At 71.4% G+C, this 52,629-nt stretch carries 60 protein-coding genes, 1 pseudogene and 1 riboswitch (1 of these 62 only partly in view); of the genes and pseudogenes, 28 read left to right on the forward strand and 33 right to left on the reverse strand.

Annotation, left to right across the window (positions count from 1 at the left end):
• The 4 genes and pseudogenes from ACK4YQ_RS14500 to ACK4YQ_RS14515 all read right to left on the reverse strand — a co-directional run.
• A pseudogene (locus tag ACK4YQ_RS14500) lies at positions 1–194 on the reverse strand (hypothetical protein); the annotation flags it as partial.
• A gap of 14 nt (positions 195–208) precedes the next feature.
• Entirely contained in the window at positions 209–2,350 is a 2,142-nt protein-coding gene (locus ACK4YQ_RS14505) for a TonB-dependent receptor (RefSeq protein ID WP_409612134.1), read from the reverse strand.
• 75 nt (positions 2,351–2,425) lie between these two features.
• The gene (locus ACK4YQ_RS14510) at positions 2,426–2,833 is read right to left on the reverse strand and encodes a DUF2946 family protein (RefSeq protein ID WP_409612135.1); all 408 of its coding nucleotides are present in this window, start codon (positions 2,831–2,833) and stop codon (positions 2,426–2,428) included.
• Between the two features lie 48 nt (positions 2,834–2,881).
• On the reverse strand, positions 2,882–3,721 hold the full coding sequence (locus ACK4YQ_RS14515) for a YgfZ/GcvT domain-containing protein (protein WP_409612136.1): 840 nt from the start codon (positions 3,719–3,721) through the stop codon (positions 2,882–2,884).
• A 62-nt stretch (positions 3,722–3,783) separates the two neighbouring features.
• On the opposite strand from ACK4YQ_RS14515, the gene ACK4YQ_RS14520 reads away from it, so the two are divergent.
• Positions 3,784–4,764: a glycosyltransferase family 9 protein gene (locus ACK4YQ_RS14520; protein WP_409612137.1), complete on the forward strand. Its 981-nt coding sequence runs from the start codon at positions 3,784–3,786 to the stop codon at positions 4,762–4,764.
• The gene (locus ACK4YQ_RS14525) at positions 4,757–6,091 is read left to right on the forward strand and encodes a dihydroorotase (protein WP_409612138.1); all 1,335 of its coding nucleotides are present in this window, start codon (positions 4,757–4,759) and stop codon (positions 6,089–6,091) included. Before ACK4YQ_RS14520 ends, ACK4YQ_RS14525 begins: the two co-directional genes overlap by 8 nt.
• A 353-nt stretch (positions 6,092–6,444) precedes the next feature.
• On the opposite strand, the gene ACK4YQ_RS14530 is transcribed toward ACK4YQ_RS14525, so the two are convergent.
• Genes ACK4YQ_RS14530 through ACK4YQ_RS14540 form a run of 3 tightly spaced genes read right to left on the reverse strand, consistent with a single transcriptional unit; the run spans position 6,445 to position 8,847 of the window.
• Positions 6,445–6,729, reverse strand: a complete 285-nt coding sequence (locus tag ACK4YQ_RS14530; protein ID WP_409612139.1) for a hypothetical protein — start codon at positions 6,727–6,729, stop codon at positions 6,445–6,447.
• A complete protein-coding gene (locus ACK4YQ_RS14535; protein ID WP_409612140.1) occupies positions 6,726–8,171 on the reverse strand; it encodes a radical SAM protein in 1,446 nt (481 codons plus the stop codon). The genes ACK4YQ_RS14530 and ACK4YQ_RS14535 overlap by 4 nt, the downstream gene beginning before the upstream one ends.
• Entirely contained in the window at positions 8,077–8,847 is a 771-nt protein-coding gene (locus ACK4YQ_RS14540; protein WP_409612141.1) for a prolipoprotein diacylglyceryl transferase family protein, read from the reverse strand. The genes ACK4YQ_RS14535 and ACK4YQ_RS14540 overlap by 95 nt, the downstream gene beginning before the upstream one ends.
• 83 nt (positions 8,848–8,930) lie before the next feature.
• Positions 8,931–9,014, forward strand: a riboswitch (ZMP/ZTP riboswitch).
• A gap of 18 nt (positions 9,015–9,032) precedes the next feature.
• Here ACK4YQ_RS14540 and ACK4YQ_RS14545 point away from each other — a divergent pair.
• Together ACK4YQ_RS14545 and ACK4YQ_RS14550 are read left to right on the forward strand one after the other, a co-directional pair.
• Positions 9,033–9,665, forward strand: coding sequence for a LysE family translocator (locus tag ACK4YQ_RS14545; RefSeq protein ID WP_409612142.1), 633 nt, complete (start codon positions 9,033–9,035; stop codon positions 9,663–9,665).
• A 195-nt stretch (positions 9,666–9,860) separates the two neighbouring features.
• The gene (locus ACK4YQ_RS14550) at positions 9,861–11,357 is read left to right on the forward strand and encodes a PAS domain-containing methyl-accepting chemotaxis protein (RefSeq protein WP_409612143.1); all 1,497 of its coding nucleotides are present in this window, start codon (positions 9,861–9,863) and stop codon (positions 11,355–11,357) included.
• A gap of 46 nt (positions 11,358–11,403) precedes the next feature.
• Here ACK4YQ_RS14550 and ACK4YQ_RS14555 read toward each other — a convergent pair whose 3' ends face one another.
• Entirely contained in the window at positions 11,404–12,027 is a 624-nt protein-coding gene (locus ACK4YQ_RS14555; protein WP_409612144.1) for a YceI family protein, read from the reverse strand.
• 202 nt (positions 12,028–12,229) lie between these two features.
• Between ACK4YQ_RS14555 and ACK4YQ_RS14560 the strand changes: the two genes are divergently transcribed.
• The gene (locus tag ACK4YQ_RS14560) at positions 12,230–14,005 is read left to right on the forward strand and encodes a feruloyl-CoA synthase (RefSeq protein ID WP_409612145.1); all 1,776 of its coding nucleotides are present in this window, start codon (positions 12,230–12,232) and stop codon (positions 14,003–14,005) included.
• 163 nt (positions 14,006–14,168) lie between these two features.
• Positions 14,169–15,713 carry an acetolactate synthase large subunit gene (locus ACK4YQ_RS14565; protein ID WP_409612146.1) on the forward strand — a complete coding sequence of 515 codons (1,545 nt, stop codon included), beginning with the start codon at positions 14,169–14,171 and terminating at the stop codon, positions 15,711–15,713.
• A 21-nt stretch (positions 15,714–15,734) separates the two neighbouring features.
• On the opposite strand, the gene ACK4YQ_RS14570 is transcribed toward ACK4YQ_RS14565, so the two are convergent.
• Complete coding sequence (locus ACK4YQ_RS14570) at positions 15,735–16,022, reverse strand: DUF1330 domain-containing protein (RefSeq protein ID WP_409612147.1); 288 nt, start codon at positions 16,020–16,022, stop codon at positions 15,735–15,737.
• A gap of 129 nt (positions 16,023–16,151) precedes the next feature.
• Here ACK4YQ_RS14570 and ACK4YQ_RS14575 point away from each other — a divergent pair, with 129 nt between their 5' ends.
• The gene (locus tag ACK4YQ_RS14575; protein ID WP_409612148.1) at positions 16,152–16,622 is read left to right on the forward strand and encodes a hypothetical protein; all 471 of its coding nucleotides are present in this window, start codon (positions 16,152–16,154) and stop codon (positions 16,620–16,622) included.
• A gap of 64 nt (positions 16,623–16,686) precedes the next feature.
• On the opposite strand, the gene ACK4YQ_RS14580 is transcribed toward ACK4YQ_RS14575, so the two are convergent.
• Positions 16,687–18,021 carry a hypothetical protein gene (locus tag ACK4YQ_RS14580; RefSeq protein ID WP_409612149.1) on the reverse strand — a complete coding sequence of 445 codons (1,335 nt, stop codon included), beginning with the start codon at positions 18,019–18,021 and terminating at the stop codon, positions 16,687–16,689.
• A gap of 166 nt (positions 18,022–18,187) precedes the next feature.
• On the opposite strand from ACK4YQ_RS14580, the gene ACK4YQ_RS14585 reads away from it, so the two are divergent.
• The 5 genes from ACK4YQ_RS14585 to ACK4YQ_RS14605 all read left to right on the forward strand — a co-directional run bounded on the left by ACK4YQ_RS14585 (position 18,188) and on the right by ACK4YQ_RS14605 (position 22,194).
• Entirely contained in the window at positions 18,188–19,255 is a 1,068-nt protein-coding gene (locus tag ACK4YQ_RS14585; protein ID WP_409612150.1) for an MBL fold metallo-hydrolase, read from the forward strand.
• A gap of 79 nt (positions 19,256–19,334) precedes the next feature.
• Positions 19,335–20,114 (forward strand): enoyl-CoA hydratase-related protein, encoded by a 780-nt coding sequence (locus ACK4YQ_RS14590; RefSeq protein WP_409612151.1) that lies wholly within the window; start codon positions 19,335–19,337, stop codon positions 20,112–20,114.
• A 1-nt stretch (position 20,115) separates the two neighbouring features.
• Positions 20,116–21,081, forward strand: a complete 966-nt coding sequence (locus ACK4YQ_RS14595) for an oxidoreductase (RefSeq protein WP_409612152.1) — start codon at positions 20,116–20,118, stop codon at positions 21,079–21,081.
• A 43-nt stretch (positions 21,082–21,124) separates the two neighbouring features.
• Positions 21,125–21,601, forward strand: coding sequence for an N-acetyltransferase family protein (locus ACK4YQ_RS14600; RefSeq protein WP_409612153.1), 477 nt, complete (start codon positions 21,125–21,127; stop codon positions 21,599–21,601).
• On the forward strand, positions 21,598–22,194 hold the full coding sequence (locus ACK4YQ_RS14605) for a GNAT family N-acetyltransferase (protein WP_409612154.1): 597 nt from the start codon (positions 21,598–21,600) through the stop codon (positions 22,192–22,194). The genes ACK4YQ_RS14600 and ACK4YQ_RS14605 overlap by 4 nt, the downstream gene beginning before the upstream one ends.
• 50 nt (positions 22,195–22,244) lie before the next feature.
• Here the strand turns inward: ACK4YQ_RS14605 and ACK4YQ_RS14610 are convergent, their stop codons facing one another.
• Together ACK4YQ_RS14610 and ACK4YQ_RS14615 are read right to left on the reverse strand one after the other, a co-directional pair.
• Complete coding sequence (locus tag ACK4YQ_RS14610; RefSeq protein WP_409612155.1) at positions 22,245–23,165, reverse strand: SDR family NAD(P)-dependent oxidoreductase; 921 nt, start codon at positions 23,163–23,165, stop codon at positions 22,245–22,247.
• A gap of 36 nt (positions 23,166–23,201) precedes the next feature.
• Positions 23,202–24,455 carry an MFS transporter gene (locus tag ACK4YQ_RS14615; RefSeq protein WP_409612156.1) on the reverse strand — a complete coding sequence of 418 codons (1,254 nt, stop codon included), beginning with the start codon at positions 24,453–24,455 and terminating at the stop codon, positions 23,202–23,204.
• Positions 24,456–24,685: 230 nt separating this feature from the next.
• On the opposite strand from ACK4YQ_RS14615, the gene ACK4YQ_RS14620 reads away from it, so the two are divergent.
• Genes ACK4YQ_RS14620 through ACK4YQ_RS14645 form a run of 6 tightly spaced genes read left to right on the forward strand, consistent with a single transcriptional unit; the run spans position 24,686 to position 28,675 of the window.
• Complete coding sequence (locus ACK4YQ_RS14620; protein WP_409612157.1) at positions 24,686–25,198, forward strand: GNAT family N-acetyltransferase; 513 nt, start codon at positions 24,686–24,688, stop codon at positions 25,196–25,198.
• A gap of 32 nt (positions 25,199–25,230) precedes the next feature.
• A complete protein-coding gene (locus ACK4YQ_RS14625; RefSeq protein WP_409612338.1) occupies positions 25,231–25,812 on the forward strand; it encodes a DUF1285 domain-containing protein in 582 nt (193 codons plus the stop codon).
• Complete coding sequence (locus ACK4YQ_RS14630) at positions 25,809–26,453, forward strand: CoA pyrophosphatase (RefSeq protein WP_409612158.1); 645 nt, start codon at positions 25,809–25,811, stop codon at positions 26,451–26,453. The genes ACK4YQ_RS14625 and ACK4YQ_RS14630 overlap by 4 nt, the downstream gene beginning before the upstream one ends.
• Positions 26,446–26,715 (forward strand): hypothetical protein, encoded by a 270-nt coding sequence (locus ACK4YQ_RS14635; protein WP_409612159.1) that lies wholly within the window; start codon positions 26,446–26,448, stop codon positions 26,713–26,715. Before ACK4YQ_RS14630 ends, ACK4YQ_RS14635 begins: the two co-directional genes overlap by 8 nt.
• Positions 26,712–27,977 carry a CCA tRNA nucleotidyltransferase gene (locus ACK4YQ_RS14640; RefSeq protein WP_409612160.1) on the forward strand — a complete coding sequence of 422 codons (1,266 nt, stop codon included), beginning with the start codon at positions 26,712–26,714 and terminating at the stop codon, positions 27,975–27,977. The genes ACK4YQ_RS14635 and ACK4YQ_RS14640 overlap by 4 nt, the downstream gene beginning before the upstream one ends.
• A complete protein-coding gene (locus tag ACK4YQ_RS14645) occupies positions 27,977–28,675 on the forward strand; it encodes a type 1 glutamine amidotransferase (protein WP_409612161.1) in 699 nt (232 codons plus the stop codon). Before ACK4YQ_RS14640 ends, ACK4YQ_RS14645 begins: the two co-directional genes overlap by 1 nt.
• A 33-nt stretch (positions 28,676–28,708) precedes the next feature.
• Here ACK4YQ_RS14645 and ACK4YQ_RS14650 read toward each other — a convergent pair whose 3' ends face one another.
• Positions 28,709–29,443 carry an SDR family oxidoreductase gene (locus tag ACK4YQ_RS14650; protein WP_409612162.1) on the reverse strand — a complete coding sequence of 245 codons (735 nt, stop codon included), beginning with the start codon at positions 29,441–29,443 and terminating at the stop codon, positions 28,709–28,711.
• Positions 29,444–29,505: 62 nt separating this feature from the next.
• Between ACK4YQ_RS14650 and ACK4YQ_RS14655 the strand changes: the two genes are divergently transcribed.
• Positions 29,506–30,423 (forward strand): AraC family transcriptional regulator, encoded by a 918-nt coding sequence (locus tag ACK4YQ_RS14655; RefSeq protein WP_409612163.1) that lies wholly within the window; start codon positions 29,506–29,508, stop codon positions 30,421–30,423.
• 108 nt (positions 30,424–30,531) lie between these two features.
• On the opposite strand, the gene hemF is transcribed toward ACK4YQ_RS14655, so the two are convergent.
• A complete protein-coding gene (gene hemF, locus ACK4YQ_RS14660; RefSeq protein ID WP_409612164.1) occupies positions 30,532–31,407 on the reverse strand; it encodes an oxygen-dependent coproporphyrinogen oxidase in 876 nt (291 codons plus the stop codon).
• The gene (locus ACK4YQ_RS14665; protein WP_409612340.1) at positions 31,404–31,874 is read right to left on the reverse strand and encodes a tRNA (cytidine(34)-2'-O)-methyltransferase; all 471 of its coding nucleotides are present in this window, start codon (positions 31,872–31,874) and stop codon (positions 31,404–31,406) included. The genes hemF and ACK4YQ_RS14665 overlap by 4 nt, the downstream gene beginning before the upstream one ends.
• Positions 31,875–32,103: 229 nt before the next feature.
• Between ACK4YQ_RS14665 and petA the strand changes: the two genes are divergently transcribed.
• The 3 genes from petA to ACK4YQ_RS14680 are packed head-to-tail and all read left to right on the forward strand — an operon-like array spanning position 32,104 to position 34,839.
• Positions 32,104–32,658 carry a ubiquinol-cytochrome c reductase iron-sulfur subunit gene (gene petA, locus ACK4YQ_RS14670; RefSeq protein ID WP_409612165.1) on the forward strand — a complete coding sequence of 185 codons (555 nt, stop codon included), beginning with the start codon at positions 32,104–32,106 and terminating at the stop codon, positions 32,656–32,658.
• Positions 32,659–32,663: 5 nt separating this feature from the next.
• Complete coding sequence (locus ACK4YQ_RS14675) at positions 32,664–33,983, forward strand: cytochrome b (RefSeq protein WP_409612166.1); 1,320 nt, start codon at positions 32,664–32,666, stop codon at positions 33,981–33,983.
• A gap of 7 nt (positions 33,984–33,990) precedes the next feature.
• On the forward strand, positions 33,991–34,839 hold the full coding sequence (locus ACK4YQ_RS14680) for a cytochrome c1 (protein ID WP_409612167.1): 849 nt from the start codon (positions 33,991–33,993) through the stop codon (positions 34,837–34,839).
• A 66-nt stretch (positions 34,840–34,905) separates the two neighbouring features.
• On the opposite strand, the gene ACK4YQ_RS14685 is transcribed toward ACK4YQ_RS14680, so the two are convergent.
• Positions 34,906–35,703 (reverse strand): hypothetical protein, encoded by a 798-nt coding sequence (locus ACK4YQ_RS14685; protein ID WP_409612168.1) that lies wholly within the window; start codon positions 35,701–35,703, stop codon positions 34,906–34,908.
• 105 nt (positions 35,704–35,808) lie between these two features.
• Here ACK4YQ_RS14685 and ACK4YQ_RS14690 point away from each other — a divergent pair, with 105 nt between their 5' ends.
• Both ACK4YQ_RS14690 and ACK4YQ_RS14695 read left to right on the forward strand, forming a co-directional pair.
• Positions 35,809–36,336 (forward strand): adenine phosphoribosyltransferase, encoded by a 528-nt coding sequence (locus ACK4YQ_RS14690; RefSeq protein WP_409612169.1) that lies wholly within the window; start codon positions 35,809–35,811, stop codon positions 36,334–36,336.
• Positions 36,337–36,377: 41 nt separating this feature from the next.
• Complete coding sequence (locus ACK4YQ_RS14695; RefSeq protein ID WP_409612170.1) at positions 36,378–36,851, forward strand: hypothetical protein; 474 nt, start codon at positions 36,378–36,380, stop codon at positions 36,849–36,851.
• Between the two features lie 7 nt (positions 36,852–36,858).
• On the opposite strand, the gene ACK4YQ_RS14700 is transcribed toward ACK4YQ_RS14695, so the two are convergent.
• From ACK4YQ_RS14700 to ACK4YQ_RS14735, 8 genes are all read right to left on the reverse strand, one after another.
• Complete coding sequence (locus ACK4YQ_RS14700) at positions 36,859–37,539, reverse strand: dienelactone hydrolase family protein (protein ID WP_409612171.1); 681 nt, start codon at positions 37,537–37,539, stop codon at positions 36,859–36,861.
• Between the two features lie 5 nt (positions 37,540–37,544).
• Positions 37,545–38,213, reverse strand: a complete 669-nt coding sequence (locus ACK4YQ_RS14705) for a dienelactone hydrolase family protein (RefSeq protein ID WP_409612172.1) — start codon at positions 38,211–38,213, stop codon at positions 37,545–37,547.
• A gap of 30 nt (positions 38,214–38,243) precedes the next feature.
• Positions 38,244–39,341, reverse strand: coding sequence for a redox-regulated ATPase YchF (gene ychF / locus ACK4YQ_RS14710; protein WP_409612173.1), 1,098 nt, complete (start codon positions 39,339–39,341; stop codon positions 38,244–38,246).
• A 71-nt stretch (positions 39,342–39,412) separates the two neighbouring features.
• Positions 39,413–40,150, reverse strand: a complete 738-nt coding sequence (locus tag ACK4YQ_RS14715; protein WP_409612174.1) for a hypothetical protein — start codon at positions 40,148–40,150, stop codon at positions 39,413–39,415.
• Positions 40,151–40,195: 45 nt separating this feature from the next.
• Positions 40,196–40,816 (reverse strand): aminoacyl-tRNA hydrolase, encoded by a 621-nt coding sequence (gene pth / locus ACK4YQ_RS14720; RefSeq protein WP_409612175.1) that lies wholly within the window; start codon positions 40,814–40,816, stop codon positions 40,196–40,198.
• A 36-nt stretch (positions 40,817–40,852) separates the two neighbouring features.
• Positions 40,853–41,458 carry a 50S ribosomal protein L25/general stress protein Ctc gene (locus ACK4YQ_RS14725; RefSeq protein ID WP_409612176.1) on the reverse strand — a complete coding sequence of 202 codons (606 nt, stop codon included), beginning with the start codon at positions 41,456–41,458 and terminating at the stop codon, positions 40,853–40,855.
• Positions 41,459–41,647: 189 nt separating this feature from the next.
• Entirely contained in the window at positions 41,648–41,977 is a 330-nt protein-coding gene (locus ACK4YQ_RS14730; protein WP_409612177.1) for an antibiotic biosynthesis monooxygenase family protein, read from the reverse strand.
• Positions 41,974–42,288, reverse strand: a complete 315-nt coding sequence (locus ACK4YQ_RS14735) for an NIPSNAP family protein (protein WP_409612178.1) — start codon at positions 42,286–42,288, stop codon at positions 41,974–41,976. Before ACK4YQ_RS14735 ends, ACK4YQ_RS14730 begins: the two co-directional genes overlap by 4 nt.
• A 79-nt stretch (positions 42,289–42,367) precedes the next feature.
• On the opposite strand from ACK4YQ_RS14735, the gene ACK4YQ_RS14740 reads away from it, so the two are divergent.
• Positions 42,368–43,057 carry an ArsR/SmtB family transcription factor gene (locus ACK4YQ_RS14740; protein ID WP_409612179.1) on the forward strand — a complete coding sequence of 230 codons (690 nt, stop codon included), beginning with the start codon at positions 42,368–42,370 and terminating at the stop codon, positions 43,055–43,057.
• Here the strand turns inward: ACK4YQ_RS14740 and ACK4YQ_RS14745 are convergent.
• From ACK4YQ_RS14745 to lgt, 5 genes are all read right to left on the reverse strand, one after another.
• Positions 43,054–44,046 carry a hypothetical protein gene (locus ACK4YQ_RS14745; RefSeq protein WP_409612180.1) on the reverse strand — a complete coding sequence of 331 codons (993 nt, stop codon included), beginning with the start codon at positions 44,044–44,046 and terminating at the stop codon, positions 43,054–43,056. The genes ACK4YQ_RS14740 and ACK4YQ_RS14745 overlap by 4 nt on opposite strands.
• Positions 44,047–44,217: 171 nt before the next feature.
• Entirely contained in the window at positions 44,218–45,153 is a 936-nt protein-coding gene (locus tag ACK4YQ_RS14750; protein ID WP_409612181.1) for a ribose-phosphate pyrophosphokinase, read from the reverse strand.
• Between the two features lie 80 nt (positions 45,154–45,233).
• Positions 45,234–46,004 (reverse strand): peptidoglycan editing factor PgeF, encoded by a 771-nt coding sequence (gene pgeF, locus ACK4YQ_RS14755; protein ID WP_409612182.1) that lies wholly within the window; start codon positions 46,002–46,004, stop codon positions 45,234–45,236.
• The gene (locus ACK4YQ_RS14760) at positions 46,001–47,068 is read right to left on the reverse strand and encodes a class I SAM-dependent methyltransferase (RefSeq protein WP_409612183.1); all 1,068 of its coding nucleotides are present in this window, start codon (positions 47,066–47,068) and stop codon (positions 46,001–46,003) included. Before ACK4YQ_RS14760 ends, pgeF begins: the two co-directional genes overlap by 4 nt.
• The gene (gene lgt, locus ACK4YQ_RS14765) at positions 47,055–47,927 is read right to left on the reverse strand and encodes a prolipoprotein diacylglyceryl transferase (protein ID WP_409612184.1); all 873 of its coding nucleotides are present in this window, start codon (positions 47,925–47,927) and stop codon (positions 47,055–47,057) included. Before lgt ends, ACK4YQ_RS14760 begins: the two co-directional genes overlap by 14 nt.
• Before the next feature lie 118 nt (positions 47,928–48,045).
• Between lgt and ACK4YQ_RS14770 the strand changes: the two genes are divergently transcribed.
• The 3 genes from ACK4YQ_RS14770 to proC all read left to right on the forward strand — a co-directional run bounded on the left by ACK4YQ_RS14770 (position 48,046) and on the right by proC (position 49,727).
• Positions 48,046–48,273, forward strand: a complete 228-nt coding sequence (locus ACK4YQ_RS14770; protein ID WP_409612186.1) for an accessory factor UbiK family protein — start codon at positions 48,046–48,048, stop codon at positions 48,271–48,273.
• A 150-nt stretch (positions 48,274–48,423) separates the two neighbouring features.
• Positions 48,424–48,927, forward strand: a complete 504-nt coding sequence (locus ACK4YQ_RS14775) for a YbjN domain-containing protein (protein WP_409612187.1) — start codon at positions 48,424–48,426, stop codon at positions 48,925–48,927.
• A gap of 5 nt (positions 48,928–48,932) precedes the next feature.
• Positions 48,933–49,727 carry a pyrroline-5-carboxylate reductase gene (gene proC, locus ACK4YQ_RS14780; protein ID WP_409612189.1) on the forward strand — a complete coding sequence of 265 codons (795 nt, stop codon included), beginning with the start codon at positions 48,933–48,935 and terminating at the stop codon, positions 49,725–49,727.
• Positions 49,728–49,759: 32 nt separating this feature from the next.
• Here the strand turns inward: proC and ACK4YQ_RS14785 are convergent, their stop codons facing one another.
• The 4 genes in view from ACK4YQ_RS14785 to ACK4YQ_RS14800 are tightly spaced (at most 17 nt apart) and all read right to left on the reverse strand, a layout consistent with a single transcriptional unit that may run on beyond the window.
• Positions 49,760–50,188, reverse strand: coding sequence for a DUF2147 domain-containing protein (locus ACK4YQ_RS14785; protein WP_409612191.1), 429 nt, complete (start codon positions 50,186–50,188; stop codon positions 49,760–49,762).
• A gap of 17 nt (positions 50,189–50,205) precedes the next feature.
• Positions 50,206–51,552 carry an ATP-binding protein gene (locus tag ACK4YQ_RS14790; RefSeq protein ID WP_409612193.1) on the reverse strand — a complete coding sequence of 449 codons (1,347 nt, stop codon included), beginning with the start codon at positions 51,550–51,552 and terminating at the stop codon, positions 50,206–50,208.
• Positions 51,552–52,256 carry a response regulator gene (locus ACK4YQ_RS14795; RefSeq protein ID WP_409612195.1) on the reverse strand — a complete coding sequence of 235 codons (705 nt, stop codon included), beginning with the start codon at positions 52,254–52,256 and terminating at the stop codon, positions 51,552–51,554. Before ACK4YQ_RS14795 ends, ACK4YQ_RS14790 begins: the two co-directional genes overlap by 1 nt.
• On the reverse strand, positions 52,253–52,629 hold the 3' portion of the coding sequence (locus ACK4YQ_RS14800; RefSeq protein ID WP_409612197.1) for a MarR family winged helix-turn-helix transcriptional regulator. It continues 106 nt past the right edge of the window; only the last 377 of its 483 coding nucleotides appear in the window; its start codon lies beyond the right edge, outside the window — the gene reads right to left on this strand; the stop codon is at positions 52,253–52,255. The genes ACK4YQ_RS14795 and ACK4YQ_RS14800 overlap by 4 nt, the downstream gene beginning before the upstream one ends.

A 52,629-nucleotide genomic window follows, 5' to 3' on the forward strand; every position in this document is an offset into this window, starting at 1 on the left:
GGCGCGGCCTCGGCCCGGCGGGGGGCGGGCGGCGGGGGCGACGGCTCCGCCGCCTCGGGCTCCAGACTCACCAGGGCGACGTTCACCGCCCGCTGCGGCGCGGCCTCGAGGGCCGGCCGCAGGGCCGCGAAGGCGGCGAGCGCGGCGACGTGCAGGGCGATCGAAACCGCCGCCGCCGCCGCCCGTCCGGTCAAGGCCCGCGCCAAGCCTAGAACGCCAGCGTCAAGGCCAGGTTGAACGAGCGGCCCGGCCCCGGCAGGGGCTGGATCGCGCCCGTCGAGCCGGCCGCCCTGTAATCGCCGTAGGAGACCCCGCCGAGGGGCAGGTCGTAGGCGGTGTCGAACAGGTTCTCCACGGCCACGTCGGCCCGCAGGCGCCCGGTGGTCCAACTGCTGCGCAGGTTCATCAGGGCGTAGGCCGCGGTCTGCGGCTCATGACGCAGGGCGTTGACCGCGTCCTTCTCGCCGACGAGCTCCACCTCGGCCACGTTGGTCCAGCGGCCCTTGGCCTGCTCCAGCCCCAGGCGGACGGTGAGCGGGGTCATGTGATAGAGGTCGTCGCCGCTGTCGCGGTTCTCGCCTTGCACATAGGACAGGGTCGCGGTTACGACGCCGCGACCGAAGCCGGGGGTGTCCCACACCTGGGCCGCGCCCTTGGCGTCCAGGCCGTAGAGCTCGGCGTCGACGTTGGCGAAGCGCAGGCGCACGAAGCCGTTGGCGAGGTCGGCCAGCTTCACCGCGTCGATGAAGTCCTCGACCTGCGAGCGGTAGACGCTGACGGTCAGTTCGCGCCCCTCGCCCGCAAGGTTCAGGGTGGCCGCCAGGTGGTGCGCCACCTCCGGCTTCAGGTCCGGATCGCCGACGTAGGAGTTCGCGTCCCCGGCGAAGGAGGTCATGGCGCTGGACATGGCCCCCCTGCCCCAGGCGTAGCGCTCGTAGAGGTTGGGCGTGCGGGTCTTGCGAGCGTAGCCGAACTCAAGGGTGGCGGCCTGGCTCGCCCGCCAGACCGCCTTGGCCGTCAGGTCGAGGTTGTCGTCCGCCCGGCCCCGGTCGCGGGCGTTGAACGCCCGCGCGGCCATGGCGTCGGCCATGTTCATCATGCCGGTCCAGGCATAGGGCTGGACCGGGCCGGCGTCGGTCTCCACGTGCTCGTAGCGGGCGCCCAGATGGGTGGTCCAGCGCTCGGCGGGGCGGGCTTCCCACTCGCCCCAGACGCCGGTCCGCTCGCGCCGTCCGTCGGTGACGTTCCAATAGGTCTGCGGGCCCATCATCATGCTGCCGGCCACGGGCGGCCACCAGTCGTCGAGGTCGGCGCGGTGGGCCTCGAGGCCCACGCGGGCCGAGCCGCCGTCCTTCAGCGGGACGGCGGCGGCCAGGGAGGCGGCGAGGTCGCGGCCCTGGCTGAGCATCGGCATGCCGCCGGCGGCGGAGCCGCCCTTGTCGGCCAGGAAGTTCATCTCGTGGTCGACCGAGCGCCAGGACGCCTTGGCCGTCAGCTCGCCCCAGCCGTAGCTCGCCTCATAGCGCAGGTCGGCGAAAAGGCTGTCGTTCTCCGTGAGGTCCATGCGCTGGGTGGGAAAGCCCTGGTAGGGCTGGAACTGGCGGCCGGCCTTGAGGCTGAGGACGCCGCGGTCGGTGAGCCAGGCCAGGGTGAGCGCCTGGTCGTAGGCCTCGTAGAGGGTGGAGCGCACGCGCCGGCCCTCGCCGCTCTTGTAGTTGTCGGCGCGGTTCCAGGCCGCCTCGTAGGTGAGGCTGAGCCGCTCGCCCGCGAGGCTGACGCGGCCGCTGGCGCCGACGGCGTCGGCGACGCTGCGCAGGCTGGCGCCGACCTCGCCCTCGACCTTGACCCCTTCGCCTTCGGCGGCGAAGGCGGGCGGACGGGTGGTGACGGCGATCACGCCGGCGATGTTGTCGCCCCCGGCGCTCACCGGCGAGAGGGTCGGCTGGATGGAGATCTCGTCCACCCGCGCGGGGGAGACGTAGGAGCCCGTCGGGTTCATGTGGTTGGGGCAGAAGGCCGTGGACTCCGCGCCATCGATGGTGACCAGCACGCGGTCGTCCGCCAGGCCGCGCACCACCGGCAGGCTGGAGACCCCGCCGTTGGCGTAGAGGCCGACCCCGGGCTCGCCGGCGATCAGCGACATCGAATCGGCGGCGCCGGCGCGGCGGCGGGCCAGGACCTCGCCGGCGAGGGTGGACTGGCCGGTGGCGGGGGCCTGCGGCTCGGCGGCGACGGCGGCCTCGACGGGCGGCAGTTCGGCGGCCGGCTGGGCCAGGGCGGGGACGGAAAGGGCGGCGGCGGCGACGCCGGCCAGGAGCGCGGCGGCGCGCGCGCGAACGGGGGTGGACATGGGTGGTCCTTGTCGAATCTGAGGGACAGGCGACCGCGCATCCCGCCAGGGACGCTTGCGGCCGGGCGTGCGGGATCAGATCGACAGGGGCGGGCCGGTGGCGGGCGGCGGCGGGGCGGCGAGGCCCCGCCCGGGCGCGACGGCGAGGGCGGGGACCTCGGTCTCGGCCGGCGCGCTCCAGAGAATCGGCGCGGCCTGGAGGCCCGTCGCCGGGGTGAACGCGACGGCGAGGCCGGCGAAGGCGCAGGGATGGTCCGTCTTGGGCTCGCCGGAATGATCGCCGGCGGGGTCCGGCGCGTGCGGCGAAAGGCCGTCGACGACCACGGTCTGCAGGCCCTGGGAGCTGCAGAGCACGATGGTCGCTTCCCCCGGGCCGCCGGGCATGAAGCCGGCCGGGACTAGGACGCGCAGCGCCACCGCCGCCAGGGCCAGGCCCATGGCGAGACGAGTCCAGACGCTGATGGCGAGCCGGCCCGAGCGCATGGGGCGGGCTGTTAGCACCGATGCGCGGGCGAGCGAAAGCGGGGAGAACTACTTAGATGATCCGCCCACGGCGTCTTCGTCGGCGAGCCAGGCCGGCCGTTCGGCCCGGACCGGCCGGCCCTCGACGGTGAGCCCGGCGCCTTCGATGCGGTCGAGGCGAAGGAGGGCCATGGCCCGGCCCGGCCCGCCGCTCAGCACCTGTCCGGCGCGCAGGTCCCCGGCCAGCACCTCGGCCCCGGGTGCTGGCGGCGGCCCCTCGAAGGCGATGGGCAGCATCCGGTTCTTGATCTGCCCGCGGCGCTTCATCCGCGAGGTGGTCTCCTGGCCGACGAAGCAGCCCTTCTTGAAGTCGATCCCCGCCAGGAGGTCGAAGCCGGCCTCGATGGGATAGGTCTTCTCCACGCCCCAGTCGGCGGGCCCCGGCACGCCCAGGGCCAGGCGGTGGGCCTCGTAGTCCGCTTCGGTTCCCGTGCGGGCGCCGGCGGGGGGCGTCGCGCCATAGCCGCGCAGGCCCAGGGCCGGCAGGCGGGGGTCGCCGATCCAGCCCGGCGCGGCCAGGGGCGCGCCCTCGCCGAACAGTACGGCGACCGGCGTCGCGTCGGCGGCGATCTCGACCTTGGCGCGCAGGCGGTACATGGTCAGGCGGGCGATCAGGGCGGCGCGATGCTCGGCGGCCACGTCGATCCAGGCGCCCTCGGGCCGGCCGACGACGAACAGGTCATAAATCAGCCGCCCTTGCGGGGTCAGTAGGCCGCCGAAGCGGGCCTCGCCCGCCGCCAGGGTCTCGACGTCCTGCGTGATCAGGCCCTGCAGGAAGCTGCGCCAGTCCGGCCCGGCGAGGGCGATCAGGGCCCGACCGGGCAGCGGCGCATAGACTGGGGTGCTCATGACCATGCAATTTGGGGCGTGCACGGCTGGAGCGCCAGCCATGCGGCGCCTATAGAGGGACGATGGCTCGCGGGTCCTTCCCGATACTCTTCATCACGGCGACGCGCATCGGCGATGCGGTGCTTTCGTCCGGACTCATCCGCAAGCTGGCGGAGGAGGTTCCCGGCGCGCGCTTCACCATCGTAGCCGGACCGCCGGCGGCGCCGCTGTTCGTCGACACGCCGGGCCTCGACGAGGTGATCGTCTTCGAGAAGAGCCCGCGCGGGGGCCACTGGCTGCGCCTGTGGCGGCACGTGCGCCGGCGCCGCTGGGGCCTGGTGGTGGACCTGCGCGGCTCGGCCATCTCCAGTTTCCTCAGCCGCCAGAAGCGCGCGGTCTACCGCCGCTCGAACGGCCTGCCGGTGCACAAGGTGATCGAGGCCGCCCGGGTGCTCGGGCTGGAGGACGATCCGCCCGCGCCGTTCCTCTACACCTCGGCCCGGACCGAAGCCCTGGCCGACGAGCTGACCGCCGGCGAGGGGCCGATCCTGACGCTCGCCCCGTCCGCCAACTGGGTGGGCAAGACCTGGCCGGCCGAGCGGTTCGCCCTCCTGGCCATGACGCTGCTGGGCCAGCGCGGGCCGATGCACGGCGGCCGGCTGATGGTGCTGGGCTCGCCCCAGGACGCCCAGGCCGCCCAGTCCCTGCGCCATGTGCTGCCCAAGGACCGATTCATCGACCTGGTGGGCAAGGTCGACCTTCTGACCGCCTATGCGGCGCTGAAGCGCGCGCGCCTGTTCGTCGGCAACGATTCGGGGCTGATGCACCTGGCCGCCGCGGCCGGGGCGCCGACGCTGGGCCTGTTCGGGCCCTCCGACGAGCGGCTCTATGCGCCCTGGGGCCCGGCCACCGCCGTGGTGCGCGGCCCGCGCACCTTCGACCAGATCCAGATGGTTGACCCCGGCCACCAGCAGGCGCTCTGTCACATGATGGACCTGAGCGTCGACGTCGTCGCCGCCGCCGCCTTCCAACTCCACGCCGAGACCGAGTCCGCCCATGCCTGAGACCTTCGACCTGATCGTGAAGGGGGGCGAGGTGGTGAACCACGCCGGCCGCGGCCTGGCCGACGTGGGCGTGCGCGCGGGCAAGATCGCGGCGATCGGCGAGCTGTCGCAGGCCTCCGCCGGGGAGGTGTTCGACGCCGCGGGCCTGACGGTGCTGCCGGGCGTGATCGACACCCAGGTCCACTTCCGCGAACCGGGCCTGGAGTGGAAGGAAGACCTGGAGACCGGCTCGCGCGGGGCGGTGCTGGGCGGCGTCGTGGCGGTGTTCGAGATGCCCAACACCGAGCCGACGACCACCGACCCGGACGCCCTGGCCGACAAGCTGGCCCGGGCCAGGGGGCGGATGCACTGCGACCACGCCTTCTATGTCGGCGGCACCCACGAGAACGCCAGGTTCCTGGGCGAGCTGGAGCGCCTGCCCGGCTGCTGCGGGATCAAGGTGTTCATGGGCGCCTCGACGGGCACCCTGCTGGTGCAGGACGACGAGGGCGTCGAGGACGTGCTGCGCCACGTCAACCGCCGCGCCGCATTTCACTCCGAGGACGAGTACCGCCTGGCCGAGCGTCGCCCCCTGGCCCGCACCGGCGACTGGACGAGCCACCCGGAGGTGCGCGACGCCCAGTCGGCGATCCAGTCCACCGAGCGGCTGGTGCGCATCGCCACGGGCCTTGGCAAGCGCATCCACGTGCTGCACGTGACCACCGCCGAGGAGGTGGCCTTCCTGGCCCGCCACAAGGACGTGGCCAGCGTCGAGTTCACCCCTCAGCACCTGACCCTGACGGCGCCCGAGGCCTATGAGCGGCTGAAGGGCTTCGCTCAGATGAACCCGCCGATCCGCGAGGCGCGCCACCAGGCGGGCCTGTGGCTGGGGATCGCCAACGGCGTCGCCGACGTGCTGGGCTCGGACCACGCGCCGCACACCCGCGAAGAGAAGGCCCGGCCCTATCCGGCCTCGCCCTCCGGCATGCCGGGGGTGCAGACGCTCGTGCCGGTCATGCTGACCCACGTGGTGGACGGGCGGCTGACGCTGGAGCGCTTCGTGGACCTGACCAGCCACGGGGCGAACCGCATCTTCGGCCTGGCCGACAAGGGCCGGCTGGCGGTCGGCTACGACGCCGACCTGACGATCGTCGACATGAAGGCGCGGCGCACCATCACCCACGACTGGATGGCCACCCGCGCCGGCTGGACCCCCTTCGACGGCTTCGAGGCCAAGGCCTGGCCGATGGCGACCATCGTCCGCGGCCGTGTGGTCATGCGCGACGACGAGGTGGTCGCCGAGGGCCAGGGCGAGCCGGTGCGCTTCCTGGAGACGCTGGCGCAGTAGGGGGGCTCAAGTTCGCGGTCCTCGCCGATCGCCGCAATCGTCGACCGACGTAGAACAGCACCAGCCCCGCCGATAAGGGTACGCCGCCGATGACGACAATCGCGGGCACGACGCTGAGCACGCCGCGCCCGTATCCGCCGAACATCATCGAGATGGTCATGGCGAGGGCCAGGGTGGAACACCCGCAGCTGAGGCCCATGAGAACGAAGCCCGCCCCTTGCACAAGCCGGCCCATGAAATCGTCGGCGGACCGCAACCGCCGCTCCGCCCCCCGCTGCTGCAGGCGCGCGAGCAGGTCTGGATCGTAGGGGTCGTCGTCCACGTCCTCATCGCCAGGGTCGCACACCGCCGGCTCAGCGCCGCAGCCGTCGGCCGAGCCAGATCAGGCCGGCGCCGACGGCGATGGGGATGCCGCCGACGAAAAGGACCATGGTGGTGAACATGACCACGTCGCCGCCGCTGCCGCTGCGCAGGGCCTCGGCGATCATGGCTACGACGAAGGCGGCCGAGCACAGACCGCACAGGCCCACCATCAGCCAGCCCACGGCGATCAGGGCGCTTCCGATGAAGGCTGCGACCGCGTTGGTCCGTCGTGCCTGGAGGATCTCCTCCAGTTCTGGATCGAAGTGATCGTTCATCGCCGCGCTCCACGCCCGCGCGCCAGCGCCGCGGCGCCCGCCGCGCCCGGGCGGTAGAAGGTGTTGAAGGTGTCGAAGGGGATGATCGTCCCGTCCGGCTGGACGAAATGGACGCAGGACCGCTTCACCGTGCCCAGGTCGAAGTTGAAACGATCGAGGAACTGGGAGACCACCACGCGGAAGGTGTGCTCGTAGGCCACCTCCTGCGGCACCACCGCCTCGGGCAGGCAGCAGAGCAGGCCCGCCAGCTTGTCGGTCGCATCGGCCTGGGCGGTGGACAGAGAGAGCAGGTCGAACACCGCCGCGCGCAGCTCAGGGTAGGCCTCGAAGGTCACGGTGTTCGGCGCGGCGGCGACGAACAGTTCGCGGGGCAGGAGGCGCGTGATCGGCTGCACCTCCTCGCCGCTGCGCAGGCCGTAGGCGATGCAGATCTGGTCGGGGTTGCAGGGCAGGGGGATCAGGTCGTCGAGAGCGAAGACGCCGGCCTCGGCGATCGCCCGGCGCACCTCGGTCAGCACGATGCGGTCGGTCTTGGGGGCGAAGCCGTCGTTGCGGCCGGCGTCCTGGATCGGCTGGAAGGTCACCCCCCGCACGCACCGCCATTTCAGGGCGAAGCGGACGATGCCGGCGATCTCGTCGTCATTGAGGCCCTTCTTCAGGGTGACGACCAGGGTGGTGGAGACCCCTGCGCGCTCCAGCGCCTCCAGGGCCTGAACGCGCACCTTTGAAAGGTCCGCGCCGCGCAGGGCCTTCAGCCGGTCGGGCTTCAGGCTGTCGAACTGCAGATAGACCTCGAAGCCGGGCATGTAGCCGGCCAGGGCCTCGGCGAAGCCCGGCTCGCGGGCGATGCGCAGGCCGTTGGTGTTGATCATCAGGTGGCGGATTGGCCGGGCCTTGGCCGCATCGAGGATGTCGAAGAAGCGCGGGTGGATGGTGGGCTCCCCGCCGCTGAGCTGCAGAAGGTCCGGCTCGCCCTCGGAAGCGACCAGGGCGTCCATCATGGCCTCGATCTCGGCGAGGGGGCGGTGGGCGTCATGCTTGGTCGAGGAGCCGGCGAAGCAGACCGGGCAGGTCAGGTTGCAGGCCTCGTTGACCTCGATGATCGCCAGGCACGAGTGCTGCTCGTGGTCGGGGCAAAGGCCGCAGTCGTAGGGACAGCCGTGGTCCGTGCGGGACTGCACGGCCAGCGGCCTGTCGCCGGGCTTCAGCCAGTCCTTCTGGGATTTCCAGTAGCCGAGGTCGTCGCTGATGAGCGTCTTCTGCACGCCGTGCTCGCGGCAGCGCTTCAGATAGAAGACCTTGTCGTCCTCGCCGATGATCTTGGCCGGCACCAGCGCCAGGCAGGTCTCACACAGGCTCGTGGTCTGGCCGAGGAACAGGTAGGGCGCCGACTTGCGCGCGGCGATCGCGGGCGAGATCGCCGAGGTAGTAGACCCATCCATAGACGACCAGCCCCGCGCAGATGACGTGGAAAAGGTTAAGCGGCCCGATCAACCTTGGATAGGGCTTCAGGAACTCCCAGGCGAAGCGCTGGACGCCGTACCAGATGCAGAGCGCATAGAAGCCCCGGCGTATGGCCCAGGGCGCGTGGCGCGCCAGGGCCGCCAGATAGACCGCCAGGAACAGAGCCATGGCCGCGCTCTCGTAGAGCTGGATCGGGTGGCGGCCGACGCCGTCGCCCAGGTCCACGGCCCAGGGCAGGGCGGTCGCCGTCCCGTAGGTCTGGTCAGGAAGCCCCGCGAAAAAGCAGCCCAGCCGGCCGACCGCCGCGCCGAAGGCGAAGGAGCCGACGAACACCCCGCCAGTGGAGCCCTTGATCCCGCGCGCGGCCTTGTAGATCTCCACGCCGACGATGGCGCCGACGAGGGCGCCGACGATGCTGTGCGACAGCACAGGGTCTGTCCCGCGCAGGGTGTTGGCCGATCCGGCGAGCCAGGCGCCAGCCACCGCGCCCACGCCGAGCGCGGCGAAGTAGCGGCCGTCGACCTTCAGGGCGACCTCAGCCACGGCCTGGCGCAGCCGCCAGCGGTAGAGGAGGACGCTGACGCCCAGGCCGCCGAGCCAGGCGGCCAGGTCGAACATGGTGTGCGCCCAGGTCGCCGTCGGCACGTGGATCATGCCCGCCAAGAGGGCATGGCGGCGACCTGATCCGCAAGCGGCCCGTCTCGCCTTGTCGGCGCGCCGCGGCGGCGCCATGGTCGGCGGGTCCGCGCGACTGGCGCTGAGAGGTGGATCACCATCGGGGAGCGCGGACCGTCCGACCGCCGCGCGCCTGGGCTCCATCCGCATCGCCAGGAGCTCGCATGACCGCCCTCTCCAACCATCTGGCCTTCGCCGCCGTGGCCCTCGGCATGGTGCTGACGCCCGGGCCGAACATGGCCTATCTGGTGTCCCGCTCGATCTGCCAGGGGCGGGCCGCGGGGCTGATCTCCCTGGGCGGGGTCGCCCTGGCCTTCGTGGTCTACGTCTTCGCCGCCGCGCTCGGGATCACCGCCCTCGTGTTCGCCGTGCCGCTGGCCTACGACGCCCTGCGCATCGCCGGCGCCTGCTATCTGGGCTGGCTGGCCTGGCAGGCGCTGAAGCCCGGCGGGCGCTCGCCCTTCCAGGTGCGCGAGCTGAAGCCCGACAGCCCGCGGCGGCTGTTCGCCATGGGATTCCTCACCAACCTTCTGAACCCGAAGGCCGCGGTGCTGTACCTGTCGCTGCTGCCGCAGTTCATCCGGCCGCAGGCGGGCGGGGTGCTGATGCAGTCCCTGGCGCTGGGCTTCACCCAGATCGCGATCAGCGTGGCCGTCAACGCCCTGATCGTCCTGGCGGCGGGCTCGATCGCCGCGTTCCTGGCGGGGCGGCCGTTCTGGGCGGCGGTGCAGCGCTGGATCATGGGCACGGTGCTGGCGGGCCTTGCCGTGCGCATGGCCACTGAGGCGCGCCGCTGATAACGCTGTAATTCCAGTATAGGCGAATGCTGCGAGCGCAATTGTACGGCGCCGGCGGCGACTGTATCTGCCTCGACTGGGTCAGTAGTCGGAATATACACCTTGTTTACCTGAAAACCGAACCCTCGGCCCATGCGGCGGCCTTGGTGCGATGCGGGTGATTCGCGGGCCGCCGGCGCAGATTGGGGGCGCGCCGTGGTCTTTTCGTTCGCCAAGAAGGAGTCGTCCGCTTCGACGGCTTCGGAACTCGCTGATCTGAAGCAGCGCTCGGAACTGCTGGACGAGGCCTGCGGGGTGGGGCTGTGGCAGGCCATCCTCTACAACGCCGACGCCAATGATCCGCGCTCGGTCTGGACCTGGTCGGGCGAGTTCCGCCGCCTGCTGGGGTTCAGCGACGAACACGATTTCCCGAACGTGGTGACGTCCTGGTCGGGCCGGCTGCACCCCGACGACGTGGAGCCGACCTTCGCGGCCTTCGGGGCGCACCTGACCGACCGCACCGGCCAGGCCCGCTACGACGTCACCTATCGGCTGCGCGTGCGGGACGGCTCCTACCGCTGGTTCCGCGCCATGGGCGGCTGCCGCCACGCCGAGGACGGCGTGACCATCCGCGCCTGCGGCTCGCTGGTGGACATCCATGAGCAGCGCGCCACCGAACTGGCGTTCGAGCAGGAGCGGGCGGCCGACGCGGTGGCCATCGGCGCCCTGGCCGGCGCCCTGCACGCCCTGGCGAACGGGGACCTGACCCACCGCATCGACGTGCCCTTCCACGCCAAGGCCCAGGGCCTGAAGGACGACTTCAACGCCTCGCTGAAGGGCCTGGACGAGGCGATCGGCGGGGTCTTCCAGCTGGTCTCGACGATGCGCTCGGGCAGCCACGAGATCAGCGAAGCCTCCGACGAGATGTCCAAGCGCACCGAGCAGCAGGCCGCGAGCCTGGAGGAGACCGCCGCGGCCCTCGACGAGATCACCGCCACGGTCCGCCGCACCGCCGAGGGCGCCAAGCAGGCGGCCGACGTCACCGGCGCCGCGCGCCGTGGGGCCGAGCAGTCGCTGGGCGTCGTCGGATCGGCCGTGGAAGCCATGGGCGAGATCGAGCAGTCCTCGCGCCAGATCAGCCAGATCATCGGGGTGATCGACGAGATCGCCTTCCAGACCAACCTTCTGGCCCTGAACGCGGGGGTCGAGGCGGCGCGGGCGGGCGAAGCCGGCCGCGGCTTCGCCGTCGTCGCCTCCGAGGTGCGGGCGCTGGCCCAGCGCTCGGCCGAGGCGGCCAAGGAGATCAAGGCCCTGATCACCGCGTCCAGCGAGCAGGTCGGCTCCGGCGTCAAGCTGGTCGGGGAGACCGGGGAGGCCCTGCGCCGCATTGTCAGCGAGGTGGCCCAGATCACCGATCTCGTCACCGAGATCGCCGCCAGCGCCCAGGAGCAGGCGACGGGGCTGCAGCAGGTGAACTCGGCGGTCAACCAGATGGACCAGATGACCCAGCAGAACGCCGCCATGGTCGAGGAATCGACCGCGGCCAGCCACGCCCTGGCCAGCGACGCCGACGCCCTGGGCGAGCTGGTGGCGCGCTTCCGCACCCACGTCGCGGCGGCGCCCCTGCGCATGGAGCGCACCGGCCATCCGGTGCATCAGGCCCAGGCGCGCATCGGGGCGGCGGCCGCCGGGATGGCCCGGCGGGCGGGCTGAGGATCGCGGGGCGCGCCGGCGCTTCGGCCCGCGCGCCCGTCGCCGCCTACTTCGCCTTTTCGAAGGGGGCGCTGATCATCAGCGAGACCTCGTCGCCGATCAGCGGCACATAGGTCTTCACCCCGAAATCGCTGCGCTTGAGCTGGCCGGTCACCTCGAAGCCGACGGTGTAGGCCTTGCTGAGGGGGTTGGTCCCCGAGGCCTTGAACCGGGCGTCCAGCGTCACCGGCTTGGTCACGCCGTGGAAGGTCAGGTCGCCCTCGACCTTGGCCGCGCCGGGGCCTGTGGGCGTGACCTTGGTCGACTTGAAGGTGATGGTCGGATAGGTCGCCGCGTCGAACCAGTCGGCGCTCTTCAGCTCGGCGTCGAGCTTGGCGTTGGTGGTGGTGACGCTGGCGGCGGGGATGCTCACCTCCAGCTTGCTGGCCGCCGGGTCCTTGGGGTCCAGGGTCAGCGTGCCGGTGGCGCCCGAGAAGTCGCCGTACCAGGTGGAGAAGCCCATGTGCGAGGTGGCGAAGACCACGCGCGCGTGGCTGGTCTCGAGGGTGTAGGCGCCCGCCTCGACCGCGGCCGGATCGGTGTTGAGCGCGCTTTGGGCGTAGACGCCGCCGCTGACGGCGAGGGCGGCGACGACCGCTACGGCGGCGATCTTGGTGGGGATGAAGCTCATCGGTCCTTTTCCACGGTCCTGGGGTTTGGAGAATGCGTTTCAGTTGAATATGGCCGAGCTGAATTCAAGGCGTCCGGGATGTCCTGGGCGTCTCAAACTGTAGCTGTCCTGGTGGCAGATAGGGCGAGGCCGGGGGTCTGAAAAGGGGGGAACCGCGCCAATCGGCCTTTCCAGAACGGATCTGGCGCGGAATAACCGGGGCATGGACGCAGAGCTCCACACCCGCACCGCCCCGTTCCGCGAAGCCCGCTACGCGCCCCGCCGCCTGGAGGTGGAGGAGCGGACGAGCGGGGAAATCGTCCTGTCCAACCCGACGCCGGTCGACGCCTCGCTGCAGACGGCCACGGCGGCGCTGGAGGGCTGGGCCGACCGCACGCCGGCGCGGATGTGGCTGGCCGAGCGCTCGGGGGAGGGCTGGCGCGAGGTCGCCTACGCCGAGGCCCGCGAGCGCGTCCAGGCCCTGGCGGCCGGGCTGCGGGCCCTGGGGGTGGTGGGCGAGCGGCCGCTCCTGATCCTGGCGCGCAACGGCGTGGACCACGGGCTGATCACCTATGCCGCCATGAGCCAGGGCATGCCCGTGGCCCCTGTGTCGCCGCAGTACGGCCTGCCCGGCGCGAACCTGGCGCGGCTGGCGCACGCCTGCCAGGTGCTGAAGCCCGCCGCCGTCTACACCGAGGATGCCGCGCTGTTCGCCGAGGGGCTGGCCGCGCCGTTCCTGGAGGGGCTGCCGGTGATCGCCGGGCGCAACGCCGGCGCCGCCCAGACGCCGCTGGAGACGCTCTATCGCCACGGCGCAGCGCAGGCCTGCGCGCGACCGGACGACCACGCCAAGTACCTCTTGACCTCCGGTTCCACCGGCCTGCCCAAGGCCGTGATCATGACCCACCGGGGGCTGTCGGTGAACGCGGCCCAGATCCGCGCCTGCTTCGAGGATCCGGACCCGCCGGTGATGGTGCACTCCGCCCCCTGGAGCCACAGCCTGGGCGCCAACGCCATCCTGCACATGGGCACGCACAGGGGCGGGTCGCTCTATGTCGACGCCGGCCAGCCGGTGGCCGGACGGTTCGCCGAGACGGTGCGCAACCTCAAGGAGATCGCGCCGACCTACCAGAACATGGTGCCGGCGGGCTGGATGCTGTTCGCCGAGGCGCTGGAGCGCGACGAGGACCTGGCCCGCAACTTCTTCTCCCGCGTGCGCCTGCTGCAGTACGGCGGCGCGGCCCTCGGCCAGACCGTGTGCGACCGCATCCAGGCCGTGGCCGTGCGCACGGTGGGCGAGCGGATCAGCTTCTCCAGCGGCTATGGCGCCACCGAGACCGGGCCGACCGCGGCCAACGTCCACTGGCTGAACGACCGCATGGGCCTGATGGGCCTGCCGCTGCCCGGAACCTCGGTGAAGCTCGTCCCGGTGGCCGGCAAGCTGGAGTTCCGCGTGAAGGGGCCGCAGGTGACCCCCGGCTACCTCGGCCAGCCGGAGCTGTCGGCGGCGGCCTTCGACGAGGAGGGATTCTATCGCCTCGGCGACGCGGCCCGCTTCGCCGAGCCGGGAAATCCGGAGGCCGGCCTGGTCTTCGACGGCCGGCTTTCGGAGAACTTCAAGCTGGCCAGCGGCACCTTCGTCAGCGTGGGCGAGCTGCGCATCGCCGCGATCGGGGCGATCGGCGATGCGGTGACCGACGCGGTGGTCTGCGGCGAGAACCACGAGATGGTGGGCCTGCTGCTCTATCCCAATCCGTCCCTGCCGCGCGAGGCGGTGCAGGCGGCGGCGCGCGCCGGGCTGGAGCGGCACAACAGCGGGGCCAAGGGCGCCGGCGCGCGGGTGGCCCGCGCCCTGGTGCTGCCCGACGGGCCGGACGCGGCGTCCGGCGAGATCACCGACAAGGGCTACATCGCCCAGTCCCTGGCGCGGCAGCGGCGGGCCGAGGCCGTGCGGCGGCTGCTGGCCGAGACGCCCGACGGCGAGGTGATGGTCTTCTGACGCCCCTGGACCCGCCCCGCCGGGACGATATGTTCAGCCGCGCATCCCGGCGCGGGGCCGGGAGCGCAAGCAGCTTCAGAGCTTCGCGGCCTGACGCCGCCGGGTCCGCCCGGCTGGACGCAAACGGGCGGCGCGCGGCCAGGATGGGAAGGGACCACACCAGATGAACGGCGCCGACGCCCTGCTCGAGACCTTCGTCGACAACGACGTCACGGCCTGCTTCGCCAATCCCGGCACCAGCGAGATGCAGTTCGTGGCGGCCCTCGACCGCCAGCCGAAGATGCGCCCGGTGCTGTGCCTGTTCGAGGGGGTGGCGACCGGAGCGGCCGACGGCTACGGCCGCATCGCCGAGAGGCCGGCCTGCACCCTGCTGCACCTGGGGCCCGGCTACGGCAACGGCGTGGCCAACCTGCACAACGCCCGCCGCGCCTTCACCCCGATCGTCAACGTGATCGGCGACCACGCGACCTATCACCGCCAATACGACGCGCCGCTGAACTCGGACATTCCCACCCTGGCCCGGCCCAATTCGCTGTGGGTGAAGTCCGCCGACCGCGCCGACGACGTGGCGGCCCTGGCCGCCGATGCGATCAGCGCCAGCTATGGCCCGCCCGGGGGCTCGGCGAGCCTGATCCTGCCCGCCGACGCGGCCTGGAACGAGACCACCCGGCGCACCGCCAAGGCCCGCGTCCCGACCCGGCCCGCGCCGGCCGGCGAGGCGGTGGACGCCGTCGCCAAGGCCCTGCGCGCCGCCGCCAAGCCGGTGGTGCTGCTGGGCGGCCAGGCCTGCCGGGCCGAGGCCCTGGCGCAGGCCGCCCGGCTCGCCGCCCACGGGCTCCGGGTGATGACCGACACCTTCGTGGCCCGCCAGCCGCGCGGGGCGGGGATCTACTCGCCCGGGCGCATGCAGTACTTCGGCGAGGCGGCCCTGGCCGACCTGGAAGGCGTGGACCTGATGGTGTTCGTCGGGACGGTCACGCCGGTCGCCTTCTTCGCCTATCCCGGCCGCCCCAGCGTGCTGACGCCCGAGGGCTGCGAGACCATCGTGCTGACCACCCGCGCCGAGGACTCCGTGGCCGGCCTCGCCGCCCTGGCTGAGGCGCTGGGCGCGCCGGCGCAGGGGCCCGTGCAGCCGCTCAAGCGGCCGGACGCGGCGCCGGCCGGGGGCCTGACCGCCCAGTCGGCGGGCGTCGCCATCGCGCGCCACCTGCCGGAGGGGGCCATCATCTGCGACGACTCGGTCACCTCCGGCGGCGGGGTCGCCGTGCCGTGCATGACCGCCGCCCCGCACGAGGTGCTGGCCCTGACGGGCGGGGCGATCGGCGCCGGCGCGCCGCTGGCCGTGGGGGCGGGGGTCGCCGCCCCCGACAGCAAGATCGTCGCCCTCTGCGGCGACGGGGCGGCGATGTACACGGTCCAGGCCCTGTGGAGCATCGCCCGGGAGAACCTCGACTGCACGGTCGTGGTGTTCGCCAACAGCTCCTACCGGATCCTCAACATCGAGATGGGCCGCACCGGATCGGGCAACCCCGGCCCCTCGGCCTCCAAGCTCCTGGACCTGGGCGACCCGCGGATCGACTGGGTGTCCATGGCCAAGGGCCACGGCCTGCCCGCCGTGCGCTGCGAGACCGCCGAGGACTTCGAGAAGGCGTTCGCCGGGGCCATGGCCCAGAAGGGCCCGATGTTCATCGAGGCGGTCGTCCCCTGACGGCGGCCGGCCCGGGGGGCGTCAGACCCCCTCGACCAGCAGCACCCGGTAGTCCGCGCCCTTCATCCGCTGGGCCTTGGCGGCCTGGTAGGCGGGGCTGTCGTACCAGGCGTGGGCCGCCTCCATCGAGGGGAACTGGAGCACCACCACCCCCTCGGCCGGCGCCCCCTCCAGCACCTCGAGATTCCCATAGAAGGCGAGGGGGGTGATCGCATGGTCCCCCCGCGCCTCGCGCGACATCGGCCCGTAGAGGGCGAAGGCGTCCGGGTCGGTCATGCTCTCGCGGATGAAGATGACGTAGGCGGCCATGGCGCGTCTCCTGGTTCGCGCGGGACCATCGCGGCGGCGCGGGACGGACGCAAGCCGGACGTCGCGTCATGGCTGGACAGCCATTCGCCGGGGTTGCAGAATTTCGCCAGCACACGTCAGGAGGGGGCCGTGCCGACGATCACCAGGAGGCGCGCGATCGGCGCGCTGCTCGCCGGGGCGGGGCTCGCCCCCCTGGCGGCTTGCAAGTTGCCGAGCGCCGATCCCCAGGCCGAGGCGGCGGCCAAGTCCGCCTACGCCCATTTCTGGCGCGGCGAGGACGAAGCCCTGCAGGCGATGCTGGTCCCGCAACTGCGCAATCCGCAGACCATGGCCGCCCTGGAGGGGCTGCGGACGCTGACGCCCGTGGGGCCGCCGACCGCCGCGACCCTGGTGGAGTGGCGCAGCTTCTTCGGGGAGGGCGGCCGTCAGATCACCCTCAGCCACCGCTACGACTACGCCGACGCTTCTGTGACCGCGACCACGGTGCTGGTTCCAGGCGAGGCCAAGGACGAATGGCTGATCCAGACCTTCAACCTTAACTTCAGCGCGCCCCCCAGCGCGGCGCCGGCGCCTGCGCGCCCAGGCGGGCGGCAGGTCTAGCCGGCGAAGAAAAAGGCCCGCGGGATGGTCCCGCGGGCCTCGTCTCGTCGGGCTTGCGCCGCGATCAGGTGTTGCCGGGCAGCTTGCAGCCGCCGGCGATGCCCTTGGCGAAGGCGCAGCCGGTGGCGCCGGTGGCCTCGATCTTGGGCGTGACGTTGTACTCGATCATGTAGCCGGCCAGGCCGTCGGTGCAGTTCACCTCCAGGAAGGCGGTGCCCTTGGAGGTCTTGCCGATCAGGCGCGATTCCTTCACCTCGCAGCTCGTCTTGCCGAGCTTCTTCAGGTCGGCGGTCAGCAGCGAGTCGTTGGACTTGGTCAGCACGCAGCGGTAGCCGGCGACCTGGGCGTGGGCGCAGTCGTGGACCACGCTCTCGGCGGCGTTGGCGGCGAAGATGCCGATGGCGCCGTCAGGACGGTTGCCGCACTGCAGCTCCACCACGTCCTTGCCGGTCGGGCCCGGCAGCGGCGCGTACTTGGAGACTTCGCAGTCGAAGCCGGCGGCCTTGGACAGCTTGGTGTAGAGGCCGGCCTGCTCGGTCTGGGCCGCGCGGGCGTCGGTCAGGGTGCAGCCGCCGCCGACGAAGTCGGCCTTGGCGCAGTCGATCGTCTGGGCGAGCTGGCCCGCGGCGTCGATCTTGTAGACGTAGCCCTTGCCGTCTTCGCAGGCGGCTTCGAAGTAGGTCTCGCCGCCCTTGGTGGTCAGCATGTAGCGCTTGTCCTTCACCGTGCAGCCGTTGGCGGCCTGGGCGGCGTAGGTGTCGACGACGGCCAGGCGGGTGGCCTTGTCGGCGAGTTCGCACTTCAGGTTGGAGCTGGCTTCGTCATAGAGCAGGCAGTTGGTCGCCGTGACCTCCTTGTCCGGGGTCGGCGGCGAGCCGGCCTGGAGGATGTAGCCCGCGCCGCCCTGGCAGAGGACTTCCAGATAGGCGTTGCTCGCGGTCTGGCCGATCGAGCGGGCCTTTTCGACGGTGCAGCCCGCGCCGGCCTTCTGGACCAGGGGGGTCACGTCGTTGACCATGTCGGCGTTGCCCGGCAGCTTGCAGGCCAGGCCCGAGACCTTGCCGTCGGGACCCGGCAGGCTGGTCTCCAGGCAGTTGAAGGCGGACGGCTTGGCTTCGGCGCTGGAGGTCTGGACCACGAAGCCCAGGCCCTTGTCGCAGTCGATCTCGTAGTAGGCGGTCGAGACCTTGGTCTTCTTGTCCTGCGACTTGCCGATGAAGCGTGCGTCCTGCACCTGGCAGGCGATGCCCGCGGCCTGGGCCACGGCGGGAGCCTCGGCCATGCCCTGCTTGCGCGAGGCTTCGCTGATTTCAGCGTCCTTCGGGGCGGAGATGACGGCCGCAGGCGCAAGGGCGCCGGCGACCACTATGGCTGCGAGGGCGAAACCGATACGCCTCATGGTCTGAATTCTCCTGGGTGGTTCCTTTGGGCGGGACATAAGCCCCTGCCGGACGCAGGGGTCAAGACAATGGCGAACCTGTGGCGCGCTCCGCCGCAGATTGCGGATTTGCGCCCCGTCGCTGCTCGTTCGACAATATGCCGCAACAAAGCAGCGGAGGGCGAACGTGCGAGACGGGTTCCAGGATGCGCTCGCCGACACAGGGCGGGCGAGGCTCAACTATCCCTTCGAGCAGGGCCCCAAGATCGGCCAGGCGATGGACATCGCCGCGGGGGTCAAGTGGCTGCGCATGCCGCTCAGCGGATCGCTGGCTTTCATCAACGTGTGGGCCATCGCCGAGGGCGACGGCTGGGCGATCGTCGACACCGGCATGGGCGGGCCGGACACCATGGACGCCTGGCGCAAGGCCTTCGCCGGGCCGCTGAAGGGCCGCCGGGTGACGCGGGTGTTCGTCACCCACATGCACCCCGACCACATCGGCATGGCCGGCTGGCTGACGCGCAAGTACGGCGCGCGCCTGTGGATCAGCCGGCTGGAGTTCCTGATGTGCCACAGCCTGGCGGCCGACACCGGCCGCGAGGCCCCGGAGGACGCCCTGCGCTTCTACAGGGCCGCTGGCTGGGACGCCGAGGCCCTGGAGTACTACCGCGCCCGGTTCGGCGGCTTCGGCAAGGGGCTGCACGCCCTGCCCGACAGCTTCCACCGCCTGAGCGACGGCGACCGGGTCCGCATCGGCGACCACGTCTGGGAGGTGGTGGTCGGCTCGGGCCATTCGCCGGAGCACGCCTGCCTTTACTGCGAGGACCTGCAGCTGATGATCTCGGGCGACCAGGTGCTGCCGAAGATCTCCTCGAACGTGTCGGTGTTCCCCACCGAGCCGGACGGCGACCCGCTGACCGACTGGCTGACCTCGCTGGCGCGGATCAAGTCCCGGGTGCCGGACGACGTGCTGGTGCTGCCGGCGCACAACGACCCGTTCTTCGGCCTGCATGCGCGGATCGGCCAGCTCGTCAGCGGACACGAGCGGGCGCTCGAGCGGCTGGAGGCCGTGCTGGCCGAGCCCAAGCGCGCGGTGGACGTGTTCTCGGTGCTGTTCCGCCGCCGGATCAACGAGCACCTCCTGGGCATGGCCACCGGCGAGAGCCTGGCGCACTTGAATTGCCTGATCGTCCGCGGCCGGGTGGTGAAGGAGACCGACGCCGAGGGCGTCGACTGGTACCGCCGCCGGGGATGACCGCGGCCCGGCAAGAAGGGCTTCGCGCCGGCGCGGCGTTGGGCCTAAGGTTTACGTCGTAAGATCGAAAGGTGATCCCATGACCGAGCATGTGCGGCGCGAGACCTCGGGCGGCGTCCTGACGCTCACCCTGAACCGCCCCGAAAAGAAGAACGCCCTGACGCGCGCCATGTACCAGGCCCTGGGCGACGGCATCGACGAGGCCGGGTTCGATCCCAACGTGCGCTGCGTGCTGATCCAGGCCGAGGGCGACATGTTCACCGCCGGCAACGACCTGGGCGACTTCGCGGCGGTCAACGCCGGCGACTCGGCGGCCAACGAGGCGCGGCGCGAAGGCAATCCGCTGCTGGCGGCCCTGGCCCGCGCCAAGACGCCGATCGTGGCGGCGGTGAACGGCCGCGCCGTGGGGGTGGGCGTGACCATGCTGCTGCACTGCGACCTGGTCTATGTCTCCGAGGACGCGCTGCTCACCACCCCGTTCGTGAACCTGGCGCTGGTGCCCGAGGCGGCCTCCAGCCTGACCCTGCCGGCGCGGATCGGCCACGCCCGCGCCTTTTCCATGTTCGTCCTGGGCGAGGCGGTGGACGCCAAGAAGGCGGTGGACTGGGGCATCGCCAACGCCGCCGTGCCCGCCGACCAGCTCCGGGCCCGGGCGCGGGCCGCCGCCGACGCGGTCGCCGCCCGCCCGCCGGCCGCGGTGGGAATCACCAAGGCGCTGATGCGCGACGCCGTGCGCATCGCCGAGCGCATGGAGGAGGAGGGGCGCCACTTCGCCGCCCAGCTGAAGTCCCCCGAGGCGGCCGAGGCCTTCGCCGCGTTCCGCGAGAAGCGCGCGCCCGACTTCGGCAAGGTGGCCTGAGATGAGCCGGATCACCTCGCGCTTCGGCGCCTTCACGCCAGCGCGCGAGGTCGCCGCCGGCCATGACCTGACCGGGCGCACGGCGATCGTGACCGGCGGGGCCACCGGCATCGGCGTCGAGACCGCCCGCGCCCTGGCGGAGGCCGGCGCGGAGGTGACGCTCGCCGTCCGCAACCTGGAGGCCGGCATGAAGGCGGCCGCCGAGATCAACGAGAGCGCCGGGGCCCCGCGCGCCTCGACCGCGCGGCTGGACCTGTCGAGCCTGGCCTCGGTGGCCGAGTTCGCCGAGCACTGGGGCGATGCGCCCCTGCATGTCCTGGTCAACAACGCCGGGGTGATGGCCTGTCCGCAGAGCTACACCGCCGACGGGCTGGAGATGCAGATCGGCACCAACCACTTCGGCCACTTCCTGCTGTCGATGCTGCTCGCGCGCGCGCTGATGAACGCCGCCGAGGAGGGGCGCACGGCGCGGGTCGTGGCGCTGTCGTCCATCGGGCACCGCCGCAGTCCGATCATCTGGGAGGACACCCACTACCGCGCCCGGCCCTACGACAAGTGGGAAGCCTACGGCCAGTCGAAGACCGCCAACGCCCTGTTCGCGGTTGGCTTCAACGCCCGCTTCGCCGAACTGGGCGTCACGGCCAACGCGGTGATGCCCGGCGGCATCATGACCCCGCTGCAGCGCCACCTGCCGCGGGAGGAGATGATCGCCATGGGCTGGATGAACGAGGCCGGCGAAGTGCGCCAGGGCTTCAAGACCCCCGAGCAGGGCGCCTCCACCAGCGTGTGGGCGGCCCTTGCGCCCGAGCTCGAGGGCGTCGGCGGCCTCTACCTGGAGGACTGCGCCCAGGCCGAGCCCTGGGATCAGGCCTCGCCGGCCAGGGGCGTCATGCCCCACGCCCTGGACCCGGAGGAGGCCGAGCGGCTGTGGACGCTGTCGGAGGAAACCACGGGGGCCATCGCGTGAGGCGGGCGGACAGGTCCTGGCGATGCGAAGGGGCGATCATCGAATGCGCGTGACGGTCCGGCCGGCGTCCAGGGCGGACGCCGGGCTCATCTACGGCTTCATCCGCGACCTGGCGGAGTACGAGAAGCTGCTGCACGAGGTGGAGGCGCAGGCGGGGGACGTCGAGCGCGACCTGTTCGGAGAGGCCCCGCGGGTGTTCTGCGACATCGCCGAGGCCGACGGCGAGCCGGTGGGCTTCGCCCTGTGGTTCTACAACTATTCGACCTTCCGCGGCCGCCACGGGATCTATCTGGAGGACCTGTTCGTGAAGCCGGAAGCGCGGGGCCTGGGCGCCGGCAAGGCGCTGCTGCGCCAACTCGCCCGGCGCTGCGTCGCCGAAGGGCTGGGCCGGCTGGAATGGGCGGTGCTGGACTGGAACGCACCCTCGATCGCCTTCTACGACAGCCTCGGCGCAGGGGCGCAGGACGAATGGACGGTCCGCCGGCTGGACGGCGAGGCGCTGGCGAGGCTGGCCGCATGAGCGCGCCCCCTAAGACCGTCCTGACCGCGACCCCCGAGGAGGAGGCCGCCATCATCGCCGCGGTGCGCGAGGCCGAGGGGCTGGTGGTCGCCGGACCCGCGCACGTGGACGGGCTCCTGGAGCTCCTGTCGGATCCGCGGGTGTCGGACCCGATCTACGACCTGCCCCGGCCGTTCACCCGCGACAGCGTCGCCCGCTGGGTCGCCGACAGCGAGGCCCTGCGCCAGGACGGGCGCTGCATCCTGGCGGTGACTCTGGACGAGGCCGGCGAGGTGGCGGGCTATTCGCGCTATTCGATCTGGCCGGAGCGGGCGTCGGGCGAACTGGCTGGCGCGCGGCGGGCCGACATGCAGAACACCGGCGGCGGGCGCGTCGGCGTCGCGCGCTCCATCGCCTTCATGTTCGAGACCCTGCACCTGCGCCTGATCGGGCTGACGGCCGCGCTGGACAACGTCCGCTCGGCCAGGTCGATCGAGGCCGCGGGATTCCGGTCGATGGGGGAGGTGGAAAGCGTGCGTCCCGACGGGACGACGCGCCGCTCGCTCTACTGGGAGCTCACCCGCCAGGAGTGGGAACGGCTGCACCGGCTCTAGGCCGGAGCCCTCTCCCCGGCGGCCGGGGAGAGGGGAACGCGGCCGGGTCGTCAGCCCGCCTGGGCCGGCGCGGGGGCCGGGGCCGGGCGCGACACTGGGAAGAACTTCGGCGCCATCTTCGGCACGGCCTCGGAGAGGATCGTCTCCACCGTCCAGCCTTCTTCCTTGGTCACCGTCTCGATCGGGCGGGGCTGCGAATAGAGGATGATGTTCTCGCCCGAGGCGCCGAAGATCTGGCCCGAGACGCTGGCCGCGGCCGGCGCGACCATCGCCACGGAGAAGCGCGCCGGCTGGTCGGCGCGGATGGTCTTGGCCATGATCTCGCGGCGCTTGGCGTGCTCTTCGTTGCGGATCGGCACCGACTGGGTCATCCGGGTCCAGGCGACCGGGGCCAGGCAGTTGGAGCGCACGTTGAAGCGCTCGCCTTCCATGGCGATGATCCGCGACAGGCCGGCGATGCCCATCTTGGCCGCGCCGTAGTTGGCCTGGCCGATGTTGCCGAGCAGGCCCGAGGTCGAGGTGAAGAACATGTAGGCGCCGTCCTGCTGTTCGCGGAACAGCTCGATCGTGGCGCGGGCGACGTTGAACGAGCCGCGCATGTGCACGTCGATGACGAGGTCCCACTCCTGTTCGGTCATCTTGTGGAACATGGCGTCACGCAGGATGCCGGCCGGATTGATCACCGCGTGCAGGCCGCCGAAGGTGTCGCGGGCCTGTTCGACCATGCCCTGCACGGCCTTGAGGCTGGTGACGCTTTCGGAGTTGGAGACCGCCTCGCCGCCGGCCGCGCGGATTTCCTGGGCGACCGCCTCGGCCGGGCCGGTGGAGCCTTCGTCGCCGCCCTTGAGGCCGCCGCCGAGGTCGTTGACCACGACCTTGGCCCCTTCCTGCGCGGCGATCAGCGCGCAGTCGCGGCCGATGCCGTTCCCGCCCCCCGTGACCAGAACAACTTTTCCTGAAAGAGCGCCCATGATCCAATCTCCCTGAAAGAATATTCCTGCGGACCGCTACTCGAGGCGGTCGGCCTTGCGCAATGCGGGGAACAACTTGGCCCAAAGCCCGGTGACGATCAACGCGCCGACGCCGCCGAACAGCGCCGCGCCCACGGGCCCCAGGAACCGGGCGACCACGCCGCTCTCGAATTCGCCCAGCTCGTTGGAGGCGCCGATGAACAGGGTGGAGACCGCCGCCACCCGGCCGCGCATCGGGTCGGGGGTGACGAGCTGGACCAGGGTCTGGCGCACGTAGACGCTCAGCATGTCCGCCCCGCCGAGGACGGCGAGGGCGGCGACCGACAGCCACAGGGAGCGCGACAGGGCGAAGACCACCGTAGCCAGCCCGAACACCGCCACCCCGCCGAACATGAACAGCCCGGCCTTGGTGCGGATCGGGCGGGCGGCCAGGGACAGCGCCACGATCGTGGCGCCGATCGCCGGGCCGGCGCGCAGGAGGCCGAAGCCCTCGGCGCCCACGTGCAGGATGTCGCGGGCGAACACCGGCAGGAGGGCGGTCGCCCCGCCCAGCAGAACGGCGAACAGGTCCAGGGAAATGGCGCCGAAGATGATCTTCTGGCGCCAGACGTAGGCCAGCCCCTCCTTCATCAGGGTCCAGCGCGACCCCGGCTGCGACTGGGGCGTGGTGTTCTTGCGGATCGCCGTCACCGCCAGGGCCGAGGCCAGGTAGAGGCACAGGCCGGTGGCGTAGGCGTGGGCCGGCGAGATCGCCACCAGCACCCCGCCCACGGCCGGGCCGGCGATGGAGGCGGTCTGCCAGGCCAGGGAGTTCCAGGCGATCGAGCGGGGCAGGAGCTCGCGCGGCACCAGCATCGGGCCCATCGCCGTGCTGGCCGGCGAGAAGAACGCCCGCGAGGCCCCGAAGCCGGCGGCGATGACCAGCAGCAGCGACGTCGAGGCGAAGCCGCGCCACGAGGCGAGCGCCAGCAGGCCCACGCTCAGCATCTCGCCGGACAGGCAGATCTGCAGCACCCGGCGGCGGTTGTGGCGATCGGCGATCTCCCCGGCCGGAAGGGTCAGGAGGAACACCGGGACGAAGGCGGCCAGGCCGATCATGCCGACGAGGAAGGCCGACTCCTCCACCGAGCGGGTCTGGCGGGCGAGGGCGTACATCTGCCAGCCCATGGCCACGCTCTGCACCTGGGCGGCGAGGCTGCCGCAGAAGCGGGAGGCCCAGAACAGAAGGTAGTCGCGCTCCTTCAGGAGCGCTTGGGCGGAGGCGTGGGACGACGCGGGCGTATGCGACATGGCCGCGCAACTTGGCTTGCGCCGCAGGCGGCGGCAATCGCCTGCGGGAAAAGGATCGTTGACGGGGACCCGCGCCGGCCCTATGCGCACGCCTCCCAGGGATTTCGGGACCGGTCCGATGCGACGACTGCGACGACAAGGGCGCGCCCGCCGCGCCGACGCCTGACCCGCCTGTCCGCCGGCGCCGCGCCGCGGACGACCTGTCGCATTCCCAGGGTAGCTGACCAGAAATGACCGTCCCCGCCCCCGCGGCGCCCTCGCTCGAGTTCCGCGCCGAACAGCCTGGCGACGCCGCCGCCGTCGAGGCCCTCCTGGACCACGCCTTCGGCCCGGGCCGCTTCACCAAGGTCTCCGAGCGCGTGCGCGAATTCGCCGAGTTCCGCCCCGACCTGTCGTTCTGCGCCTGGGACGGGGAGGCGCTGAACGGCTCGGTGCGCATGTGGCGCGTGCGGATCGGCGACCGCGAGGCCGTCTTCCTCGGCCCCCTGGCCGTGCAGGCCGAGGCGCGCAAGGCCGGCGCCGGCGGGGCCCTGGTCGAGGCCGCCAGCCAGGCCGCCGCGGCCGCAGGCTTTCCCCTGGTGCTGCTGGTGGGCGACGAGCCCTACTTCTCGCGCTTCGGCTTTGCGGCGGCGCCGGCGCAGAAGGTCGTCCTGCCAGGCCCGGTCGACCAGCGCCGCGTGCTGGTGCGCGAGCTGAGCCCCGGCGGCGCCCGGGACCTCGCCGGGGACGTGCGGCCGGCTTGAGGCGAAGCGGCGCCGCGCCTACCTTTGCGGGCATGGTGGAATCGACGGCGACATCCGGCCTCGACGGCGTGGTCGCCGCGGCCAAGGCGCAGGCCCCCGGCCGCGGCCTGCCGCCCGTGCACCTGTGGAACCCGGCCCACAGCGGCGAGATCGACATCGTCATCCGCAGGGACGGCCGCTGGGTCCACGAGGGCGCGGTGATCCATCGCGAGGCCCTGGTGCGCCTGTTCTCCACCGTCCTGCGCAAGGACCCGGACGGCTACTGGCTGGTGACGCCGGTGGAGAAGATGCGGATCACGGTCGAGGACGCGCCGTTCGTCGCCGTGCGGGTCGACCGCCTGGAGGATGGCGCCCTTCGCTTCACGACCAACGTCGGCGACGAGGTCGAGGCGGGCCCCGACAATCCGATCCGCGTCGAAATCGATCCGCAGACCGGCGAGCCGCGGCCCTATGTGCACGTGCGCCGCGGCCTGGAGGCCTTGATCGCCCGGCCGGTGTTCTACGAACTCGTCGACATGGCGCAGGAGCGCCAGACGCCGGACGGGCCGCGCCTGGAGGTCGCCTCCCGGGAGGTGTGGTTTCCCGTGGGCCCGGCCGAGGCGCCCGCTTCGTGAGCCCGTCGGCGTCGCCGCACGAGCTGCGGGTCTGGATCCAGCGCCACCTCGACCCGCTCGAGGAGGACCAGGCGGTGGACGGGGTGGTCCGTTCGGACTTCGACCTGGGTCCGCCCCCGCCCGAGCCGGACGCGCCGCTGAAGCCGGCGGCGGTGCTGGTGGGGCTGATCGAGCGGGAGGCGGGGCTGTCGGTGCTGCTGACCCGGCGCTCGGACACCCTGCGCCGCCACACCGGCCAGGTCGCCTTTCCGGGCGGCCGCCGGGATCCTGGGGAGAGCGCCCTGCAGACGGCGGTGCGCGAAGCGCACGAGGAGGTGGGGCTGCATCCCACCTTCGTCGCGCCGCTGGGGCTGTCGACGCCCTACCGCACCGGCACGGGCTACCTGGTGACGCCGGTGGTGGGGTTCATCCGGCCAGGCTTCACCCTGACCCCCAATCCGGACGAGGTGGCCGACATCTTCGAGACGCCCTTTGGCTTCCTCATGGACCCCGCCAACTACCAGGAGCACGAGCGCGAGGGGCCGATGGGCGAGCGCCGGCGCTTCTACGCCATGACCCATGAGAACCAGTACATCTGGGGCGCCACGGCCGGCATGCTGCGCGCCCTCTACGACCGGCTCTACGGGGCGGCGGTTGCTTAGGATCGTCCTCCTGCGGGCGTTTCTGGTGGCGCTGCCCTTCGTGCTGTGGTTCGCCTGGCGCGAGATCGCCCGCCGCACCGGCCGGCCGATGGGCGCTGCGCCGTGGACCTGGCTCGCCGCCGCCGGGGCGGCGCTGTTCGCCCTGTCGCTCCTGGCCATGCCGTTCTTCCATGAGGACAACCGGCAGGAACGCTATGTTCCCGCAGAGGTCACGCCCGGCGGCCGTATCGCGCCCGGCCATTTCGAACCGAAGACGCCATGACCAAGACCACGACCGACGACAGCCTGGGCGTGCGGCCCTGGATGACCTCGCCGCAGACCACCGCCGTGATGGACGCGCTGGAGGCCGCCGGCGGGCCCGGCTGCGCCCGCTTCGTCGGCGGGTGCGTGCGCAACAGCCTGCTCGGCGCCGGGATCGACGACATCGACATCGCCACCATCCTTGCGCCCCCGGCGGTCATCGCCGCGGTCGAGGCCGCCGGCCTCAGGGCCGTGCCCACCGGCGTCGAGCACGGCACGGTCACGGTGGTGTCCGACGGCCGGCCCTACGAGGTCACCACCCTGCGCCGGGACGTGGAGACCGACGGCCGCCGCGCCGTGGTGGCCTTCACCGACGACTGGGCCGAGGACGCGGCGCGCCGCGACTTCACCATGAACGCGCTCTACGCCGACCGCACCGGGGCGATCTTCGACGTCACCGGCCGCGGGGTGGCGGACGCGCGGGCCGGGCGCGTGGTCTTCGTCGGCGATCCGCAGACCCGCCTGGCCGAGGACTATCTGCGCATCCTGCGCTTCTTCCGCTTCCATGCCTGGTACGGCCGCGGCCTGCCGGACGAGGCGGCCCTGCGCGCCTGCGCCGCGCACCGGGACGCGGTGGCGAACCTGGCGGCCGAACGCATCTCCAAGGAGCTGCTGAAGCTGCTGGCGGCGGAGGAGCCGCGCGGCGCGGTGGCGCTGATGGCCGAGACCGGGGTCCTGGCGGTGGTGCTGCCGGGCGCCGGCGAGCTTTCGCGCTTCAACGCCCTGGTGGAGATCGAGACCGAGCAGCTCTTCACCAACGATCCGGTGCTGCGGCTCGCCGCGCTGGCGCCGGACGACGAGGTGGGGACCGCCCGGCTGGCCGAGCGGCTGCGCCTGTCCAACGACCAGCGCGCGCGGCTGGTCGCCGCCAAGGGGCTCACGCCGCCGGTCAAGAGCTGGATGAGCCCGCGGGAGCTGCGCCGCGCGGTCTACCGCCTGGGGGCGCGGGCCTTCACCGACCGGGTCAAGCTCGCCTGGGCCGCCTCCCGGCGCACCGCCGCCACCGCCCAGTGGCGGGGCCTCGTGGCCCTGGGCGAAAGCTGGTCGCCGCCGCCGTTCCCGATCACCGGCGAGGACGTGATGAAGGCCGGCGTGCCCAAGGGTCCAATGGTCGGCGAGGTGCTGCGCGAGGTCGAGGACTGGTGGATCGACCACGACTTCATCGACGACAAGTTCTCGGCCATCGAGAAGCTGAAGGCGGTCGCCCAGGGCATGGCCTACTGATGAAGCTTGGGATTCTCGAGACCGGCGCCCCTCCCGAGGGCGTGCGCGAGCGCTTCGGCGACTATCCGTCCATGTTCCGCGCCCTGCTGGGCGAGGCGGCGTACGCCTACCAGACCTTCGACGTGGCGGCCGGGGTGCTGCCCGGCGCGGTGGAGACGGCCGACGCCTACATCGTCACCGGCTCCTCGGCCGGGGTGTACGATCCGCTGCCCTGGATCGGGCCGCTGAAGGACTTCCTGGTCGCCGTAAAGGGTCGTGCGCCGCTGGTCGGGGTCTGCTTCGGCCACCAGATCATGGCCGAGGCCTTCGGCGGCAAGGTGATCAAGTCGCCCAAGGGCTGGGGCGTGGGCCTGCACACCTACGACGTGCTTGGGGCCGAGCCGTGGATGGACGGGGCCGCCCCGATCGCCGTTCCAGCCTCGCACCAGGACCAGGTGGTCGAGCTTCCCCCCGGCGCGCGGGTGATCGCCGCCAGCGACTTCACCCCGTTCGGCATGCTGGCCTACGACGACCAGCGGGCCATCTCGATCCAGCTCCACCCCGAGTTCGAGCCGGCCTACGCCAAGGCCCTGATCGAAGCCCGCCGCGGGACCCGCTACACCGACGCTGAGGCCGACGCGGCGATCGCGAGCTACGCGGCGCCGGACGACCGGGCGCGGGTGGGGGCGTGGATCAGGGATTTCCTGGCGGGGCGGTGAGGGGACTGCGCTCTTCCTGCGCAAGGCAGGTCGTCAATCCTGGGCCGTCGGCCGGATGACGATGCTGCCCACGTCGACATCGGCGGGTTGCTCGATCGCATAGGCGACTCCGCGAGCGATGGCGTCGGGTGATATGGCGACGTCGCCGATGCGTTTGCTCATGGCCTCCTTGACGGCCAGGTCGGTCATCGAGTCGGCGAAGTTCGTCGAGATCATGCCGGGCGATATCTCGGTCACCCTCAGGTGCGGCCCCGCCTCCTGCCGCAAGGCTTCGGTGATGGTCCGCACGGCGTTCTTGGTCGCGGCGTAGACGCCCATGGTCGGGACGATCTTGATCCCCGCCGTCGACACGATGTTGATGATGTGGCCCGACGTCTGGCGCTGAAAGACCGGCAAGGCCGCGGCCACGCCATACAGCGTCCCGCGCAGATTCACGTCGATCATGGCGTCCCAGTCGTCGACGCGCAGGGCGTCGAAGCGGGAGATGGGCCCAATCCCGGCGTTGTTCACGAGAACGTCGAGCCTGCCGGCGTGCTCGACAGCCAGATTGACGAGCGCCTCGAGATCGCCGCGGTGGCGAACGTCGGTCACCCGATGAACGGCCTTGCCGCCGGCGGCGGTGATCTCTCCGACGACGGCCGCGAGCTCCTCTTCGCGTCGGGCGCCCAACACGACGACGGCTCCGCGCTCCGCAAGGAGTTTCGCCGTCGCCCGCCCAATGCCGCTGCTCGCGCCCGTGATGGCGACGACCTTACCTTCCACGCTCATTGCTGATCTCCTTCACACGGGAGATAAGCCCGGATCGCAAGACCTTCTACGGCTCTGAGTCCATGGATTTGTCGCAATCGTCCAAACCTCTGGCGGATCCCCTTTCAGACGTCCTGACGACCCTTGGCGCGAACGTCACCCGCTGCACCCGGCTGGAGGCTGCGGGACAGTGGGCGCTCTCGTTTCCGGCGCTTGACCGTCTGAAGTTCGTCGCCGTGCTCAAAGGAACCGCATGGCTGATCGTCCCGGAGCTGGAGCCGCAGCTGTTGAGCGCCGGCGACGTCTGCCTGATCGGACGCACCGCCTATGCGGTGGCTAGCGATCCGAACCTGCCGCGGCGCGACGGCCAACCCCTCTACGATGGCTGCGACGTCGCCCGGCTTGGCGGCGACGATACGATCGGGCTCGGGGGGACCGTCGCCTTTTCCTCGGGAAACGCCGACTTCCTGCTCGATATGCTGCCCGACTTCCTCCTGGTTCCGCGGTCCTTGCCCGCGTCGGGGGCCGTGAACACGATCCTGGCGCTGTTGAACGGCGAAGCGGAGCGGGACGCCATGGGCGGTCAGGTCGTCAGCGCCAGGCTTGCCGACGTGCTGCTGGTGGAAGCGATCCGCGCCTACGCGCCCGGCGGCGACCCTTCGCGGACCGGATGGCTTGGGGCGCTCTCGGATCGTCGTCTCGGTTGCGCGCTTCGCGCCATCCACGGCGATATCGCCCGGCCATGGACGGTGGCGCAGCTCGCCGCCGTGGCCGGCATGTCGCGTGCGGCCTTCTCCGCCGCGTTCACCCGCCAAGTCGGCCAGCCGCCGCTGAGCTACGTGCGGGCATGGCGTCTCGCGCTCGCGCGTACGGCGCTGGCGCGTGGGGACGCTGACATCGCAACCATCTGCGGCGATGTCGGCTACACGTCCAGGAGTGCTTTCACGTACGCGTTTCGCCGCGCGTTCGGCGCGACCCCAAAACGTTCGGCCCGGGCCTGACGGACCGTCACCGGCCGTGCGGCGAGCCTGAGGCTGTCGCAGACGCTGAAGCGATGGCGTTCGGGCGGCGCCAGCGCGCCGTCGTCGCTCTGTTCGAAGACGTGAAGCCTACGGCCAGCTCACCATCGGCGGCATCGAGCTCAGGATCGATTCGATGTTGCCGCCGGTCTTCAGGCCGAACATGGTGCCGCGGTCGTAGAGCAGGTTGAACTCCACGTAGCGGCCGCGGCGCACGAGCTGTTCGGTGCGGTCGGCCTCGGTCCAGGGCTCGTCCATCCGATGGCGGGCGATCTTGGGATAGACCTCCAGGAACGCCTCGCCCACGTCCTTGGTGAAGGCGAAGTCGCGCTCCCAGTCCCCGGAATTGTGGTGGTCGTAGAAGATGCCGCCGATCCCCCGCGGTTCGTTGCGGTGGGGCAGGAAGAAGTACTCGTCGCAGCGCTTCTTGTAGTCGGGGTACCAGGCGGGGTCGTATTTGTCGCAGGCCGCCTTCATCGCCGCATGGAACAGCACCGCGTCGTCGGCCTCCTGGCTGCGCTGCTCCTCGATCAGGGGCGTCAGGTCCGCTCCGCCGCCGAACCAGCTCCGGCGGGTGGCGAGGAACCGGGTGTTCATGTGCACCGCCGGAACCCGCGGGTTGACCATGTGGGCGATCAGGCTGATGCCCGTGGCGGTGAAGCTTGGGTCCTCGTCGGCTCCCGGCATGTTGGCCGCCATCTCCGGGCTGAACTTGCCGTGCACCAGGCTGATGTGCACGCCGCACTTCTCGAAGAAGCGGCCGCCGCGCATGAAGCCCATCACCCCGCCGCCGCCGGCGGGCCGCACCCACGGCTTCAGTTCGAATCGGCCGGGCTCGCCGGGATAGAGCTCGGCCGGCGCCTCGTCCTCCAGGCGCTCGAACTCGGCGACGATGCGGTCGCGCAGGGAATCGAACCAGGCGCGGGCGCGGGTGTTGTAGCTGTCCAGCAGGGCGGGATCGGTCATGGTCCCGCCGGATTAGGGAATCCGCCGGTCTGGCGCAACGCCTCGCCGAGGGCGATCGCCGCTGCCGTGACCACGTTCAGCGAACGCGCGCCGGGGACCAGGGGGATCAGCAGGCGCGCCTGCGCCGCCGCGTGCACCTCGTCCGGAGCCCCGGCGCTCTCGCGGCCGAACAGCAGGGTGTCGCCGGCCTCGAAGGAAAATCCGTACAGAGGCGAGGCCGCCCGGGTCGTAAAAAGCACGAGCCGCCCCGCCTGGCGCTCGGGCCGGGCGAGAAACGCCGTCCAGCCCGAATGGCGTGTGGTTTCCGCCTTCGTTCCGTAATCCAGGGCTGCGCGGCGCAGCGCAGGATCGGATAGCGGGAAGCCGCAAGGCTCGATCACGTCCACCGGAACGCCCAGACAAGCGCCGAGACGAAGGGCCGCGCCCAGGTTTTGCGGAATGTCCGGTTGAAAAAGCGCCAAACGCATTCTAAGCGATCCGCCACGGGTTAGGCTGGGGCGAGAGGGGAATCGTCGGAAGGCTTGCGCGAACGCGTCGCAAAGACTTCCGGGACTCATTTCCTGCCTCAGGCGACATCCGAAAAGGCCTTACCAGAACCTCTGGTCCGGCCGAAGGCAGGGCGCCCTTCGCTTCGAGGGGGGCCGTAGGGCCGAGGCGGACGTCCGCCGAAAGCCCCAAGCGAAGGGTAGCTTTAAGGTGGCCGACACCGTAACGGGCGCAACTTCCGACCCGCACGCCGCAGGCGACGACCCGAACCGTCGCGATTTCATTCACATCGCCGCCATCGCCGCGGCCGCTGGCGCCGTGGGCACGCTGGCCTGGCCGTTCATCGACCAGATGAACCCCTCCGGCGACACGCTGGCGCTGGCCTCCATCGAATTCGACCTCACCAAGGTGGCCGAGGGCCAGCAGGTGGTGCTGAAGTGGCGCGGCAAGCCGCTCTTCGTGCGCTACCGCACGCCGGCGGAAATCGCCGCGGCGGTGAAGGACGACAACGCCGACCTGCGCGATCCGCAGAAGGACGAGGACCGTCACAAGCCCGGCAAGGCCGAGTGGCTGGTGGTCGTCGGCACCTGCACGCACCTGGGCTGCGTGCCGACCTTCGGCGGCGGCGACTACGGCGGCTGGTTCTGCCCGTGCCACGGTTCGCACTACGACACCTCGGGCCGGATCCGTAAGGGTCCCGCGCCCCTGAACCTGGCGGTGCCGGACTACGACTTCCTCAGCGACACCAAGGTCAAGATCGGCTGACACTGATGAGCGGACACTCCACCTACGAGCCGAAGACCGGCTTCGAGCGTTGGCTCGACACCCGCCTGCCCATCGTGCGGCTGGCCTGGGACAGCATGGTCGACTTCCCGACCCCGAAGAACCTCAACTACTGGTGGACCTTCGGCGGCATCCTGGCCCTGTGCCTGGGCATCCAGATCGTCAGCGGCGTGGTGCTTGCGATGCACTACGTGCCGCACGTCGACCACGCCTTCGCCTCGGTCGAACGCATCATGCGCGACGTCAACTACGGTTGGCTGATCCGCTACATGCACGCCAACGGCGCCTCGATGTTCTTCATCGCGGTCTACATCCACATGTTCCGCGGCCTCTACTACGGCTCCTACAAGGCGCCGCGCGAGGTGCTGTGGATCATCGGCTGCCTGATCTACCTGGTCATGATGGCCACGGCGTTCATGGGCTACGTCCTGCCCTGGGGCCAGATGAGCTTCCACGGCGCGGTGGTGATCACCAACCTGCTCGGCGCGTTCCCGCTGGTCGGCGAGGCGATCACGACCCTGCTCTGGGGCGGCTTCGCGGTGGACAACCCCACCCTGAACCGCTTCTTCTCGCTGCACTACCTGCTGCCCTTCGTGATCGCGGGCCTCGTGATCATGCACATCTGGGCGCTGCACGTGCCGGGTAACAACAACCCGACCGGCGTGAACGTGAAGTCCAAGGCCGACACCGTGCCGTTCCACCCGTACTACACGGTGAAGGACGGCTTCGCGATCGTGGTCTTCCTGCTGATGTTCGCGGCCTTCGTGTTCTACATGCCGAACGCCCTGGGCCACGCGGACAACTACATTCCTGCCAACCCGCTGGTGACCCCGGCGCACATCGTGCCCGAATGGTACTTCCTGCCGTTCTACGCGATCCTGCGCGCGGTGCCGGACAAGCTGGGCGGCGTGCTGGCCATGTTCGGCGCGATCGCCATGCTGTTCGCCCTGCCCTGGCTCGACACCTCCAAGGTGCGGTCCATGCGCTACCGGCCGACCGCGAAGCTCTACTTCCTGATCTTCGTGATCGACTGCCTGATCCTGGGCTACTGCGGCGGCCAGCTGCCGGACGACCACGTGATCCCCGGCCTGGCGACCTTCCAGCTGCTGGACGCGGACCTGAACAGCTTCGTGTGGCTGTCGCGGATCGCCACGCTCTACTACTTCGCCTACTTCCTGGTGGTCATGCCGGTGCTGGGGCTTACCGAAACGCCCCTGCCGCAGCCGGAATCGATCTCCGAACCTGTCCTGTCGCATCCCGCCGCCGCGCCCGTGGGCGCCACGGCGTCGCCTGAAAAGAGGGGTTGAGCCTCAGATGCTGCGCAAAGGTATCGCTCTCGCGGCGCTCGGGCTCGCGCTGGTCTCCGGCCCGGCGCTCGCCTCCGGGACCACCCAGGCCCCGCTCAAGCACGTCGAGTTCAGCTTCGAAGGCCCGTTCGGCAAGTTCGACCAGGCCCAGCTGCAACGCGGCTACAAGGTCTATCGGGAGGTCTGCTCGTCCTGCCACTCGATGAACCTGGTCTACTTCCGCAACCTGGGTCAGAAGGGCGGGCCGTTCTACGACCCGGCCTACAAGAACCCGAACGACAACCCGTACGTGAAGGCGATCGCGGCGGAGTACCAGATCAACGACCTGGACTCCGAGACCGGCGACGTCATCCAGCGCCCGGGCATCCCGGCCGACCGCTTCCCCTCGCCGTTCCCGAACGAGCCGGCGGCGCGCGCGTCGAACGGCGGCGCCCTGCCGCCGGACCTGTCGGTGATCGTCAAGGCGCGCCACCACGGCGCCCACTACGTCTACTCGCTGATCTCCGGCTACAAGGACGCGCCGAAGGGCCTGACCGTGGGCGTGGGGCAACACTACAACCCCTACTTCATGGGCGACCTGACCAGCGCCTGGAGCGGCCCGCACGACAAGGTGCCGGTGGGCGGCCTGATCGCCATGGCCCCGCCGCTGGCGGCCGACCAGGTGACCTTCGACGACGGCACCAAGGCGACCCTGGAACAGGAAGCCAAGGACGTGGCGGCCTTCCTCGCCTGGGCGTCGGACCCCAAGGCCGAGGAGCGCAAGTCGTTCGGCCTGGCCGCCATGATCTATCTTCTGATCTTCGCCGGCCTGCTCTACGCGAGCTATCGCCGGATCTGGCGCAACGTCGCCCACTAGGGCGCGCGGCGACCGCAGGATCGAAGGGCTCCGGGACCTCGGTTCCGGAGCCCTTTTCCGTTTCGGCTAGGGCGCGCCGACCAACAGGCGTCCGCGCGGGAAGTCGAAGCGCAGCCGGTGGCGCCCGAGGACCGGCCCGCCGATGACGCCGATCGCCCCCGGCGGCAGGTCGCCGGCCCTGACCAGGCCCGCGCCGAGGAACTGATCGAGCGCGCCGGCGAAGGACAGGGCGCGAAGCTGCGCGCGGGCCGAACCCTCCGGATAGAGCGCCGCGGGCTCGGCGCCGGTCCCCGCCGCCGCGGCCGCCCGGTCGGACAGGCGCACCGGCGCGGCCGCCCCGGTGGCGGCGACGAAGCCGCCGCTCCGGGCCGACGGACCATCGGAGACGGCGGCCCGCACCACCGGCGGGCCCCCGCCCGGCCCCAGGAAAGGCAGTTCCGCCAGGGCGCGGAAGCGTCCCGCCCGGCCCGGCGCGCGCAGGCTCAGCCGACAGGGTGCGAAGCTGACGTCCAGCACATGGCCGGACAGCACATCGGCGCCGATCACCCCGGCGATCGGGGTGTCGAAGGCGTAGGTGCGCGAATCCAGGCTGATCACCTGCACTGGGCGGTCGCGGGCCGTCAGGCCCGCCAGGCGCACGTCCCCGCGCACCGCCTCGCCGGAAATCCCCGCGCCCTGGGCGCGGGTGTCGTGCAGCAGGGTCGCGGGCGAGCCCGTGTCCACAATGAAGTCGCCCGCCACGCCGACGACGACCGCCGGGGCGACCACCACCCCGTGCTCGAACCAGCAGGGCGCCTCGCCGGCGCGCGCGACGGCGGGCGACAGCGCGACGGCGGCGGCCAGGACGAGGGCAGGGGACGGCACGGGGGACCTCGCAGAGCGGCCACCATAGCCAAGGCCCGCCGGCTCGGCGATAAGCGACGGCGGGCGACATCGCCAACGCCTGATCGTGACGAGAGACTGAGCCTCATGGACCTGGCCGCGACCATCCGCACCATTCCCGACTATCCCGCGCCGGGGATCATGTTCCGCGACATCACCACCCTGCTGGGCGACGCCCGCGCCTTCCGCCGGGCGGTGGACGAGCTGGTCCAGCCCTTCGCCGGCATGAAGATCGACAAGGTGGCGGGCGTCGAGGCCCGCGGCTTCATCCTGGGCGGGGCCGTGGCCCATCAGCTCTCGGCCGGCTTCATCCCCCTGCGCAAGAAGGGCAAGCTGCCGCACGCCACGATCGGAGTGGAGTACGCCCTGGAATACGGCAAGGACGCGATGGAGATGCACGCCGACGCCCTCACCTGGGACGAGAAGGTGATGCTGGTCGACGACCTGATCGCCACCGGCGGCACGGCGCTGGCCGCGGTGGACCTGCTGAAGCGAGGCGGGGCCGACATCATCGCCGCGGCCTTCGTGGTCGATCTGCCGGACCTGGGCGGCGCGGACTGCATACGCGAACTCGGCGTGCCGGTTTCGACGCTGGTCTCCTTTCCCGGGCATTGAGGCGCCTTACGCCGACCGGCGTCAGGCCCTAGCTTAGGACCATGGCCTTCATCCGAGAGTGGCGCGACTTCCGGCGCATGCAGAACGTGGCCGTGGGGGCCGCCAGCCTGATCTACGCCGGGGCGGTGCTGCACGCCTACCAGGTGCTGCCGGGCGGGCCCGGGCTCGTCACCCAGCGCACCCTGGTCTGGCCGGGGATCTTCCTGGTGCTGTCGCTGCTCGTCCCGCTGCTGGTGCCGGCGTTGAAGCGGATCCTGGCCCGCTACGTCTGGCTGAGCTTCAAGGCCGGCTTCGGCCAGACGCCGATCTCGGTGATCACGGGTGTCGGCCTGTTGGGCGCCGCGGCCTTCTTCATCTACTGGCAGGTGGCCAACGTGGCCCACGGCGGGCGCTATCCGGCGGGGGTGTTCTCCGGCTATGCGGCCGGCATCGGCATCCTGGCGGCCCAGGCGATCCTGGTGCGGGCGCTGGAGCGCCTGCCGGAGATCCGCCAGATCATCGAGGAGAAGGCCTGAGGCCCGCTCAGACGTCGCCGCGGCCGCCGCCGTTGCGGGCGAAGAGCTGCAGGGTGCGCAGCCGCGCCAGGCGGGCGCAGTCGGGCTCGTAGTCCTGGCGCCGGTCCGACACGAAGCCGTGGCCCGCGTCGTAGAGGTGGATCGGCAGGTCGGGGTGCTTTTCGGCGATCTCCTCGACCTTCTCCATTGGGATCGAGGCGTCCTTGCGCCCGAAGTGCAGGATGGTCGGACACCGCGGCGTCTCGTCCACCAGCTCGGAGATGCGCCGCCCGTAGAAGCAGGAGACAGCCGCCACGCCCTTGCAGCGGCAGGCCGCCAGCCAGCTCGCCGCCCCGCCCCAGCAGAAGCCGGTGACGAACACCGGCGGGGCCAGGGCGTCGACCGCCGCCTGGATGTCGCCGGCCACCTGATCCCAGGGCGTCTCCTGGGAGTACTTCACGCCCTTGGCCACCCCTTCGGGCTCGTAGCTGGCGGCGAAGCCGGGCTCCAGCCGCTCGTAGAAGGCCGGGGCGATCACCTCGTAGCCGTCCTCGGCGAAGCCTTCGCAGAGTTCGCGGATGTGGTCGATGACGCCGAAGATCTCCTGGATCAGCACCAGGCCCCCGCGCCGGGCGTTTCCGGGCGCCACGCGCCAGGCCGGCAGGTCGAAGCCGTCGAAGCGGCTTTTCAGGGTGATGGTCTCGCCCATGCGCCTCAGGCCCCTTCGAACAGGTCGCGAGTGCGCTTGCGGGCCAGGTCCGCGGCCTCGGCGGAATAGCGCTCCGGGCTCTGGTTGTTGAAGCCGTGCCCGGCGCCTTCGTAGATGTAGACCGGCACGTCGGGGTGGGCGGCCTTGACCGCGGCCTCGACCTCGTCGGCCGGTATGCCCGGATCGTTGCGGCCCAGGTGGATGATCACCGGGCAGAGCGGCTTGAGCCCGGCGTTGGCCTGCACCAGGCTGCCGTAATAGCTGGACGCCGCGGCCAGGCCCTCGACCTTGGCCGCCGACAGCCAGGCCAGCGAGCCGCCGTAGCAGTAGCCCACCACGAACACCTTGCCCCGGGGAGCCAGGAAATCGCGGCAGGCGCCGATATCGTGCAGGGCCTGTTCGATCGGGGTGGCCCGGGCGTGGGCGACGCCGGCGGCGATTCCCTCCGGGCTGTGGTCGGCGGTGAAGCCCCACGCGTGGCGATCGAACAGCGACGGCGCGATCGCCTCGTAGCCGGCCTTGGCCCAGCGTTCGACGTCGGCGCGGACGTACTGGTCGATCCCGAAGATCTCCTGCAGCACGATCACCCCGCCCTTTCGGGGGGTGAAGGCCGGCTCGTGGTAGGCGGAGAATTCGAAGCCGTCCGCGCCCTTGATCTTGATCGTCTCGCCCATAACGCCCTCCCGAGCGCCGGCTCGCGCCGCCTACACGTTGAAGCGGAAGTTCATGACGTCGCCGTCCTGAACCACGTATTCCTTGCCTTCGGCGCGCATCCGGCCCGCCTCGCGCGCGCCGGCCTCGCCCTTCAGCCGGACATAGTCATCGAAGGCGATGGTTTCAGCCCGGATGAAGCCCTTTTCGAAGTCGGTGTGGATCACCCCGGCCGCCTGGGGCGCGGTGGCGCCGACCGGGATCGTCCAGGCGCGGGCCTCCTTCGGTCCGGCGGTGAAGTAGGTCTGCAGGCCCAGAAGCTTGTAGGCCTCGCGGATCAGACGGTTCAGGCCCGGCTCCTCGAGGCCCAGGGTCTCCAGGAACTCGCCGCGCTCGTCGGCGTCGAGCAGGGCGATCTCGCTCTCGATCTTGGCCGAGATGACCACCGCCTTGGCGCCGTCGCGGGCCGCGCGCTCGGCGACCTGGGCGCTCATGGCGTTGCCGTCGTGGGCCGAGCCCTCGTCGACGTTGCAGACGTAGAGCGCCGGCTTGGAGGTGAGGAGCTGCAACATCCGCCAGGCCTTCTCGTCCTCGGCGGCCACCTTGGCGGCCCGGGCCGGACGGCCCTGGTTGAGCTGCTCCAGCGCCAGGTTGACCATGCGCAGGGTCTGGGCGGCTTCCTTGTCGCCCACCTTGGCGCGCTTCTCCAGGTTGACGACCCGCTTCTCCAGGCTCTCGAGGTCGGCGAGCATCAGCTCGGTCTCGATGGTCTCCAGGTCGGCCAGCGGATCGACCTTGCCCTCCACGTGGGTGATGTCGTCGTCGACGAAGCAGCGGGCGACGAAGGCCACGGCGTCGCAGTCGCGGATGTTGGCCAGGAACTGGTTGCCCAGGCCCTCGCCCTTGGAGGCGCCGCGCACGAGGCCCGCCACGTCCACGAAGTTGATCCGCGCGGGAATGATCTCCTTGGAGCCGGCCACCTTGGCCAGCGCCTCCAGGCGCGGCTCGGGCACGGCCACGTCCCCGACGTTCGGCTCGATGGTGCAGAAGGGGTAGTTGGCGGCCTGGGCCGCGGCGGTCTGCGTCAGGGCGTTGAACAGCGTCGACTTGCCGACGTTGGGCAGGCCGACGATGGCGACTTTCAGGGCCATGGGGTCTTTCGAGGGTTGTCTGTCGGTCGCGCGACCTAGCACGCGCGCCGCGCCGGAACAAACCGGCGGCGTCAGCCGAGCGCCTCGGCGGCCAGATCGCGCCAGGCGCGGCCTTCCTTGCGGAACTGACGGTGGGTCTTGGCGATCCGCCGGTCCAGTTCGGTCACGATCTCCCGGGCCTCGGCCCTGCGCCCGGTGCGGGCCAGGAAGGCGGCCTGACGCGCCAGGCTCTCCAGCCCCGGCAGGCGCTCGATGGCCCGCTGGTAGGCCCGCTCGGCCTCCTCGGTGCGGCCCAGGCCCTCCAGGGTGCGGGCGATCGCCAGGGCCTCCTCGCCCTCGTCCAGGGCGCCGCCGACCTCGTGCAGCCGCTCCAGCAGGACCAGGGCCTCGGCGAAGCGCGACAGCTCGATCAGGGCCTTCGCGCGGCCGAGGATCAGCACCGGATCGTCGGCGTGGGGGCCCTGAGCGGCGCGGGCGTAGAGCGCTTCGGCCTCATCGTGCCGGTCCAGGGCCGCCGCTGCGGCGGCCTGGCGCGACAGGGCGCCGGCGGTGGGCGTCTCCGCGGCGGCGGCCTTGGCCTGGCGGTATTCGCGATGGGGATCAAGGGCGCTCTGCGCCGCCCCGCCGATTCGCCGGACCGTGCGGCCGCCGAACAAGTCGGGCGCTACGACCGCGACGACGTAGATCAGTCCGCCCAGGGGCTGCAGGAGCAGGATGATCCACAGCCAGAAGAACTCGCGGCCCGTGCGCACCACGTGGACCGCCAGGGCGACGGAGAAGACCAGGGACAGGATGAGGAGCCAGGACATCGTCTTCAGATGGGCCGGGCCGGCGGCCAAATCCAGCCCGACGGGCTAGTCGCCGTCCCGGCCGGTCTTGCGCGGGTCGGCCTTCTCCGCGGGCGCCAGGCGCATGACCTCGGCCTGGTATTTCTCGTCCTCGCCGGCGGCCAGCAGCGGCGCGGCGTCGGCGACCGCGCGCAGCAGCTCGCTCACCCAGCCCTGCTCGACCTTGTGGAAGTCGGAGAGCACGTGCCCCTGCACGCGGTCCTTGTGGCCGGGGTGGCCGGTGCCCAGCCGGGCGCGGCGGAAATCGGGGCCGATGTGGGCGGCGATCGAGCGCACGCCGTTGTTGCCCGCGGCCCCGCCCCCCGTCTTCATGCGGAAGCGGCCGGGCGCGAGGTCGATCTCGTCATAGAAGACGACGACGTCGGAGGGCTGGAGCTTGTAGAACTTCATGGCCGCGCCGACGGCCTGCCCGCTCTCGTTGTAGTAGGTCTGCGGCTTGAGGATCAGCGCCTTCACCGGCCCGGACGGGGCGTCGATCACGCCCTCGCGCGCCAGGCCCGAGAAGCGCGAACGCTCGGGCCCGAAGGACCAGCGGCGCGCGATCTCGTCCACGGCCATGAAGCCGATGTTGTGGCGGTTGCCCGCGTAGCGCGCGCCGGGATTGCCCAGTCCGGTCAGGATGAGCATCGCAACCCCCGGGGCCGGCCGAAGGCCGAGCCCCCGTTAGCCTTCGCTGGCGGCTTCCTCGGCGGCTTCCTCGGCGGCCTGGGCCGAGGTGCCGGCCACGGTGGCCACCACGAAATCGCGGTCCATCGCCGGCTGCACGCCCTTGGGCAGCTTGAAGGCCGAGATGCGGATGGTGTCGCCGATCTCCAGGCCGGTCAGGTCGAAGACCAGCTCTTCGGGGATCGCGTCGGCCGAGGCGTTCACCTCGACCTCGTGGCGCACGATGTTCAGCGTGCCGCCGCGCTTCAGGCCGGGGGCCGCTTCGTGGTTCTTGAAGTGGACCGGCACGGCGATCTTCACGAGCTGGTGCTCGTCGACGCGGTACAGGTCGAAGTGCCAGGGCTCGTCCGTCACCGGATGCATGTCGACGGCCTTGGCGATGACCGGCTGGGTCTCGTCGCCGTGCTTCAGGGTCACCAGGTGGCCCAGCAGCTTGCCGGTGTAGAGCGCCTTGCGGAACTCGTTGGCGCGCACCGAGATGGCCACCGGATCCTTGTCGCCGCCGTAGAGCACGCCGGGCACCTTGCCCGCGCGGCGGGCTTCACGCGCGCCGCCGGTTCCGGTCCGTTCGCGCACTTCCACGTTCAATACGATCTCGGCCATGGCCTCGCCTCAAAACGAAACCGCCGCGCGAACCCGCGCGGCGACGGTGATCCTCATGGATCGAAAGGGTGCGCGTAGATACACAAAACCGGCCGGCGTGGCAACGGTCGCCGCCGTCTTTCGCAGACGGCGGCTGATCGACCCGCTTCGGCCGGCTTCGACGGCGCTCTCGCCGGCTCGCCGGCGCCGTCATTCCCGGGCCGGCGCCTGCTCGCGATCGCTCAGGCCGTAGTCGCGGCGGACCTCGGCCACCCGCAGGCGATAGTCCGCGAACACCTGGCTGCGGCCGGCGTCCTGGGCGGCGCGGTGCCGGCCGAACGCGCGCCATTCCGCGACGGCCGCCTCGTCGCGCCAGAAGGACAGCGACAGGAACCTGCCGGGCCGGGTGACGCTCTCGAATCGCTCGACCGAGATGAAGCCGTCGACCTGGCCGAGGGATTCGGCGAGGCTCGCGGCGATGTCGAAATAGGCCCGGCTGCGGCCCGGGTGCGGAACCGCCTCGAAGATCACCGCGATCATCGCGCCGCCTCCACGGGACGCAGGAAGGTGCGCTCCTCGCTCAGGATGAACCGCTCGCGCTCGGCGGCGGCGAAGTTCGCCGCGCCGCCGGGGTCGGACCTGAGCCGCGCGCGATAGGCCTCGTAGGCGGCGAGGCTGTCGAACGAGATCAGGGCGAGGGCGACGTTGTTGGTCCCCTCGTGCGGCATGAAATAGCCGAGAAGGTCGCCCCCGCAGGCGGGGATGAGGCTCAGCCAGTTGCGCGCATAGGCCTCGAAGGCGTCGCGCTGGAACGGGTCGATCACATAGCGGATGCAGCAGGTGACGGTCACCGAAGGGCTCCTTGGCCGTGGAAGGACGGCGCAACCCTAGCCGCTTGCGCTGCGAGGAATATTCGATAACGATCGAAGCATGAAGCTCGGACCCGACATCGCCCTGGTGGCTTCCCTGCTGGGCGACCCGGCTCGGGCCAACATGCTCACCGCCCTGATGGGCGGGGCGGCGCTCACCGCCGGAGAACTCGCCCGCCACGCCGGCGTCACCGCCCAGACGGCCAGTTCGCACCTGGGCAAGCTGCGCGACGGCGGGCTGGTCGCCCAGCGCCGCCAGGGGCGGCACGTCTACTTCAGCCTGGCCGACGCGGACGTGGGCGTGGTCCTGGAGGGGCTGATGGGCCTGGCCGCGCGGGCGGGCCACCAGCGGGTGCGCCCAGGTCCGCGGGAGCCGGCGCTGCGCGAGGCGCGGGTCTGCTACGACCACCTGGCCGGCGAACGCGGCGTGGCCATGCTGGAGAGCCTCGTCGCCAAGAACCTGATCTCAGGGGCGGGGGAGGCGATCTCGCTGACCCCGGCCGGGGCCCGGTTCATGACCGAACTCGGCGTCGACCTGCCGGCGCTGGAGACCTCGCGGCGGCCGCTATGCAGGAGTTGCCTGGACTGGAGCGTGCGGCGCAGCCATCTGGCCGGAGCCCTGGGCGCGGCGATCCTCGAGCGGATCTTCGAGCTGGGCTGGGCCAGGCGCGAGCCGGACTCGCGCCTGGTGGTGTTCAATGCGGCGGGGCGGGCGGCCTTCGAGGCGGCGTTCGGCCCCGGCCCGGCCTAGCGCTTCTTGGTCGAGGCCTTGGCGGGGGACGGCGCCGAGGATTCGGCCACCTTCACCGGCTTGTAGATCTCCGGCGGCGGCAGGCCGGCGCTCCTGATCAGGCATTGGCCGGTGTCCATCAGCACGTGCTGGCCCAGGCAGAACACGTCTTCATAGTGCGGCTTGGACACGGCCAGGCACTGGTAGAGGTTGAGCTTGGAGAGGTTGAGGCAGGTGGACGCCGCCGGATCGACCAGCAGGCCGGAGACCTGCTCGACGTTGGCGTCGCCCGCTTCGCCCAGGGCGGCCAGGGCGGCCACGGCCAGGCTGCGTACCACGGCCACGGAGTAGGGCGGGGTCTTGGGCTCGCCGCTTAGGCCGAGCTGCGCGCCGCCGACGGCGGCCTGCTCCAGGCGGCCCGTCTCGGCCATGTCGCCGACCAGCGGCGCGGCGGACAGGGCCTTGGCCTCGGCCAGGCGGCCGGCGCGGTTGGCGACCTCGGTCTTGGACCAGTTCTGGCGCTGGACGTCGTAGGCGGCCTGCTTGACCGCCTTGCCCAGGCCGTAGAGGCGCTCGCCCTCGCCGCCGAGGGCGGCGATCACCAGCCCCGCCGCGCGGTCGGCGCCGGGCAGGGTGGTCGCATAGTTGGGGTTGCGCATGATCTGCAGGACCATCTCGCGCCGCTGCTGCGGATCGACGGCGTAGGTGCGCACGCCGGCGACGAAGGTCGGATCCTGCAGGGCGGCCACGGCGCCGTAGGCGATCGCGCCGCGCAGAAGCTGCTTGGGCTCGTAGGCGGCGCCGGTCTTCAGCGACTGGGCCACGTCGCCGCCGTTCGCGAAGCTGGGGGCGATGGTGTGCGCCCGGCTCACATAGGCGCGGTAGGCGCTGGCCTGTTCGATGAGCTTAGGCGAGAGCGACACCGCCGGCGCGACCGGTTTCGGCGGCGGCGGCTTGGGTTCGGAGCACCCGGCCAGGAGGGCGGTCAAGACGATTGCGACGCCGGCCAAGCCGACGCGAACACGCTGCCCGGAGTTCATCTGAAGCCTTCCCCACTGATACTGAACGACGACCGTATCCCGTCCGGCCGGGCAAGAATGTGACATCCGCCCGTTAACCGAAATTCACCAAGCTGAGCCGTCAGAACGTCTCAGCTCGCATTAAGGATAGGCCGATCGGGATCAGTCGAACAGCTTGGAGACGGATTCCTCGTTGGCGATGCGGCGGATAGCCTCGCCGATCAGGGGCGCGCAGGTGACGTAGCGGATCTTCGAACGGCCGTCGGTGCGTTCGCGCACGTCGATGGAGTCGGTCATGACCAGCTCCTTCAGAACCGACTTCTCCACCCGTTCCACGGCCGCGCCGGACAGCACCCCGTGGGTCACATAGGCCGAGACCTCGGCGGCGCCGCCGTCCATCAGCGCCTGGGCGGCGTTGCAAAGGGTGCCGCCGCCGTCGATCAGGTCGTCGAACAGCACGCAGCGGCGACCGGCCACGTCGCCGATGATGTTGGCGACCTCGCTCTTGCCCGGGCCCGAGCGGCGCTTGTCGATGATGGCGAGGTCGGCGTTCAGCCGGCTGGCGAGCTGCAGCGCGCGCACCACGCCGCCGACGTCCGGCGAGACGATGAGGAGTTCGGACGCCTTCTCGTAGTTCTCCTTGATGTCCTGCCCCAGGATCGGGGCGGCCAGCAGGTTGTCGGTGGGGATGTCGAAGAAGCCCTGGATCTGACCGGAGTGCAGGTCCATCGTCAGCACCCGGTCGGCGCCGGCGCGGGTGATCAGGTTGGCGACGAGCTTGGCCGAGATCGGGGTGCGGCCCCCGGTCTTTCGGTCCTGCCGAGCGTAGCCGAAGTAGGGCATCACCGCGGTGATCCGCCGCGCCGACGCGCGCTTCAGCGCGTCGATGCAGATCAGGAGCTCCATCAGGTTGTCGTTGGCCGGATAGCTGGTCGACTGCAGCACGAAGACGTCCTCGCCGCGGACGTTCTCGTCGATGGTCACCCAAACCTCGTTGTCGGCGAACCGCTTCACCTGGGCCCGGCACAGGGGCAGGTCCAGGTGAGCGGCGACCGACTGCGCCAGGACGGGGTTGGAGTTGCCGGCCAGCAGCTTCATCGGGGCCTCACGGCTGTCATGTTCGTATGCGGCGGGCTTGTAACAGCGAAGTCGCGGCGAGCAACCCGATTCGAGTCGTCCTAGACCAGCATGATCGCCGAGAGCAGCCGACCATAGTCGGGCTCGCCCCGCTTGAAGGCCCGCCGGTTGGAATAGAACAGCGAATCTTCAGCACACGTGTCGCGGCCGATCCAGGCTGCGTTCGCCACGCCCGCGGCGTTAAGCCGCGACAGCACAAAGGCCGGCAGGTCGAACTGGCGTTTGTCCGGCGCCGCCCCCGGCGCGAAGAAGCGTTCGGCGCCGGCGTCGGCGGCCACGAAGCGGTCCAGGAACTCCAGGCCCACCTCGTAGGAGGCCGGCCCGATGCAGGGACCGATCACGGCGGTCATCCGCGCCGGCTCGGCGCCGAGCTCGACCATGCGCGCCACGGCCGCCTCCGCCACGCCGGTCAGCGCGCCCTTCCAGCCGGCGTGGGCGGCGGCCACGACGCGGGCCTGCGGGTCGGCCAGGAGGATCGGCGCGCAGTCGGCCGCCAGGGCCCCGCAGATCAGGCCGGTGCGGCGGGTGGCCACGCCGTCGGCCTCCGGCGGCTTGTCCCAGGGCGCCTCGACGATCTGCACGTCCGGCGAATGCACCTGGTAGCAGGTGAGCAGAGCCTCGGGGCCGACGCCGAAGCGGGCGGCCGCGCGGCGGCGGTTCTCGGCCACGTCGTCCGGCGCGTCGCCCGAGCCGCGGCCGATGTTCAGGCTCGCATAGATTCCCTGGGAGACGCCTCCCTGCCGGGTGAAGAAGGCGTGGCGCACGCCGGGCAGGTCGAGCAGCGGCGAGGTCAGGACGGGAAGCTCGCTCATGGGGTCTCCTGAAATCCGGGCGGCGGGCGCCCGGGCGCATGGATGCAGGCGGCCTTGAAGAGCCGGCCCATCTGGTCGTCGCCGACAAGGCGCTCGAGCTGCCGGGCGAGGCGGTCCGCCTGGTCCGGCCGGGCGGCGGCCAGGGCCGCGGCGCGCTGCTGGATCCCCAGGCGACGCAGGAACTCGCCCTGGGTCAGGATCGCCGCCGCCGCCCCCTCGTCGCAGGCGGCGGCCATCACCGCGGGAAAATCGACGTGGATGGTCAGGTCGGCCTCGCCGGGGGCGAGAAGGGGGCTTTCCTTGCCGTGGGCGCGCAGGGCCTGGAGGGTGTCGCCGAAGCCCGGCTCGGCCCGGCCGTAGTCGATCAGGAGCGCGACGCCGCCGTCGCGCGCGATGCGGCCGCCGATCTCGGCGCCCAGGGCGGCCTGGGCCGGGGACTGCTCCAGCACCACGCCCGCCGGCGCGGCGTCCGGCGCGGGCGTCGCCGAGAGGGCCCCCAGGCCGAAGGCGAGCTCCCCTGCCTCGTCCAGGCCGACCAGCCGCTCGGCCCAGCCCCTGTCCGTGCGCACGTACTGGCGGGCCGGCAGGCAGTCCAGGAGCTCGTTGGCGACCAGCAGGAGCGGGGCGCCTTCGGGAACCTCGGCGAGGCTCGCCGCCCACCGGGGCCGCAGCGGCGCCTGCGCCAGCCGCCCGGCCTGGGCCGCGCGCAGCGGGGGCGAGGCCTCCACCAGCCACAGCTCCGCCGCCTCCAGGAATCCGGGCACGAGGCGGGCGGCCCGCAACAGGTCTCCCATCAGCGTTCCGTCGCCGGGGCCGGCCTCCACCAGCCGGAACGGCGCGGGCCGCCCCTGCTCGAGCCAGACCTGGGCGAGCCACAGCCCGATCAGCTCCCCGAACATCTGGCTGACCAGGGGCGCGGTCAGGTAGTCCCCGGTCTCGCCGAGGGCGGGACGGGTCGAATAGTAGCCGTCCTGCGGGTCGTGCAGGCAGGCGGTCATGAACTGGGCGATGCTGATCGGTCCGCCGAGGCGGATCTGGCCGATCAGCCGCTCACGCAGGCTCATCGGCCTTGCGGTCGCGGGTGGGCCGGACGGCTTCGGCGGCGACCGGCGCGGCGTCCGGGATCGGTTCGCGCATCCCCCGCCAGATCAGCCACAGGCCGACGATCAGCATGGGCGCGCTCAGCATCATCCCCATCGTCAGGCCGAACGGGAAGATCGGCATGTAGGCGTCCGGCTCGCGCACGGTCTCCAGGACGCTGCGCACCAGGCCGTAACCCAGGAAGAAGATGCCGGCGATCACGCCCCGGCGGTCCAGCAGCCTGGCCCCATGGGTCGCCCAGCGCAGCACCAGGAACAGCACGACGCCTTCGAGCGCCGCCTCGTAGAGCTGGCTCGGGTGGCGCGGCAGCGGGCCCGCGTTGGGGAAGATCACGCCCCAGGGGACGGTGGTCGGCCGACCCCACAGCTCCCCGTTGATGAAGTTGGCGATGCGCCCGAAGAACAGTCCGAAGGGGGCGCTGGCGGTGATCACGTCGCCCAGCCGCAACAGGTCGATCTTCTGGCGCCAGCAGAACCACACGGTCGCCAGCAGCACCCCGATGGCGCCGCCGTGGAAGCTCATGCCCCCGTGCCAGACCTTCACGATCTCCAGCGGGTCGGTCCAGATGATCGAGGGCGTGTAGAACAGCACGTGGCCCAGCCGGCCGCCGACGATGATGCCCAGGGTCAGCCACAGTATCAGGTCGTCGATCTGCTCGCCGTTCGCCGCCGGCCCGCGGTGCGGCCACAGCTTCGGATTGCGCACCAGACCCACGGCGTAGCGCCAGCCCAGGAGGATGCCGGCCACATAGGCCAGGGCGTACCAGCGAATGGCCAGAGGGCCGATCTGAATGAGGACGGGATCGAAGTCCGGGAATGGCACGGCGGCGGGCTCTCCAGCGGCTTGTCGCCGCATTTAGACGAGAAGTCGTTCGCTTTCACCCCCTGCGCTCCGATATAAGGCCCCCGCGGCGCCGCCGCCGCGGCCCCGGGAGCGCCACATGCAGACTCAGAACCCGTTCCTCGACGAAATGGCCAAGCTGACCACGGCGGCCATGGGCCTGGCCCAGTTCGCCGGCGAGGAGGCCAAGGCCGCGTTCCGCGCCCAGGTCGATCGCATCGCCGCCGAACTGGACCTGATCCGCCGCGAGGAATTCGACGCGCTGAAGGCCGAAATCGCCGCCCTGCGGGCCGAGATCGAGGCCCTGAAGGCCGCCAAGGCCCAGTGAGCCGGGAACGCATCACTACACACGAATTTGGCTCGCGCTCCGCAAGAAGCCGGTGACAGCGCGGCCGCGAAGCGGATTACCTTCGATAGCGCAGGCGATTCGCCGCTCCATTGCGGCCGTCGCGCCGCATGCGAAAGGACCTTAGGTCTTATGGACATTTCCCAGCCCGACGAAGACGTCGCCCTCGGCCTCGACCCGCTCGATGTCGTGGAGCATGTCCTCACGGCCGAGAACCTGCAGTTCGACCGCACCGAGGACGGCGATCTCGCCTTCACCCTCGCCGGCGACTGGAAGGACTACGAGCTGTGGTTCGCCTGGCGGCCCGAAGCCGACTGCCTTCAGCTTTGCCTGTCCATCGACCGCAAGGTCGAGGCCGAGCAGCGGGCCGCCGCGCACGAGCTGATCGGGGTGGTGAACCAGCGGCTCTGGCTCGGCCATTTCGAAGTGTGGGACGACGGCGAGATCATCTTCCGGCACGCCATGGCGCTGATGACCGGCGAGCGGCCGACCCTGGCCCAGGCCGCGGCCATGATCGACATCGCGGTGGAGGCGGCGGACCGGTTCTATCCGGCGTTCGACTTCCTGGTGCGCGGCGCCAAGTCGCCGGCCGACGCCATCGCCGCCTGCATGTTCGAGACGGTCGGCGAAGCCTGACGGTCATGACTCCAGTGCTGATGCTGGGCGCCGGCCGCATGGGCGGCGCCCTGGTCGCCGGCTGGCGGAGGTCCGGGGCGTTCGCCCCGTCGGACCTGATCATCCGCGATCCCCACCCGGGGGCGGAGGCGATCGCGGCGGCGGATGCGGGGGCCCGGCTCAATCCCCCCGACGCGGCCCTGGCCGAGGCGCCGACCGTGCTGCTGGCCGTCAAGCCGCAGATCTGGCGCGAGGTGGCCGCCGAGGTCGCCGACAAGCTGGCGCCGGACGCGGTGATCGTCTCGATCGCCGCCGGGGTGAAATCGGCCGACATCGCCTCGGCCTTCGGCGGCCGGCGCGTGGCGCGGATCATGCCGACGACGGCGGCCGCCATCGGCCAGGGCACGGCCAGCCTGTTCGCCGCCGACGCCGAGGCGCGGGCCCGGGCGCAGGCGCTGTTCGCGCCGGTGGGCGCCGTCGTGGCCCTGCCGGACGAGGAGCTGATGCACGCGGCCACCGCCGTGTCCGGCTCGGCGCCCGCCTATCTCTACGCCTTCGTCGAGGCCCTGGAGGCGGCCGGCGTCGCCGCCGGGCTGACGGCGGAGGCTTCGGCCGAACTGGTGCGCTCCACGATGGCCGGCGCCGCGGCGCTGATGGCCCAGAGCCCGGATGCGCCGCCGGAGCTGCGCCGGCAGGTCACCTCGCCGGGCGGCACCACCCAGGCCGCCCTGGACGTGCTGATGGGCGAGCAGGGCCTGGCGCAGCTCCTGCGCCACGCGGTCGCGGCCGCCGCCCGGCGCTCCAAGGAGCTCGGCGGCTAGACCGGCCTGCGCCGGGCCTCATCGCCTGCGGGTCAGTTCGCCCGGGTCCAGGTCTGGGCCTGGCAGACCACCGCCACGCATCCCTCGACCTTCAGGGTGCCGTCGGGATTGGCGCTGAGCTTGGAGGCGTAGGTCTTGCCGGACTTCGGATCGTAGATCTTGCCGCCGGTCCAGCGGCCCGCCGAGGCCGCCTTGAAGTCGCGGATCAGGGTGAGGCCCACGACCGGCCGCGCGCGCAGGTTCGGGTCCGGATTGGCCGCGTCTGTCACCGGCTTGCCGGCCTTGTCGAGGGGCGCCTTCAGCCACACCACCGTGCCGCACATCGAGCCGCCGCAGGGGGCGACCTTGACCTTGGCCGCGCCGTCGGGGGTCAACCAGGTCCCCTGCACGGGGTCGGCGGCGCTCGCCGCCGTCGCAAGGGCCAGGACGGGAAGTGAAAGCGCAAGGGCGCTGCGGATCATGACGGGTCTCCGAAAGCCTATCCAGGAAGTCTGACCACGGCTCTGAGGCCGCCAAGTGGCGAACGGTCCAGCACTACATCGCCGCCGTGGCCGCGGGCGACGTCGCGGGCGATGGCCAGGCCCAGGCCCACGCCCTTGGCGTTCTGGTTGCGCGCCTCATCCAGCCGGTTGAAGGCCTTGAAGGCGTCCTCGTAGCGGTCCTCGGGGATTCCGGGACCGTCGTCGTCGACGACGATCTCCACCCCGCCGGCGGCGCGGGCGCGGGCGGCCACCTCCACATGGGCCGCATGTCCGGCGGCGTTCATCACCAGGTTGGCGATCGCCCGCTTGAAGGCGATCGGCCGCACCCGCGCGGTCAGGTCCGGGTCGGCGGCCACACGCACCTGGGCGCCGGCGCGGGACGCGCCCTGGCCCACCTCCTCGATCAGGCTGCGCAGCCACACCGTCTCGACCGCCTCGCCGCCCTCGCCCCGGGCGAAGGCGAGGTACTCGTCGATCATGTGCTCCATTTCCGCCAGGTCGCGCTTCATGTCCTGGGTCCGCCGGGAGGGCTCGGCCAGGGCCAGCTCCAGCTTCAGGCGGGTGAGCGGCGTGCGCAGGTCGTGGCTGACCGAGGCCAGCAGGGCGGTGCGCTGCTCGATGTGGCGCAGGATGCGCGAGCGCATGGCCAGGAAGGCGTGGGCGGCCTTGCGCACCTCCTTGGCGCCGTGCGGCTTGAAGCTCGGCGCGTCCGCGCCCCGGCCGAAGGCGTCGGCGGCGTCGGCCAGGCGCTCGATGGCGCGCACCTGGTTGCGGATGAACAGGATGGCGATGGCGGTCAGAAGGATCGTCGCCACAGTCATCCACAGGATGAAGATGTGGCCCTGGGTGGCGAAGGCCCGGTCCCGCGGCGCCAGGATGCGCATCACCCCGGCGTCCACCTGCACGCGGATGTCGACGTAGGCGGGATAGCGCGTGGTGTCGAACCAGAACGGGGCGTCCAGCCGCTCCGAAAGCGCCCGCTGCAGCGAACGGTCGATGGGCGCGAAGAACGAATAGCGGCGGTTCACCGGCAGGGTGCGGCCCGGCTGCAGGGCGATCGACAGGCTGAGGGATTCCTCCGCCCGCTCGGTCAGCTTGGCGAAGGCCGAGGGGCTGGGGTCGTCCTGATAGCTCTCGACGGCCCAGGCGACGTCGCCGGCCAGGCCGTCGGACAGGCGGCTGGTCACGGTCTCCCAGTGGGCGTCGAAGAACACCCAGGTCACCGCGATCTGCATCAGGGCCACAGGCAGGACGATGATCAGCAGCGAGCGGCCGAACAGCGACTTGGGCGTCTGGCGCTTCAGCCAGCGGCCCACCATCCGGCTGGAAAAGGCCAGGCGCATCAGTCGGGCGCCAGCAGATAGCCGACGCCGCGCACCGTCTGCAGGTAGCGAGGCGCCTTGGGATCGTCCTCGATCTTGCGCCGCAGGCGGGTGACCTGCACGTCGACGGCGCGGCCCGAGGGATCGACCGTCTCCTTCGCCAGCTCGAAGCGGTCCACCGGCTCGTGCGGGCTGCGGGCCAGGCGCTTGAGCAGCGCCACCTCGCCCTCGGTCAGGCGCACGAGCCCTTCGTCGGAGGTCAGTTCCCCCCGCTCCACGTCGAACCGGCAACGGCCCAGGACGAGGGGGCCGTTGGCCAACACCGGCCGGCCGCCGGCGCGGCGCAGGATGGCCTCGATGCGCAGCAGGAGCTCTTCCGGCTCGAAGGGCTTGGCCAGGTAGTCGTCGGCGCCCAGCTTCAGCCCCTCGATGCGGTCTTCGGCCAGGCCGCGGGCGGTCAGCATCAAGACCGGCGTGCGGCCCGGCGACCCCGAGCGCTCGCGCAGCCAGCGGGTGAGGGAGAACCCGTCCTCCCCCGGCATCATCACGTCGAACACCGCCAGGTCGAAGTCCAGCGTCTCCATCAGCTTGCGCGCCGCCGGTCCGCCGTGGGCGGTGGTCACGCGGAAGCCGGCCCGGCTCAGGTATTCCTTGAGCAGGCCCCGGATGCGGTCGTCGTCGTCGACGATCAGGAGGTGGCGCCCCTCGCGTGCCTCGTCCGTCATTCCTGTCGTCCCGATCCGCGCAGGCGCGAGCCCGCCAAGGCCGACAGAATCCGCCGCGCTCCCGTCACCCCGTCAAGGCCGCCGCTGCGGTAGGCCCGCGCCAGCAGCCCGCGCAGCCGCTCGGCCACGCGCGCCTCGAAGGCGGCCCCCGCTTCGGTCAGGCTGGCGGTGCGTCGCCGCCCGTCGACGTCGCCAGCGCTCTTGGCCGCCAGCCCCTTCGCCTCCAGCTCGACGAGGATGCGGCTGGCGGCCTGCTTGGACAGGCTCGTCAGGTGGGCGAGCTCCTGCACACCCACGCCCGGCCGGCGCTTGAGCAGGAACGCCGCGCGCCAGTGCGAGCGGCCCAGGCCCGGGCCCTCGGCCTCCAGCGCCG

Source organism: Phenylobacterium sp. (assembly GCF_046291545.1).
In the GTDB taxonomy this organism is placed as follows: Bacteria; Pseudomonadota; Alphaproteobacteria; order Caulobacterales; family Caulobacteraceae; genus Phenylobacterium.

Bases quoted from the DNA above. Each gene is read 5' to 3' on its own strand.
- ACK4YQ_RS14505 (WP_409612134.1), bottom strand. From the start codon at position 2,350: ATGTCCACCCCCGTTCGCGCGCGCGCCGCCGCGCTCCTGGCCGGCGTC.
- ACK4YQ_RS14510 (WP_409612135.1), bottom strand. From the start codon at position 2,833: ATGCGCTCGGGCCGGCTCGCCATCAGCGTCTGGACTCGTCTCGCCATG.
- ACK4YQ_RS14515 (WP_409612136.1), bottom strand. From the start codon at position 3,721: ATGAGCACCCCAGTCTATGCGCCGCTGCCCGGTCGGGCCCTGATCGCC.
- ACK4YQ_RS14520 (WP_409612137.1), top strand. From the start codon at position 3,784: ATGGCTCGCGGGTCCTTCCCGATACTCTTCATCACGGCGACGCGCATC.
- ACK4YQ_RS14525 (WP_409612138.1), top strand. From the start codon at position 4,757: ATGCCTGAGACCTTCGACCTGATCGTGAAGGGGGGCGAGGTGGTGAAC.
- ACK4YQ_RS14530 (WP_409612139.1), bottom strand. From the start codon at position 6,729: ATGAACGATCACTTCGATCCAGAACTGGAGGAGATCCTCCAGGCACGA.
- ACK4YQ_RS14535 (WP_409612140.1), bottom strand. From the start codon at position 8,171: ATGGATGGGTCTACTACCTCGGCGATCTCGCCCGCGATCGCCGCGCGC.
- ACK4YQ_RS14540 (WP_409612141.1), bottom strand. From the start codon at position 8,847: ATGATCCACGTGCCGACGGCGACCTGGGCGCACACCATGTTCGACCTG.
- ACK4YQ_RS14545 (WP_409612142.1), top strand. From the start codon at position 9,033: ATGACCGCCCTCTCCAACCATCTGGCCTTCGCCGCCGTGGCCCTCGGC.
- ACK4YQ_RS14555 (WP_409612144.1), bottom strand. From the start codon at position 12,027: ATGAGCTTCATCCCCACCAAGATCGCCGCCGTAGCGGTCGTCGCCGCC.
- ACK4YQ_RS14560 (WP_409612145.1), top strand. From the start codon at position 12,230: ATGGACGCAGAGCTCCACACCCGCACCGCCCCGTTCCGCGAAGCCCGC.
- ACK4YQ_RS14565 (WP_409612146.1), top strand. From the start codon at position 14,169: ATGAACGGCGCCGACGCCCTGCTCGAGACCTTCGTCGACAACGACGTC.
- ACK4YQ_RS14570 (WP_409612147.1), bottom strand. From the start codon at position 16,022: ATGGCCGCCTACGTCATCTTCATCCGCGAGAGCATGACCGACCCGGAC.
- ACK4YQ_RS14580 (WP_409612149.1), bottom strand. From the start codon at position 18,021: ATGAGGCGTATCGGTTTCGCCCTCGCAGCCATAGTGGTCGCCGGCGCC.
- ACK4YQ_RS14590 (WP_409612151.1), top strand. From the start codon at position 19,335: ATGACCGAGCATGTGCGGCGCGAGACCTCGGGCGGCGTCCTGACGCTC.
- ACK4YQ_RS14595 (WP_409612152.1), top strand. From the start codon at position 20,116: ATGAGCCGGATCACCTCGCGCTTCGGCGCCTTCACGCCAGCGCGCGAG.
- ACK4YQ_RS14600 (WP_409612153.1), top strand. From the start codon at position 21,125: ATGCGCGTGACGGTCCGGCCGGCGTCCAGGGCGGACGCCGGGCTCATC.
- ACK4YQ_RS14605 (WP_409612154.1), top strand. From the start codon at position 21,598: ATGAGCGCGCCCCCTAAGACCGTCCTGACCGCGACCCCCGAGGAGGAG.
- ACK4YQ_RS14610 (WP_409612155.1), bottom strand. From the start codon at position 23,165: ATGGGCGCTCTTTCAGGAAAAGTTGTTCTGGTCACGGGGGGCGGGAAC.
- ACK4YQ_RS14615 (WP_409612156.1), bottom strand. From the start codon at position 24,455: ATGTCGCATACGCCCGCGTCGTCCCACGCCTCCGCCCAAGCGCTCCTG.
- ACK4YQ_RS14620 (WP_409612157.1), top strand. From the start codon at position 24,686: ATGACCGTCCCCGCCCCCGCGGCGCCCTCGCTCGAGTTCCGCGCCGAA.
- ACK4YQ_RS14625 (WP_409612338.1), top strand. From the start codon at position 25,231: ATGGTGGAATCGACGGCGACATCCGGCCTCGACGGCGTGGTCGCCGCG.
- ACK4YQ_RS14640 (WP_409612160.1), top strand. From the start codon at position 26,712: ATGACCAAGACCACGACCGACGACAGCCTGGGCGTGCGGCCCTGGATG.
- ACK4YQ_RS14645 (WP_409612161.1), top strand. From the start codon at position 27,977: ATGAAGCTTGGGATTCTCGAGACCGGCGCCCCTCCCGAGGGCGTGCGC.
- ACK4YQ_RS14650 (WP_409612162.1), bottom strand. From the start codon at position 29,443: ATGAGCGTGGAAGGTAAGGTCGTCGCCATCACGGGCGCGAGCAGCGGC.
- ACK4YQ_RS14655 (WP_409612163.1), top strand. From the start codon at position 29,506: ATGGATTTGTCGCAATCGTCCAAACCTCTGGCGGATCCCCTTTCAGAC.
- hemF (WP_409612164.1), bottom strand. From the start codon at position 31,407: ATGACCGATCCCGCCCTGCTGGACAGCTACAACACCCGCGCCCGCGCC.
- ACK4YQ_RS14665 (WP_409612340.1), bottom strand. From the start codon at position 31,874: ATGCGTTTGGCGCTTTTTCAACCGGACATTCCGCAAAACCTGGGCGCG.
- ACK4YQ_RS14675 (WP_409612166.1), top strand. From the start codon at position 32,664: ATGAGCGGACACTCCACCTACGAGCCGAAGACCGGCTTCGAGCGTTGG.
- ACK4YQ_RS14680 (WP_409612167.1), top strand. From the start codon at position 33,991: ATGCTGCGCAAAGGTATCGCTCTCGCGGCGCTCGGGCTCGCGCTGGTC.
- ACK4YQ_RS14690 (WP_409612169.1), top strand. From the start codon at position 35,809: ATGGACCTGGCCGCGACCATCCGCACCATTCCCGACTATCCCGCGCCG.
- ACK4YQ_RS14695 (WP_409612170.1), top strand. From the start codon at position 36,378: ATGGCCTTCATCCGAGAGTGGCGCGACTTCCGGCGCATGCAGAACGTG.
- ACK4YQ_RS14700 (WP_409612171.1), bottom strand. From the start codon at position 37,539: ATGGGCGAGACCATCACCCTGAAAAGCCGCTTCGACGGCTTCGACCTG.
- ACK4YQ_RS14705 (WP_409612172.1), bottom strand. From the start codon at position 38,213: ATGGGCGAGACGATCAAGATCAAGGGCGCGGACGGCTTCGAATTCTCC.
- ychF (WP_409612173.1), bottom strand. From the start codon at position 39,341: ATGGCCCTGAAAGTCGCCATCGTCGGCCTGCCCAACGTCGGCAAGTCG.
- ACK4YQ_RS14715 (WP_409612174.1), bottom strand. From the start codon at position 40,150: ATGTCCTGGCTCCTCATCCTGTCCCTGGTCTTCTCCGTCGCCCTGGCG.
- pth (WP_409612175.1), bottom strand. From the start codon at position 40,816: ATGCTCATCCTGACCGGACTGGGCAATCCCGGCGCGCGCTACGCGGGC.
- ACK4YQ_RS14725 (WP_409612176.1), bottom strand. From the start codon at position 41,458: ATGGCCGAGATCGTATTGAACGTGGAAGTGCGCGAACGGACCGGAACC.
- ACK4YQ_RS14730 (WP_409612177.1), bottom strand. From the start codon at position 41,977: ATGATCGCGGTGATCTTCGAGGCGGTTCCGCACCCGGGCCGCAGCCGG.
- ACK4YQ_RS14740 (WP_409612179.1), top strand. From the start codon at position 42,368: ATGAAGCTCGGACCCGACATCGCCCTGGTGGCTTCCCTGCTGGGCGAC.
- ACK4YQ_RS14750 (WP_409612181.1), bottom strand. From the start codon at position 45,153: ATGAAGCTGCTGGCCGGCAACTCCAACCCCGTCCTGGCGCAGTCGGTC.
- pgeF (WP_409612182.1), bottom strand. From the start codon at position 46,004: ATGAGCGAGCTTCCCGTCCTGACCTCGCCGCTGCTCGACCTGCCCGGC.
- ACK4YQ_RS14760 (WP_409612183.1), bottom strand. From the start codon at position 47,068: ATGAGCCTGCGTGAGCGGCTGATCGGCCAGATCCGCCTCGGCGGACCG.
- ACK4YQ_RS14770 (WP_409612186.1), top strand. From the start codon at position 48,046: ATGCAGACTCAGAACCCGTTCCTCGACGAAATGGCCAAGCTGACCACG.
- ACK4YQ_RS14775 (WP_409612187.1), top strand. From the start codon at position 48,424: ATGGACATTTCCCAGCCCGACGAAGACGTCGCCCTCGGCCTCGACCCG.
- proC (WP_409612189.1), top strand. From the start codon at position 48,933: ATGACTCCAGTGCTGATGCTGGGCGCCGGCCGCATGGGCGGCGCCCTG.
- ACK4YQ_RS14785 (WP_409612191.1), bottom strand. From the start codon at position 50,188: ATGATCCGCAGCGCCCTTGCGCTTTCACTTCCCGTCCTGGCCCTTGCG.
- ACK4YQ_RS14790 (WP_409612193.1), bottom strand. From the start codon at position 51,552: ATGCGCCTGGCCTTTTCCAGCCGGATGGTGGGCCGCTGGCTGAAGCGC.
- ACK4YQ_RS14795 (WP_409612195.1), bottom strand. From the start codon at position 52,256: ATGACGGACGAGGCACGCGAGGGGCGCCACCTCCTGATCGTCGACGAC.